At 45.9% G+C, this 57671-nt stretch carries 42 protein-coding genes (1 of these 42 running past the window's edge); 5 read left to right on the forward strand and 37 right to left on the reverse strand.

The genetic code is table 11. The features are described from left to right. Window positions 1-181 precede the first annotated feature (181 nt). On the reverse strand, window positions 182-1090 hold the full coding sequence (locus ACRRU2_RS09935) for an AraC family transcriptional regulator (protein WP_331699905.1): 909 nt from the start codon (window positions 1088-1090) through the stop codon (window positions 182-184). A 44-nt stretch (window positions 1091-1134) separates the two neighbouring features. Further along, window positions 1135-2121: an aldo/keto reductase gene (locus ACRRU2_RS09940; RefSeq protein WP_432501211.1), complete on the reverse strand. Its 987-nt coding sequence runs from the start codon at window positions 2119-2121 to the stop codon at window positions 1135-1137. 129 nt (window positions 2122-2250) lie between these two features. Between ACRRU2_RS09940 and ACRRU2_RS09945 the strand changes: the two genes are divergently transcribed. After that, entirely contained in the window at window positions 2251-3150 is a 900-nt protein-coding gene (locus ACRRU2_RS09945; protein WP_432501214.1) for a helix-turn-helix domain-containing protein, read from the forward strand. A 66-nt stretch (window positions 3151-3216) separates the two neighbouring features. On the opposite strand, the gene ACRRU2_RS09950 is transcribed toward ACRRU2_RS09945, so the two are convergent. From ACRRU2_RS09950 to ACRRU2_RS10045, 20 genes are all read right to left on the reverse strand, one after another. Beyond that, window positions 3217-4293, reverse strand: a complete 1077-nt coding sequence (locus ACRRU2_RS09950; protein ID WP_331699902.1) for a glycoside hydrolase family 88/105 protein — start codon at window positions 4291-4293, stop codon at window positions 3217-3219. A 28-nt stretch (window positions 4294-4321) separates the two neighbouring features. Then, window positions 4322-5119 carry a sugar phosphate isomerase/epimerase family protein gene (locus tag ACRRU2_RS09955; protein WP_432501217.1) on the reverse strand — a complete coding sequence of 266 codons (798 nt, stop codon included), beginning with the start codon at window positions 5117-5119 and terminating at the stop codon, window positions 4322-4324. Between the two features lie 31 nt (window positions 5120-5150). Beyond that, the gene (locus ACRRU2_RS09960) at window positions 5151-6338 is read right to left on the reverse strand and encodes a trans-sulfuration enzyme family protein (protein ID WP_432501219.1); all 1188 of its coding nucleotides are present in this window, start codon (window positions 6336-6338) and stop codon (window positions 5151-5153) included. A 23-nt stretch (window positions 6339-6361) separates the two neighbouring features. Next, the gene (locus ACRRU2_RS09965) at window positions 6362-8239 is read right to left on the reverse strand and encodes a heparinase II/III domain-containing protein (RefSeq protein ID WP_432501222.1); all 1878 of its coding nucleotides are present in this window, start codon (window positions 8237-8239) and stop codon (window positions 6362-6364) included. 13 nt (window positions 8240-8252) lie between these two features. Next, complete coding sequence (locus ACRRU2_RS09970; RefSeq protein WP_432501224.1) at window positions 8253-11111, reverse strand: family 78 glycoside hydrolase catalytic domain; 2859 nt, start codon at window positions 11109-11111, stop codon at window positions 8253-8255. A 56-nt stretch (window positions 11112-11167) separates the two neighbouring features. After that, entirely contained in the window at window positions 11168-12865 is a 1698-nt protein-coding gene (locus tag ACRRU2_RS09975) for a hypothetical protein (RefSeq protein WP_432501227.1), read from the reverse strand. A gap of 1 nt (window position 12866) precedes the next feature. Then, entirely contained in the window at window positions 12867-14273 is a 1407-nt protein-coding gene (pepV, locus tag ACRRU2_RS09980; RefSeq protein WP_432501229.1) for a dipeptidase PepV, read from the reverse strand. 149 nt (window positions 14274-14422) lie between these two features. Next, complete coding sequence (locus ACRRU2_RS09985) at window positions 14423-16069, reverse strand: extracellular solute-binding protein (protein WP_331699895.1); 1647 nt, start codon at window positions 16067-16069, stop codon at window positions 14423-14425. A gap of 24 nt (window positions 16070-16093) precedes the next feature. Continuing rightward, window positions 16094-17014 carry a carbohydrate ABC transporter permease gene (locus tag ACRRU2_RS09990; protein WP_331699894.1) on the reverse strand — a complete coding sequence of 307 codons (921 nt, stop codon included), beginning with the start codon at window positions 17012-17014 and terminating at the stop codon, window positions 16094-16096. Further along, window positions 17008-17979 carry an ABC transporter permease gene (locus ACRRU2_RS09995; protein WP_331699893.1) on the reverse strand — a complete coding sequence of 324 codons (972 nt, stop codon included), beginning with the start codon at window positions 17977-17979 and terminating at the stop codon, window positions 17008-17010. The genes ACRRU2_RS09990 and ACRRU2_RS09995 overlap by 7 nt, the downstream gene beginning before the upstream one ends. Before the next feature lie 153 nt (window positions 17980-18132). Further along, complete coding sequence (locus ACRRU2_RS10000) at window positions 18133-19671, reverse strand: response regulator (RefSeq protein WP_331700014.1); 1539 nt, start codon at window positions 19669-19671, stop codon at window positions 18133-18135. Then, entirely contained in the window at window positions 19652-21451 is a 1800-nt protein-coding gene (locus ACRRU2_RS10005; protein ID WP_331699892.1) for a sensor histidine kinase, read from the reverse strand. Before ACRRU2_RS10005 ends, ACRRU2_RS10000 begins: the two co-directional genes overlap by 20 nt. A 72-nt stretch (window positions 21452-21523) precedes the next feature. Then, a complete protein-coding gene (locus ACRRU2_RS10010; protein ID WP_331699891.1) occupies window positions 21524-22456 on the reverse strand; it encodes a Gfo/Idh/MocA family oxidoreductase in 933 nt (310 codons plus the stop codon). A 1-nt stretch (window position 22457) separates the two neighbouring features. Further along, window positions 22458-23591 (reverse strand): mandelate racemase/muconate lactonizing enzyme family protein, encoded by a 1134-nt coding sequence (locus ACRRU2_RS10015; RefSeq protein ID WP_331699890.1) that lies wholly within the window; start codon window positions 23589-23591, stop codon window positions 22458-22460. A gap of 2 nt (window positions 23592-23593) precedes the next feature. Next, complete coding sequence (locus ACRRU2_RS10020) at window positions 23594-24712, reverse strand: Gfo/Idh/MocA family protein (RefSeq protein WP_432501234.1); 1119 nt, start codon at window positions 24710-24712, stop codon at window positions 23594-23596. A 170-nt stretch (window positions 24713-24882) separates the two neighbouring features. Next, the gene (locus ACRRU2_RS10025) at window positions 24883-25650 is read right to left on the reverse strand and encodes an NlpC/P60 family protein (protein ID WP_432501396.1); all 768 of its coding nucleotides are present in this window, start codon (window positions 25648-25650) and stop codon (window positions 24883-24885) included. Window positions 25651-26119: 469 nt separating this feature from the next. Next, complete coding sequence (locus tag ACRRU2_RS10030; protein ID WP_432501237.1) at window positions 26120-27034, reverse strand: cation diffusion facilitator family transporter; 915 nt, start codon at window positions 27032-27034, stop codon at window positions 26120-26122. Between the two features lie 1241 nt (window positions 27035-28275). Continuing rightward, window positions 28276-29895, reverse strand: a complete 1620-nt coding sequence (locus ACRRU2_RS10035) for an ABC-F family ATP-binding cassette domain-containing protein (RefSeq protein ID WP_432501239.1) — start codon at window positions 29893-29895, stop codon at window positions 28276-28278. 158 nt (window positions 29896-30053) lie between these two features. Beyond that, window positions 30054-31118 (reverse strand): Gfo/Idh/MocA family protein, encoded by a 1065-nt coding sequence (locus ACRRU2_RS10040; RefSeq protein ID WP_432501241.1) that lies wholly within the window; start codon window positions 31116-31118, stop codon window positions 30054-30056. Between the two features lie 45 nt (window positions 31119-31163). Then, window positions 31164-32204 (reverse strand): MBL fold metallo-hydrolase, encoded by a 1041-nt coding sequence (locus tag ACRRU2_RS10045; protein ID WP_432501243.1) that lies wholly within the window; start codon window positions 32202-32204, stop codon window positions 31164-31166. Between the two features lie 334 nt (window positions 32205-32538). On the opposite strand from ACRRU2_RS10045, the gene ACRRU2_RS10050 reads away from it, so the two are divergent. Continuing rightward, complete coding sequence (locus tag ACRRU2_RS10050) at window positions 32539-33690, forward strand: conserved virulence factor C family protein (protein ID WP_432501398.1); 1152 nt, start codon at window positions 32539-32541, stop codon at window positions 33688-33690. A gap of 149 nt (window positions 33691-33839) precedes the next feature. Here the strand turns inward: ACRRU2_RS10050 and ACRRU2_RS10055 are convergent, their stop codons facing one another. From ACRRU2_RS10055 to mutY, 3 genes are all read right to left on the reverse strand, one after another. Continuing rightward, on the reverse strand, window positions 33840-35129 hold the full coding sequence (locus ACRRU2_RS10055; RefSeq protein WP_432501245.1) for a transglutaminase domain-containing protein: 1290 nt from the start codon (window positions 35127-35129) through the stop codon (window positions 33840-33842). Window positions 35130-35253: 124 nt separating this feature from the next. Beyond that, window positions 35254-35877 carry a bifunctional 4-hydroxy-2-oxoglutarate aldolase/2-dehydro-3-deoxy-phosphogluconate aldolase gene (locus ACRRU2_RS10060; RefSeq protein WP_432501401.1) on the reverse strand — a complete coding sequence of 208 codons (624 nt, stop codon included), beginning with the start codon at window positions 35875-35877 and terminating at the stop codon, window positions 35254-35256. 22 nt (window positions 35878-35899) lie between these two features. Next, on the reverse strand, window positions 35900-37093 hold the full coding sequence (gene mutY, locus ACRRU2_RS10065) for an A/G-specific adenine glycosylase (protein WP_432501247.1): 1194 nt from the start codon (window positions 37091-37093) through the stop codon (window positions 35900-35902). A 133-nt stretch (window positions 37094-37226) separates the two neighbouring features. Here mutY and ACRRU2_RS10070 point away from each other — a divergent pair, with 133 nt between their 5' ends. Further along, entirely contained in the window at window positions 37227-37577 is a 351-nt protein-coding gene (locus ACRRU2_RS10070; protein WP_432501250.1) for a c-type cytochrome, read from the forward strand. Window positions 37578-38119: 542 nt separating this feature from the next. On the opposite strand, the gene acpS is transcribed toward ACRRU2_RS10070, so the two are convergent. The 6 genes from acpS to ACRRU2_RS10100 all read right to left on the reverse strand — a co-directional run bounded on the left by acpS (window position 38120) and on the right by ACRRU2_RS10100 (window position 44123). Further along, window positions 38120-38512 (reverse strand): holo-ACP synthase, encoded by a 393-nt coding sequence (acpS, locus tag ACRRU2_RS10075; RefSeq protein ID WP_331699646.1) that lies wholly within the window; start codon window positions 38510-38512, stop codon window positions 38120-38122. An 18-nt stretch (window positions 38513-38530) separates the two neighbouring features. Next, window positions 38531-40024, reverse strand: coding sequence for a copper resistance D family protein (locus tag ACRRU2_RS10080; protein ID WP_432501253.1), 1494 nt, complete (start codon window positions 40022-40024; stop codon window positions 38531-38533). A 169-nt stretch (window positions 40025-40193) separates the two neighbouring features. After that, window positions 40194-41003: an ammonia-dependent NAD(+) synthetase gene (gene nadE, locus ACRRU2_RS10085; protein ID WP_432501255.1), complete on the reverse strand. Its 810-nt coding sequence runs from the start codon at window positions 41001-41003 to the stop codon at window positions 40194-40196. Between the two features lie 14 nt (window positions 41004-41017). Continuing rightward, on the reverse strand, window positions 41018-41449 hold the full coding sequence (locus tag ACRRU2_RS10090) for a BrxA/BrxB family bacilliredoxin (protein ID WP_331699649.1): 432 nt from the start codon (window positions 41447-41449) through the stop codon (window positions 41018-41020). 141 nt (window positions 41450-41590) lie between these two features. Then, window positions 41591-43267, reverse strand: a complete 1677-nt coding sequence (locus ACRRU2_RS10095; RefSeq protein WP_432501257.1) for a two-component system sensor histidine kinase NtrB — start codon at window positions 43265-43267, stop codon at window positions 41591-41593. A gap of 19 nt (window positions 43268-43286) precedes the next feature. Next, a complete protein-coding gene (locus ACRRU2_RS10100; RefSeq protein ID WP_432501259.1) occupies window positions 43287-44123 on the reverse strand; it encodes a lysophospholipase in 837 nt (278 codons plus the stop codon). 130 nt (window positions 44124-44253) lie between these two features. Between ACRRU2_RS10100 and ACRRU2_RS10105 the strand changes: the two genes are divergently transcribed. Beyond that, window positions 44254-45525, forward strand: coding sequence for an NAD(P)/FAD-dependent oxidoreductase (locus ACRRU2_RS10105; protein ID WP_432501262.1), 1272 nt, complete (start codon window positions 44254-44256; stop codon window positions 45523-45525). Window positions 45526-45783: 258 nt separating this feature from the next. Here the strand turns inward: ACRRU2_RS10105 and ACRRU2_RS10110 are convergent, their stop codons facing one another. From ACRRU2_RS10110 to xylA, 4 genes are all read right to left on the reverse strand, one after another. Then, complete coding sequence (locus tag ACRRU2_RS10110) at window positions 45784-45990, reverse strand: hypothetical protein (protein WP_432501264.1); 207 nt, start codon at window positions 45988-45990, stop codon at window positions 45784-45786. 850 nt (window positions 45991-46840) lie between these two features. Next, window positions 46841-47017 (reverse strand): hypothetical protein, encoded by a 177-nt coding sequence (locus ACRRU2_RS10115; protein ID WP_432501266.1) that lies wholly within the window; start codon window positions 47015-47017, stop codon window positions 46841-46843. A gap of 132 nt (window positions 47018-47149) precedes the next feature. Next, on the reverse strand, window positions 47150-48649 hold the full coding sequence (xylB, locus tag ACRRU2_RS10120; RefSeq protein ID WP_432501268.1) for a xylulokinase: 1500 nt from the start codon (window positions 48647-48649) through the stop codon (window positions 47150-47152). A 207-nt stretch (window positions 48650-48856) separates the two neighbouring features. Continuing rightward, window positions 48857-50170: a xylose isomerase gene (gene xylA, locus ACRRU2_RS10125; RefSeq protein WP_432501270.1), complete on the reverse strand. Its 1314-nt coding sequence runs from the start codon at window positions 50168-50170 to the stop codon at window positions 48857-48859. 125 nt (window positions 50171-50295) lie between these two features. Here xylA and ACRRU2_RS10130 point away from each other — a divergent pair, with 125 nt between their 5' ends. Then, the gene (locus ACRRU2_RS10130; protein WP_432501404.1) at window positions 50296-51486 is read left to right on the forward strand and encodes an ROK family protein; all 1191 of its coding nucleotides are present in this window, start codon (window positions 50296-50298) and stop codon (window positions 51484-51486) included. Between the two features lie 170 nt (window positions 51487-51656). Here the strand turns inward: ACRRU2_RS10130 and ACRRU2_RS10135 are convergent, their stop codons facing one another. Continuing rightward, window positions 51657-57314: an Athe_2463 domain-containing protein gene (locus tag ACRRU2_RS10135; RefSeq protein ID WP_432501272.1), complete on the reverse strand. Its 5658-nt coding sequence runs from the start codon at window positions 57312-57314 to the stop codon at window positions 51657-51659. A 13-nt stretch (window positions 57315-57327) separates the two neighbouring features. Next, window positions 57328-57671: the 3' portion of an S-layer homology domain-containing protein gene (locus ACRRU2_RS10140; protein WP_432501406.1), read on the reverse strand. 904 nt of this gene lie beyond the right edge of the window; the window shows 344 of its 1248 coding nt (coding positions 905-1248); its start codon lies off the right edge, out of view — the gene reads right to left on this strand; it ends in the stop codon at window positions 57328-57330.

A 57671-nucleotide genomic window follows, 5' to 3' on the forward strand; every position in this document is an offset into this window, starting at 1 on the left:
CTTGATCCATTGAGAGCAATGTGACCACAAAATTCAAAAATACAAGCAATGCAATAGAAATTGATTTTTGCCCAGACCAGTCCGCATAACCTTGCGGGCTTTTTTATAGTTTTGTACCGCGCGCAGCTCCAAGCACGCGGTGTATTGCTACATGACGGCGGTCGGTCGACCACAGCAAATGTCAGCCAGTCGCATTAATCAGCATAGCCTGCTCTCTCGAGGCGCTTTTATAATCCCCCGGCGTCATGCCCGTTGCTTCTTTGAAGGTGCGTATAAAGTGTGAAGAGTCATTGAAGCCTGTGCGCGCAGCAATTTGCGTAATTGTCACATTTTCTGCATGGAGCATTTGCTTAGCGCGAGCAATCCGCTCCAGCATTAAATATTGATATGGCGTATAGCCGGTAAACATTTTGAAAATTTTAAACATATAGGATTTGGAAATATGAAATTGCTCCGCCAGAGCAGACATATCAATCCGATCGCAGCAATGCTCTACGATATGCTCCATCATCCGCGTCGTAATTTCCCGCATTTCTGTCGATGCCCGCTCTACGCTTACAGATGACTCCTTCGTTCTGCCAAGCAGAAGAATTAGTTGCGTCAGCAAGGTTTTGACGAAAAGCTCATAGCCCTTCTTCTTTTCCTTTAGCTCGCGTTCAGCGGATTGAAGAATATCCTGGATTTTGAGCAAATCCCTGCTTTCTAATGTCATTTCCAAAGAAACGATATCGTCCTGTGGAAACCATGATTGTACAATAGCTACTATTTCCTGGTCAGATTCAAGCAGTGCACCGAAATAGTTTTCCTCCACAGACAAAATCGTTCTGCGGTATACTGACTCCTGATTAACCTGTACAGCGTGATAAACTAGCGGACGAATAATAAACACATTGCCCGGCTTTACTTTAAATTCCTGATTTCCAACCATCATCAACGCCTTGCTGGAAAATGAAAAATGAAATTCATAGCCGTTATGCGAATGCAAAGCGTGCATGTTCGGATCGTCGTTTTTGTTTTCGCAGTAAACTGGAAAATGGCCCAGAGATTCATTAAATGCGTGATCGACAAATTTCTCCATTGGCATTGCCATCGTTAACCGCCCTCTTCACTTTAGTAGGTTGTTGTTGTGCCGGATTACGAATGATAATTGCGCGGCCAATTAAAAGGCCTCAAAATGTCCAGCAGCCCTTGATCGAGCTTCTCGGAGTCCGACACGCGAATATTGGATTCCATCTCGCTAATCGTTTTCATGCCCGGAATAACACAGCTTACTGCTTCATGAGATAAGCAAAACTTCAAAGCATATTCATGAAGCTTGATTTCCTTTTCGCCTGTATAGGCCGAAATAGCCGCTTTCATTTTCTCTACAGCACGGTAGGTTTCCATGAACCGTTCACCGCGGAAGTAGAACTTGCGAACATCTTTCTCTCCGAACGTTTCGTACGTATTTTCATTCCAGTTGCCAATCAGCGAGCCTTCATCAAAAGGCACTCTCGCAAGCACGCCAACGCCATGCTTTTGACAAGCTTCAAACAACTCGCCGCCCGGGCGCTGCTCAAACAGATTATAAACAACCTGCTCGGAGGCAATCCAGCCCGTTTTCGCTATTTCAACGCCGTCCTCGGGGCGGTAATCTCTAACCGATACGCCGAATTCGCGGATTTTGCCTTCCTGCTGCAGCTCGCGGAGCGCTTCCAGCCAATCCGTATGCTCGATGCCTGTTGGAAACCAGCCGTGCAATTGGTATAAATCTATCGTCTCCGTGCCAAGCCTTTTCAAGCTTTTCTCGCAGTTCGTACGAATATGCTCGCGTGAATATCGGCCTGCCATCTCCGGATTCGCCTCTTCCGGGCGCGGCCATGCCATCGGCTGCACCTTTGTAGCAACATAAATAGGATCGCCCTTCCACAGTTTAAGCGCTTTGCCGATTACCTCTTCCGAGCGGCCCTTGCCATACATTTGTGCCGTATCTACCAGATTAATGCCTCTCTCAAACGCAGCAAGCAGGGTGCGGATAGAATCAGCATCCTCCACATGGCCGAACTCCCCTCCAAGCTGCCAGCCGCCGAAGCCGATTTCTGATACTTTCCAGCCTGTTTTGCCAAATACTTTGTATTTCATAGTCTTCATCCTTTGTTATTATTATATAGTTATATGCCAAATCATTACATCATTTCACTATGATCCTGTAAGCGTTTCAAGTATAATTATGCTGCAGAATGATCCATCAAGGCTAAAGGAGTGAAGGCTATGACTCTCATGGACAGTAAATCTTTTTTGGAAAGCGACAGCTTCCAGTTTCATATAGCCCCTTACCGGTTTAGCGAAGGTGAAATCGTAGAGCGGCATTCTCACGAATTTTTTGAGCTCGTCTACGTGGCTAAAGGTCAGGGCGAGCATTTTTATAAAGGAGAATATTATAAGATTTCTGAAGGTGATGTCTTTATGATCGAACCCGGCGAGGAGCATGCTTACCGCAGCGGCAGCAAGCAGCCCCCGCTCGTTTATAATGTTCTATTTCAACCAACTCTTCTAAGGCGCGAGCTGGAATCTCTTTCTGATGTAACCTCGTTCGTAGATTTCTTCTACGTAGAGCCGTTTTTGCGGTCAACTGTTCATTTTGAAGGACATTTGCGTCTGCAGCCTGTTGAACAGATGGAGATAGAATCGCTTCTCGACCGCATTATTCTTGATTTTAAGGAGAAAAAACTGGGCTACCGAATTTTAACGAAAACCCGTTTAATCGAACTGTTTATTTTTTTAAGCCGCTGTTATCATGACCGCAAGCATACCCCGCTTACGATGCTGTCAACAGACGAGAAGATTATGCAGCATATAAGCGAGTTTATCCGCAAGCACTACGCCCAGCCGCTTACCTTGGTGCAGGTAAGTGAAATGTGCCGGATGAGCACCGCCGGTTTCTCTAACAAATTTAAACAATATATTGGCAAAACCTTTATTGAATTCCGCAACGAAATTCGTATAAAAGCCGCTAAGCAAATGCTATCGCAAACGGATACAAAAATTGTAGAAATTGCTGCTGAAGCAGGCTTCGACGACCTTAGCTTTTTTAACAAGCTATTTAAAAATGCAGTCGGCCTTTCGCCAAGCCAGTACCGCAAAGCAGCTAGACCGGGCGAAACGCCGTAGCATCATTGGATCAACGGGTGAAAATGAGAGTGTCCGTTCATTGTCAGTGATGAGCCGGACTGCTGCTTACTTCACATGCTTCAAGCTTTCAGCAAGCATTAAGAGCGCCATAGACTGTCCATAGGGCATCGGGCAAAGCGGAATATTTTTATAGTAATCTACGCTTTCGCCCATGCGCGTGCCGTAGGAAACGTCCCGTACCGTTCCGTCCTCGCTGATGCGGGATAATACCGCCTGCAGTCCCTTCATGCCGGCCTCAAGGTATTTCTCATCCAAATAGCCCTTGCGCACCGCTTTTAAAATCCCATATGCAAATCCGCTCGTTGCCGACGTTTCAACATAGGAGGACGGATCATTCAAGACGGTATGCCACATGCCGTCCTCTGCTTGCAGTTTGGATAAGGCCAACACCTGGCGTTCCAGCGATGTAATCAGAAATTGCGCCACGCCGTCCGGCAGCGTAACCATATCCAAATAATCTACCAGACCTGCCGTATACCAGGCATTCCCCCTGCCCCACAGCGCTCTGGCAAAGTTATGATTGCCGTCGAATGTCCAGCCATGAAAAAACAAGCCGGTAGATGTATCAGTCAAATATTTGAGATGCACAAGAAACTGGCGGATGCTTTCCTGATAATAGTCATCGTTGTTCATCAGACCGCCCATTCTGCCTACAAACAGCACCGTCATATAAAGCGTATCATCCCACAGCTGGTTTTCATTCGGCCCGTCAATCGTCGCATGCGCCAATCCCATTTCCGGCGTTCGCGGAATTCCCGTCATCGCATAATGCACCCACTCCTTGCACAGCGCAAAGAAATCCTCGCGGCCTGTTTCCTCGTACAAGTAGCTAAGCGTCAGCATCGGGCACATCGTATTGATGTTCTTCTCAGGCAGCCCCTCTTCAATGCGCTGCTCGAACCACTGGATCAAATAGTTCAATATCTGTTTATTATTCGTTTCCTTATAGTACAAATAAAGCGAGAACAAGCCTACGCCCTGCGACCAGTCCCATTTGTCCATCGATATAATGCTGACAGGCGTATCTTCTTTAATCTCAGCTTTTATATGAATCATGCCGTCTATAATTTTGCCTATCAGACTATCAATTTTATCACGCTGCAAATCTGCGTGTATCGTCATTTCCACTCCCCCATTTCCAAATAAATGACTATAAATTCGATAATCGCTCTCTGTTATAATTAGCCATCCATAAACAAACGCTCCATAAATCAGCAATCGGCTGCTTTGTATACGGCAATGTATGCATATAACCGGGCGGTCCGAATTCCGGATCAATCGTTATTTCGCTTTCGCCCCGCGCAAGATGAATGCGATACAGCTCATCCCACCATTTGGCATGCTCCTCCAGCTCCAGCGCATATTCCGGCGCTCTCGGGTCAGGCACCTGCGGTCCGTGGCGAAAGCCGACTCTCGTATGCAAATGTATAGTGCGCTCCATCGCCAGCCGCACATTGTCCATCTGATCCTCAAGAAGCGATTCGGATACGACGACCCAATGGCTGAAATCTGCCGTCAGCCGCATATCCGGAAACTCCCGCAGCAGCTTGGCTGTGTTCCAGGCCGAGTATGTTGCGCGGCTGCGATGAGTTTCGTGAGCTACGACTATGCCGAGCTCCTGCTCCGTTTTCATGGCAAATTCAAAAAACTGCTTCTGCTCATCGAAACTCATCCAATCCTTGGCACTATGCGAATTCACCTTCTTCGGGTGAAATTCAAGAGCTCTCAGCAGCCTGTTGCGAAAGCTGGCTTTATGATCGCCATCCGTATAGATCATAGGAATGTATTCAAGCTTATACTGCTCAAGGAGACGACGAAACTCAGCGGTTTTCTCAGGCGGCGGCACAAGACACTCCACACCGTCATAGCCGGCCTCTGCAATACGCTCCAGCTGCTCCTCATACTCGCCAGTCATGCCCCAAAGCGCTTTAAACATTTTGATCTGCATGTTTTACGGTCACCGTCCTTGTTTGTGCCTTTTATACGCTTCTTGTCAAGCTGTGAAGACCGCGGTCCAAATCCTCCATAATCGACTGCACATTTTCAAGTCCTACGGATATGCGAACCAGTCCCGCCGGTATGCCTGTCAGTTCAGAAGCCTCGGGCGTAATGCCGGCTCCAGGGAAGTTCATCAAGCTTTCAAATCCGCCCCAGCTCGGACCTACCTCGAATATGTCCATCGCCTTCGGCATGCTAGTAATCGGCAAAACGGCACCTTTGGGTATAAAGCTCATCAGCCCGCAGTAGCCGGACATTTGCTTTTGGCCGAGCTCATACTGCGAATGCTCTTTCAAGCCCGGATAAAATACCTTCTCGACCAGCGGATGCTCTTGCAAAAACTTCGCTACCTCTAGCCCGCTTTGCTGATGCTTCTCCATTCGCAGCGGAAGCGTGCGCAGCCCTCTGGTCAGCAGCCAAGCTTGGTGCGGGTCCATCACAGCGCCATACATGCCGCGCTCATTGTGCATAATCGATTCGGCAATTTCCTTCGAGCTGATCAATACTCCGCCGATAATATCGCTATGTCCGCCCAAGTACTTGGAAGCGGAATGAACAACAACATCGATGCCGAAGAGAAGCGGATTTTGAAACAGCGGCGTAGCCCAGGTGTTATCTACAATAGTGGCGATGCCACGGCTTTTCGCCAGCTTGGCGATTTGCTCCAAATCCTGCATGGAAAACACGTTGGATACCGGGCTTTCCAAATAAATGATTTTCGTGTCCGGTCGGATCGCCTGCTCAAATTCCTCTACGTTTTCACCTGACAGGAAGGTGCTTTCCACACCAAACTTAGTCATATAAGTATCAATGAATTTACGAGCCGGCGTATAAGCGCTTTTGAGCGAAATAATATGGCAATCCTTCTCCATAAAATACATAAGCGCTGCCGTTATCGCACTCATGCCGGAGGAGAAAACAAGCGCCTGCTCTCCTTCCTCCAGCGCTGCAATTTTTTGCTCCGCTGTTTCTAATGTTGGATTTGATACCCTTGTATAGGTATATCCATGGCTTTTCGTTTTTCTCGTAAAAAGCGTGTTTTGAAAAATAGGCGGGACAATCGCTCCCAAATAGCGATCATAATCATCGCCCAAATGCGCGCAAATATTTTCCTTGCTCAGCTTTTGGCCGGCATAATTGCCGCCTCGCACATCCTCATTTCTGTTCATGCAAGCCTGCCTCCCTTCCGTTCTTATTGTTGCTGCCAGCCGCCCGTCACAAAAGTGAAGGCCGAACGGAATACCGTTCCTGCGCCTTTGCGCCGTACAAGCACGCCCGGTCTTATCTTCTCGGCAGTATATTCATAGCCTTTGAACAAATAGATTTCTGTGCCTGGCTCGCCTTCCATTGCAAGCACAACCGTTTTATCCTCCAGCTCGAAACGCACTTCCCACGCTGCACTCGTCTCATAGCACCGCAATTCCAGCAAATGCTGATAACCGTCTTCTGTGCCAAGCGGCGGACAAGGGACTGCGGTAAAATCTGTTTTCAGCTCTCCTTCGCAGTGAAAAACCCAATCCATCGTGCGAGCTTCTTTGCTTTCTACAGTGAAAGTATCCTTCAGCTGCAAACCGTTCAGCTCCAAGCTTCTTATAAAGTTAACGCCTGCATATACGCCGTCAGCGCGGAACCGCGCTTCATTGCTCGCCGCATCAAAAAACTCTACTGTGCCGCGCACCCGCTCCTCTTGATCGCGTCCGTCTATAACGACCGTATTATGGGCCACGCTTTTGCGCTGCCATTCGCGGAACAGCTGCGAGCCGTAGCCGGCGTTAGCAATGTCATACGATACGGGATCCTCGTCCACGCAAATCTCTATATTCATCGCGTCGGGATGAGAATGATTGCGCTGATGGAAGCCATATTTGACAAACAATTCAACCTGTTTGTTGCGCAGCATGCAAAATTCGATATGGTCATCGCAGCGCGGCGGCAGCATGCCCATCTCCAGCCTGCTATATTGATCCTTGCCGAACAATAAGCGCTGTACCCAGCCGTCAGGATGGGTATCGCACATGCCTCCAAAAGCAAAGGAAGGCACGTAATAGCCGTTATAACTGATCGACAGCGCATGCTCCAGACAGGAGTCATCATATAAAGCATTCATCCACTCATACTGACCTGCATATGCGCTAAAGGCTGCGAGCGGCCAGCTGTCATTCGGATTAGGGAAACGCCCGTTCCGGAAGGCGATCTCGACCGGGTATTGATACATGCGAAGCACGGTTTCAGAAATGGACGGAAGCTTAATGCCGTATTGCTCCGCGAATTGCAGCACATAAACGAACGGCTCAGCACAATAGAAATGATAATGGAACGATCCTTCCAGCCAGAAGCCTTCCCGTGTCACGCCTTTGGACAGCTGATTGATTAGCCCATAATCGCTCAGCACCGCTTTATCAACCCAGTCCTCTTCCTTGAAATACATGCCGATCATCGCAACCGCGCACATCATCCAGCATGGAATATTGTTAATGCTGCGGCTGTGGCTATATAAGAGCTCTGCCTCAGGAATAAACAGCTTTTCTTTATATTCCTGCAGCTCTTCTTCCGTCAGCTCTTCTCTTATGAGCTGCATGCCTTGAAGCAGCCAGATTATATTGACTGCATCGCATAAATCGGTTCCGGCTATTTTGCCGATAAAGCCTTTCGGCACGCGCACCTGCAGCGACTCATAATGGCTGCTATAAAATTGGAGCACCTTGCGTATCCAGTCCACATACGCATTATTTTTATTTAAGCTGTACAATACGCCTGCATAAAAGACCGTTTTGGCAACCTCATCCCGGTACAAATAGTTCCATGCTTCATCGTAATCCGTGCCTGCATTGTAGTGACCGCAGGAGACGCAATAATGAACGCAGGGCGCATCAGGCTCGAACGGGAGCTTATTATAACATTCACTGCAGAAGTAATAATGTCCCCAGCCTGCAATATTGTCAGCTGAATCCGCATACCGCTCCATCCAGCCGTGCGTATAATCGGCCAGCTGGCTATGGATATGCCGCGCCCAGTCATAACGGTCTATGTTATCTTGCACCTGCTTCCAATCGACAAACGGCTTAATCATGCTGCATCCTCCCCTATCCTTTGACACGTTTAATCTCAATTTGCCAGCCTGCCTTTTCAGCAGCCTGCTGGTGCACCTCAATCGCTTCCGGTACAGTCACGATCATTTGCCGCTTGCCGTCCTCCCTGCTCCAGGCTGCATCAATTCTGCCGAATGGCGTTGGGATTGAACCTTCCGCCCAGTCTATGGAGTCCAAGACAGGAAGCTCGAATTCAATTGAGGCAAAGCCGTCCGCCAGCCGCTTTACGCCAAGCAGATGCTTGCCCAGCACATAGCATGGCGCTGCAGACCAGGCATGGGCAAAGCTGCGCGTATTCGGATACGTTTCCCAAGCTGTCGTGGAGCCCTGGCGCACCATCGCCCCCCATACAAGCTTGATCCGTTCTATAATGCGATCCATTTTCCCCATTCGCTGCCAGACATCAAATAAATAAAAGGACATGAATGGTGAAATAACAGAAATCCAATGCTCTGGCGGATTAAGAAGCCGCTCCTCCAGCTTACTCTGCAGCTCCCCATCCAGCGCTTCAAACAAATACAGCAAGACATGCGTCTGATGGCTGTACGTTTTGGACATCTCTCCGTCGCGGTAACGTCCGTCTATAAAGGCCTGCTCTTTCTCGATCCACAAATGCTGCTTCAAGGCTGCACGCATTTTTGCAGCAATCGCCCGGTACTTGGCTGCGTCCTCCTGCTTGCCAAGACGCTCCGCCATATCAGCGCCCAGACTGCAGCAATAAGCAAGCGCTCCATGCTGCGCTGTTCCCACGCCAACATACGGAATATCCATATCCGCCCAATCCACCAAATTCCAAGAGCTTATATCAAACAAATCGTCCCTATTCAAAAATTTGCAATATTCATCAAGCGCCTTGGCATACTCTGGATAGATGCTTGCTTCAAATGAGCGGTCACCGCTGTATGCTGCATAATCTTTAATCGCAATCATCCAGCTGAAGGTCCACATTGGTATAACGGACTGCCAGTCCGTAGGCAAGCTGGAAAGCAGCAGCGGGCTTTTGTCTGACGAGCGCGGCACCATCTCCAGACAATGCCTTACAAGCTCGTAAGAACCGAATAAATAATAGTTGACTAGCGCGCTGACCCGGCAATCTCCTACCCAAAATACGCGCTCAAAGGTCGGACAATCTACAAATGTATCCTCTGTACAAACCTCTGATGTATGACGGCTAATTTCCCAAATATCGTTTAGAAGCGGGTCCGAACAGCGAAACTGCGCTTGATCCGCAGCAGGATAGCCGGACTGCTCCAAATATACGCGGTACAGCGACACAGGCGCTGTTTGCTGGCGGATGGCAAGCATCAAATAGCGAAAGCCCATTCTGGATACGCTGCGGAACGTTTGCCGCCCGCCGCGGGCTGTATAGCGAAAGGCGTTGTTAAGACCAGAAGTATAACGGATACTGCCGTTGACAATGGCTTCAAAGCCATACACATCGATCACGGTTCCTTCCGCCGCCTGAAGCTCGAGCGTTACTTCGCCGACATACAGCTTGCCGAAGTCAAGCACAAGCTCCTGATCTCCTCCCTGCCTCGAAAGCTCAATAACGGCAGGCTTCTCATGATCGTAGAGCAAGCGTTCATGCTCCTTGCGCACGGCATTGGAGACAAGCAACTCCTTGCGGTGCATTAAGGAATAAATCATTTCATTATAAATGACACAATCTGCTGGCATGGTGCGCAGCTCGTGCTTGTAAGCTTCGAGAGATGCAAGCGAGTCAGCTTTGCCTGCTTCTGCAAATGCCGGAAGCTCCCGGTCAAGACCGCTTCGCTTCTCAACACCGCCATACACCGGATTGTACCCGTCCGCTTTTGACGTTATTGTCTGAAAAGGCCCCCAAACGACAAATGGCGATTCTCCTTCGTTCAATTGCTCTTTAAAAGGATGAATAAAGCGGATCGGCTCCTTGAAATCCCACTCCAAATGACTGATTACATCGTTATATACACCGAAGGCTTCCGTCATGAACAAATGGCGGCCTTTCGTTAAACGAAGCTCATCACCGGTTTTATACCATTTATCATCTATTCGAAAACGGCCCTGCACACCATTCCATGGAGAATGCGCAAAGCTCAGCTTGCCCGCTGCATCGTGCTCGAGCTCCAGCACCGTACCAAAAAATCCGCTGAAAATTTTAACGTTGGCGTCGCGGCTGCCCGGGAAAAACATTTCTCGCATATTAAGCGATACAACCATTTGCAGCGGTTTAACCTCGGAAACGGATACAAGCTGTCTTGGAAAAACCCGATTGCAGGCAAACGGTTCAATATCACGCGGATAGAGCGTTCCCCATGCTCCTTCACCAACCTGGCAAATTTCATGCGCCTGCGGCCAATTGCTGTCATCAAATGTTTCAGCGGTCCAGCTGTCATCCCAGCTTCTGGCATCATATACTTCAAGCCACCCGATATTTACATTCCGCTTCACTGTATTTCGCTTATATCCCTCATGTACATGCGCCTTCCAGCTGCTGTCTGAGCCTCGGCTTTCCGTTATGCCGTTTGAATATTTCAGATCAAGCTGCAACGCCATTCCTGCTCTATTTTCAACATACTGATAGTTGGAATGCCCGTAATGCCATACTTGCACCGCTATCGTATTGCTTCCTTCCCGCAGTAAATGCGCAGCGGAGCAGCTTTCATAGTACCAATGCTCCGAGGTGGAACGAATCGGACCGCTGCCTGCTCTTTTCCCATTCACATACAGCCAAAAGCAGCTATCGGCGCTAATATGAATAACAGCATCCTCCAGCTCATCCTTGCTAATCTCAAACGTTTTGCGGAAGCAGGCTTGCTTGTTCAACGGCTGTTTTTCGCTATCGATCCAAATCCATCTTGCTTTCCACTCCATCTCCTTGCGCCCCCTTTGTCCGCTCCCATTCCGTATTCCATTCAGCGAACCGCCTTTCAGGACCGGTCAAAGCACCGAATCGATATCGTATCCGAAAGCGGCGTCTTGCCGTTTATAACTAGCCGATTAAGCTCATGATTTATCCGGTCATTACGCGGCACAACCTCCAGATGGCGATGCGTGCCAGGACCGATTGTCATGCAGCTGCCTTCCTGCTCGATGCAGGCTGTTCCTTGGGTCAGCCAGCTGACCAGCGGATTTCCGGACGGTTTTATCCCTTCGCCCGCGAACTGGCTTTCCGGCATGAACTGAAAAATATGCTGCACCAAAATATTAGGCACAGATTGCGATATTATCGTTAAATCAGCCCCATCCTCAAGCAGCTTGACCTCAAGCGCGATATCCAGCTGGGATTGATGCGTCTTGCCGCGCTCATGGTTGGGCATATTTACATAGCTTCCTTTAAGCCCTTCTGTTTTGGCAGGCGGCAGCGGCTCAAAGTAACAGCCCTCAAGGCTAATTTCCAAACGGTACGTATGTTGATCCAGCTGTTTCATAGAAGGAAACGCTGCCGAGCCGATGCCGAACCAGCCTAGTCCAAGCCTGTATCCAACCATTCGAGTGCTTTTGTATTGCACATACAAAATATCCTGCTGTCCGGACATAAGCGTAATGCTCAAGTCTCCCCGTCTATGGCGCACAAGCGGCGCTCCATGCGGATGCTGCACCAGCTTGCCCAAATAAGGAATATGGGCGGGAACCAGTGTTTCATTCCCTTCACCAAGAAAAACGGTGTATGCTTTCGGCATCTCAGCATCGCGTATGTCTGGCAATGCCATGCGCTCCGGCTTCAGCATCCAGTACATGAGCGCGTGAGCGCCTGCCGTTGCTGTCTGCTCCGCATAACGGGCAAGCGCAACAAGCTCCTCGCTTTGCTCCTTGCTTGCCATCAAGTGCAGCGCCGTATAGTACCAATCATTCATCTTCGCTTGCTGGCCTAGATCTTGACGGCCCGAATATTCCGTTGCGATCGTATCATCCGGATGAAACATATGACGCATCATGAGCAAGTTGCTGCGTACAGCATCCCAAGCTGGCTGATGCTCAAAAATCTCTGCTGCATCGATAAGATGAATGGCCAGCGCCGAGTTGTACATCGCATTGCTGCGCTCCGTCCATTCCCCGTAAGGCGTAATATCAAGCTCCTCCGAAAAGAACTGGAACGCTCTTTCCTTCAGCGCCTCATCCGGAGACAGCTCATATAAATTAGCGAGCGCTCCGCACATGACCCAGCGATGATTCGGCGTATGTATGCCGCCTGTAAGCAGACACTGCTTCGCGCGCTGCAAAAACAGCTCGAGCAGTTCCATCGCCTCTGCCAGCTGCTTTATGCCGCTTTCCTTCATAACCGTATAAGCCAGTGTAGTGCCGTGCACCTGAAAAGCCGTATCCGGGGGTGAATCGATATTGCAATTAGCCAGCGAAATACATCCGCTTGCCAGCTGTTCCGCCAGCAGGCAATGACAAGCCGTCTTCACCCAATCAAGCATTTGATCATCCTTGTAATAACGGGAGGCAGAACAACAGTACAAAGCCGTTGTCAGATTAAGCAGCCCTTTGCTGACAAGCGCTTGCCGCTCCAATTCATCCTGTGCCCGGTTTATTTTTTCAAGGTGATTGTCCCACTGCTGTTCCAGCAATCGGGCCAATCGCAGCAGCTCATTGTGACTGCCTGCATTCAACTGCTTATCCATCTCATTCATCTCCCTTTTTTTGCAATTCGTATAACGCCTGCGTACAGATTTGGGCATGCAGCATTAAATCCGAAATCGAGATGCATTCATCCGGCTGATGCGCGCCAGGTCCATGATTGCGTCCCGGAAAGCCTGCGCCAAATGCAACTCCCCTGTTTTGCAGCTTCCGGGCATAGGTGCCGCCTCCGATCGAAAGCAGCTTGACCGGCTCCTTCATGACAAGCTCATAGGCGCGGCCAAGCTTCTTAATGAGCGGTTGATCCTCTGAAATGTAAAGCGGCTCCATATGCTGTTCTGTCCAAAACTCAATCCCGATTTTTGCAAAGCGCGCTTCCAGCTGCTTCAAAAGCTGCTCCCCATTTTTTGTTACAGGATATCTTATATTCAAAACTGCTGATGCCTGCTCGCGATCTGCTCGGATCGCAGCCAAATTCACAGTCAATTTGCCGTGTTTAGGGTCCTCGCAAGCGATGCCGAGCGATTGTCCGAACGCTTCAGAGCCGATGCTTTTATGCAAATCATAAAGCAGTTTATGTTGTTGCGGGTGAAGCAAACCGGCTTTATTCAGCAGCTGCAGTGTTAATACAATCGCATTTATGCCGGATGGCGGATAGGAGCCATGCCCTGACTTACCCCTTATCTTTAGCTTCAGGCAACCGTCGCGCCAATCAAGCTCAGCCCTGTCTAAAGCTTTAGCATGCTCTTCCAGTATGGTGATCGCTTCTGCTGAAAGCAGCCCCACATCCAGTATCGTTTCGCAATAATCCGGCACCATATTCGGCGCTTCCCCTCCTGATATTGAAAGGATAGGAGTGCGGCAAGCAGCATCTCTTTTTTCATAGAGCGTATTAACTAAAAATCCTTTCTCGGCATGGATAATCGGATAGGAGGCATCCGGTGTAAAACCGTATAACGGAAGCGGATGCTTTGAGAAATAATAGTCCATATCGGTCATGCCGCTTTCTTCGTCGGTGCCAAAAATAATCCTTATCGTTCGCTCCGGTCTGCCGATGGCATCTCTTAATGCGGCAAGCGCATAAACAGCAGCTACAGCCGGCCCTTTATTATCAGAAGCCCCTCTTCCGATCAGCAAATCACCGCGGATTTCGGCTATAAACGGATTACTGCTCCAGCCGTCTCCCTCCGGAACGGTATCAAGATGAACAAGAACAGCGGCGATTTCTTCCCCGCCGCTCCACTCGATATGTCCTGCGTAGCCATCCGCGTTGCATATGTTAAATCCTAGCGCTTCGCCCAACTGCAGCATGTAATCAAGCGCTCTGGCAACACCAGGCCCATACGGCATGCCAGGCTGCGCCGGCTCCTTCACGCTGCGGATACGGATAAGCGCGCTTAACTCGCGAATAATGTCTGTCTCGTATTTTAAAACTGCCTGACCTACTCTCATGCCTGATCACCAGCTTATTAGGAATGATTGAAATTCAAGGAGAAAAGAAAGAGATGAATTAAACACCGGCCGCTTTGTGAAATCCTTAAGCCTTCTTGTGTTCATTCATCTCTTCTGTTTTCAACTAATCACTATACCGATAATGGCTATTAATTGATTTTGCCGATTTCCTTCAAGCCTGCTGTAACCTCTTCATCGTACTTTGATCCGCCAAGTTTTTCCCATTTTTGCATTAGAGTATCATATGCGGCATCAAAATCTGCGGCAATAATAACTTTCGACAGCTCCTCATACAGCATACCTTCCAGCGCGCTCATATTTTTTTCTGTCCAAGGGCGTTCATTTGTTAGTGTAGGCTGGAATACACCGTATTTTGTCATAATTTCGCGGTATTGAATGACCCCTTCAACAAATTGCTCGCCTTTATCTTTATACTGGATTCTCGCCAAATCTGTTGGATACCATGGAAGACCCAGGCTCATAATAGCCAAGTCCGGAGCATACCAGCTGATTTCATTCTTTTTCTTTTCTGGATCAAGCAGAATCCGAATGCCGTCCTCCACTTTATAATGCTCATTCTCAAAGCCGTCGTTCAATGTCACAATAACATCAGGATCAGACATCCAGTTCAAATATTTGACGACAGCTTCTGTCTTATCGATGCTTGTTTTCGGCACCATAATGAACATACCGAATGGCGAGCCTGCATTAATAATTTGTTCTCCATTAGGAGCCTTAAGCGGCTCGAGTGTGATCCAGTTTACGTCTGCAATACCGCCTTTAACCATTTCCTCATTAAAGGCATAGGCTTGCTTGTTGGCATCCATAAAGCCCACATAGCCTGCCATTACATTTTCTGTATGCTTTTGAGAGTTAACGTCCGTAATAAATTCCTTAGGAATAAGTCCTTCTTTGTACAGCTTGTTCATAAATCTAAAATGCTCGCGTCCTTCAGGCAAAACAACTCCTGATTTAAACTCGCCGTCTACTATTTTTCCTGTTGCAAAGTATATTTGGCTCGCAGGACCATCATTGCCCATTCCCGCCCCAAATGTTGTACCATACATAAATGCAGTGGATGCTTGACCGATAGCCGGCATAGAGTAAGGAATCACTTTATCCTTGCCGACTCCGCCCGGATCCTTTTCCTTAAATGCCTTCAACACTTCGTAAAGCTCATCAAGCGTAGTAGGAATCTCCATCTGCAGCTTATCAAGCCAGTCTTTGCGAATACTCATAGTCGGTCCGTTAACACTTGGCTTTCTAGCCATAACTGCATAACGCACGCCATCGTATGTGCCTACAGCTTCCATAGCCTCTTTATTGTTGACCATAATATCTTGACCGTATTTGGAAATAGCATCGTCAAGCGGAGCAAGGCCGCCTTGTGAAGCATATTTCAAAAATGTGTTGATGTCATACGACAACACTACATCCGGCGCTGTGCCAGAAGCCATCCATGCGCTAAGCTTTGCGGATTCCTCCGACCGCGGAAGCGGAACATATTCTACTTTTACACCCAGCGGCGCCATTTGCTCATTTACCCAGCGCGACATAACCGTATCGGTAATTTTTTGTCCCTCAGGAGCATTACCCCGCTCCCAGATCGCCACTTTAATCGTCTCTATCTTTTGCGGCTCATTCTCTTCTTTTCCTTGCCCCTCGTTATTTTGTTCCTTTTGGCCATTATTGCTGCTTGCAGGAGTTTTAGGCGTACTGCTGCCTGAGCATCCAGCTGCAACAAAAACTAGTAATGCCGCGATTATTAATGCTAAAACAAGCTGCTGCTTTTTCATTGACCTTCCTCCTTATCATTTTTTCTATCCCTTAACAGAGCCGATCATAACACCCTTTACGAAATACTTTTGCAGCCAAGGGTATACCAACAAAATCGGCACTGTGGAATAAACAATTGTCGCTGCTTTTAAAGATTCCTGAATCAAATCAAGACCAAATTCATTATTGAGCGTCTCAAGCGATGTATCCATTTGCGATAGCAGCAATATGTTGCGCAGTTTTACCTGCAGTGGATACAAGTCCGGATTATCGATATACAGCACGGCTGAAAAGTAACTGTTCCAATGGGCTACCGCATAGAACAAGCCAACCGTTGCCAGAGTAGCTTTTGAGAGCGGGAGCACAAATTTCAAAATATACATCATGTTGCTGCAGCCGTCCACCGTAGCAGATTCGCGAATCTCCTCCGGCAAGCCGCGGAAAAAGGACATCATAATAAATACGTAGAAGGCGCTGATCAAGCCGGGAACAATGAGTGCTGCCAAATTGTTAAGCAGCCCCAGCTCCTTTACGAGCAGGAAGGATGGAATCATCCCCCCGGAAAAAAGCATCGTAATCAAAATAAAATTAATGACTGGAACTCTGCCTTTCAAATCTCTGCGTGACAGCGGGTATGCCGTAATAACCGTAAACAGCAGATTTGCTGCCGTGCCGACTACAGACAAGAAGATTGTAATTAATAGAGCCCGAAAAATAACCGAATCCATTATAACGGCTTTTATGCCGTCCAGCTGGAAATCAACCGGCCAAATATATACCTGTCCTGTCTTGATCGCATACTCGCCGCTGAAAGCGGTTGCGAACTGATTTAAAAATGGAAAGACGCAAGTAAAAGTCAAAAGCGCAACTATTCCGTAATTGAATATGTTGAACACAACATCTCCAGGGCGATACACCTTTCTTGTTCTCACTTTTACCTTCGCTGCTTTGCTCTTGTCTACCACAAGCCTTCCCTCCCCATCTTGCGCACTGTATAGTTGGCCCCAAGAATCAACACCAGGTTAATTAAGGATTGGACAGTGTCTACAGCTGTCGTTACGCTGAAATTGCCCTGCTGAATACCGTAGCTGTAAATAAAGGTGGAAATAACTTGCGCAACATCCTGAACAGCAGCATTTTGCATGGCAAAAATATGCTCGAAACCAACTGTCGTCAAATTACCGATATTAATGATTAGCAAAATAAGTATGGTCGGCATAATGCCCGGAATCGTAATATGAAGCACTTTTTTAAAGCGTCCGGCTCCGTCTATTTCAGCAGATTCATACAGCGCCGGATCTATGGCTGTCATCGCAGCCAGATACAGAATCGTCCCCCAGCCGGCGCTTGCCCAAATACCGGAGCCAACATAAGCAATGACCCACCATACGCTGTCGATCATGAAGTAAATTTCCTCCATGCCGAGCCTACGCATCAATTCATTGACAATGCCGTACGTCGGAGAAAGCACATTGTAGACGATTCCCCCTAGAATAATCCAGGACATGAAATGCGGGATATACAGCAAAGATTGTGAAACTCTTTTAAACCATTTCTTACGAATTTCATTTAACATAAGGGCAAGAATGATCGGTGCCGGAAAGCCGAAAATGAGAGCCCAAACATTTAGCATAATCGTATTCCGGATCATCGGCCAGAAGTTGACCAGATCAACCATTTCTCTAAAATACTTAAAGCCGGCCCATTCACTTTCCCATAACCCTTTGAACATGTTGTAATCTTTGAACGCTATAATGTATCCCGCCATCGGAATATATCGAAATATAGCAAAAAAGATAATTCCTGGAAGAAGAAGCAAGTACAAATCATAGTTTTTATACCATTCTCGCTTCACTGCTCTCCAGCGGCTTTTCTTCGGCGGAGTGACAGCACCTTTTATCGCAGCTTCTGATATGGTTTCTGATTTCATTCCGTCCAGCTCCCCCCCTGACAAATTAAGATCGAATGCGATATCTCTATTTAATCAGGTAATGAAAGCGCATACTATTGTGTATTTTTAACATTATATTAGTTTTTCGCGCATGTTTCGTTTTTGTGACGGAACGATCAGAAAACTGCTCTTTTAAAGTTTGTTTTTATATTCTTGCGGTGAAATATGCTCATACTTTTTGAAAACCTGATAGAAGTAAATATAATTTTTAAAACCAGTTAATTCACTTATTTCTTGAATTCTTTTGGAGGAGTCGCGCATTAAACGCTTGGCAGCCTTAATTCTTGTCCGCGTAACGATGTCGACAAAGCTGGCGCCTGTTTCCTTGCGCAATAGCCGGCTCAAATGGCCGGTGCTAATGTGAAATTGTGAGGCAACGCTGGCAAGCCCGATATCTTTTGGATAATTTTCATCGATAAAACGGAGCACACTCTTAACGAGCGAGCTGTAGCTGGAAGGCTCTGCTTCGCTCAGCTTTCGGCATTCCTCCAAAAGCATCTGCAAAAAGCATTCCGCCCCCGACAAATCACTAATCTGGCTAACCTCAATGAGAAGCTCATCCAAATTTTTGCCTACAATGAGCTCTTGATTTGATTTTCGATAATAGAACTTGGCGATCGTCATGCACAGCTCTGATACGAGCGCTCTGGCTACTGACACATTGCCCGATGCATAAACGGAAATAGCGGACAAATAGGGATTAATCCGCTCCTGCACAGCCGCAATATCATCAGCTGCCAAATCAGATTGAAACTGCTCCAGCTCATGCAAAACAGACAGCTTAACCTGATCAGATGCTCTGTAAGCCTCCAAATTAAAAAAGTACATGCTAAGCTTGTGAGCAATGTCCAAATAATGCGGGCGCAGCTGCTCCAAGCGGCGGATCGGAAAGCTCGCTTCGTAGCGGTATTTCCTTTTTCCCTGCTCGCTTAGCGCTTCTTCAAGCGCATTCGTCCGGCTGCGAAGTGTCCTCTCTATTACCGCTTCAGGAACTTCCGGCGAAAAAATATAAACGAATAAATGGCTTCCATCTAACAATAAGCGATATATTTCTGCCTTGCCTGGCAAAAGCTGCTCTGCCATCAGCATGTCAAGGGAAGCTGCCGCATATCCTTCCGGCTGCTCAGTATATGTCTCCTCCCGCAGCAAAACAAGCGCAAAGCGGTGCCCTGCCAGCCGTCCGCTTTGCAGCAATCCGCGAGCTTCCGAGGCTTGCAGCTGGCCGCTTACAAGATCGGATAAAAATTGACGCAAAGCAGAGGAATACAGCTCCCTGTTTACCTGCAGCGTCTCTCTTTCCTTTCTCAAGCCGGCAGCTGCCTTCATCACCGCCGAGCATATTTCATCATTGTTAATCGGCTTCAAAATATATTCAAACACGCCAAGACGAACGCATTCCTTCGCATAGGCGAAGTCCTGATAGCCTGTAATAACGATGACCTTGCAGCTGTCAAGCGTCTCAGCTGCATATGCTGCAAGCTGCAAGCCGTCCATATCAGGCATTCGAATATCGGTAATGATAATATCCGGCCCTATTTCATCTATAATCTTCTTTCCTTCAAGCCCGTCGCCGGCGCTTGCAACCAGCTCGCAATTCATCGCCTGCCAATCTATCGTCTCCGTTATAGCTCTCCTGATTAATGGTTTATCTTCAACTACTGCGACCTTCATTGCCAACTTTAATCCCCTCCTCTGTCTTTACTGGCTGTCTGATCATAATGGATGTGCCTTGATTGACTATACTTTGAATCGTAATGCCATACGCTTCACCGAACAGCAGCTGCACTCTTCTATGAATACTTCGCAGGCCTACTCTTGTCCGCTCCGGATTAGGAACAACGGTTTCATCGGGCTCAGAGCTAAGAAGCTCGTCAATGACCTCCTGTGACATGCCGACGCCATTATCTTCTACGATCATTACGAGAATGTCGCTTTCGATATAACAACGGATTAGAATCGTACCGATTCCAGATTTCATCTCGATGCCATGCATAATGGCATTTTCTACAATAGGCTGCAGTATAAACTTCGGAACGATGCAATCCAGCGACTCCGCTTCAATCTCATAATCAACCTGCAAACGGGATTCGTAGGTGATGCCTTGCAGGGTCAAATAATCTCTAATAAAATCGATCTCATCAGCGAGCGGAATAAAATCCTGCTTGCGGCTAATACTCTCGCGAATTAACCGTCCGAGCAAATAAATCATTTGGCCGATTTCATGCTGCTGATTGATTTTGGCCGCACTATGAATGGTCTCCAGCGTGTTGTAAAGAAAATGCGGATTCATTTGCGCCTGAAGCGCTTTATATTCGGATTCCAGCTGCTTGTATACCGCTCTTTCCTTTTGCAGCTTCTCTTGGCTGGCTGTATGGATAAGCTCTTTAATTGTAGCCGCCATCTGATTAAACTTTTCAGCTATAATTCCGATCTCATCCCTGGCCTCAGTCTGTATGACCGTATCGAGCGCTCCGACCGACAGTGCCTTCATGCTGTTAACCAAAACATGCAGCTGCTTCGTTATCGATTTAGTCAAAAACGCAATATTAATAAATGCTGCCGCAAAAGCCGCCACAAAAATTAAAATAGCCCAGAAGCGAAGCGGCTTCATATACGATGTAAATTGCTCCAGGCTGACAATATTCAGTAGCTTCCAAGTTTCGTCTGTTGTTGTATGCTCAATAAAAATGTATTTATTTTTATGGTGATAGAAGGTATTGTCCTCCCTGGCCGAAGCTGCCTCAAACAACTCTTGCGAGAAGCTGCTGTTATAAATAATGAGCTCGTCGTCCCGGTTGGCAAACATAATCTCTCCCATTCCCTCGCTGCTTGGGTAGATGGATTTGAAATAGCTGCTCTCTACGCCGATTACTAAAGAGCCGCAATAAACAGAGCTGTTCAAATCATACATCGCCCTTTTCAAAAAAATTAATTTAGAGTCGCCTCCTTCCCATACCGGCTTGCCGCGCTTGTAATCCAGCGCCTCCATCTCTTTAAAGGTAAGTGTTTGTCCTGCAAGCACCGGTTGAACGGGATAGCCTGTGCGCAGCTGTGAATACATTTTTCCATCCGGTTCATAGACAGCTGCATACGGAATAATATCATTCGCGTACACCATTTTATATATAAACTGTTTGATAGATTGCGCTTTCAAAACATCATCCGTTTGGTCCGCCTTTTTATCTGTAATCACTTTGCAAAAAGCTGCATTTTTATATTCAACAAAGGACAACTCTTCAAGCTCTTGCATTTTTTGCTCGAAGTTTTGTGCGATCTGATCCAGCAAAAGCGTTGAATGCTGCTCTGATATTTTTTGAATGGAATTAATAGAAACATAATAATTAAGAATGCTATTTACTAGCAAAAAAAGGAATATTAAACCAACAAAGGATACTAGAAACTTGGTCCTCAGCCTCAAATCCTTGAAATGAAATCTGATTTTCCGTTTCATAGTATCCCTCGCCTTTACTAAAGTTGATTCTATAGTATACACTTTTCTTTATTATTTTTACATCTGGTAAAACTATAATTTTACGAGTTGATTATACTCCCTGCTTTTATTGCAAGCTTCTATGAAGCGTATAATAGCCAATGTCTCTTCTGGAGCAACAGCAGGCTTGCCGGTTCGGAACATATCGATTATGTTTTCAAGCATAGTAACCGCCATAGGCTTTTTGCTGGCTGCGGAATTTATGTGAATGCTTCTATTTGCATAGTGCAATGTGGCTCCATACTGATAGTTGCCTGTACGGCTGCCGCGTATTGTGCCGATCCTCCCGTCCTCCCAAAGCGCGGTTGCATGCTCGAATTGCTCATTGAACGTCACTTGCACCTGCTTGCATGCTGTGCCCATCGTACGGAATAGCATTTCAACGCCATGTATACCATACCAAAACCAGCCCGGATTCGTCGCTTCAAGCCCCATGGGGGTGTAGCAATCCATACCCGTCACCAGAGGATCAGCAGCAATTGCTTCCTCCAGTTGATCGAGATAACGCAATACGGAGCAGCTCATTACGGGGATGCCGTACTCGGCGGCAAGCGTATAGATCGATTGTGCCTCCTTCAAGCTGCATGTGAACGGCTTGTCTATAAAGACGGGCTTCTTATATTTGACTATCGCTTCAAATTGGCTTTTATGCACTCGGCCGTCAACACTCGTTATGAAAAGGGCGTCAGCAGCTTCGGCAACTTCCTCTGCTGTTTTCATAATCGCAACGTTGTATTGCTCTGCCAATTGCTTCGTGAAGCCGTCAACTCTGCTGTAGCTCGCCTCCAAATCAGGCGAACCTCCTGGAAAACCGGCAATCACTTTCGCACCTGGAACAGGATAGGCATACTGCTCATCATTAAGTATTTCTGCAAATTTAATAACATGCGAAGTATCCAGCCCGATCATGCCCAGCTTCAATACCGGCTTGCTATTGCCGGAATCTTTCCCCGCGTCTAAAGTCATGTTACTTCCCCCGTTCCCGAGCGGCCAAATGACGCACTTTTTGTTCATCTACTGCAATTCCCAGCCCAGCTCCTGCTGGAAAAGCAATTTTACCGCCCTTCACCTCAAAAGGCTGCTCCAAAATATCATCCTCCAAAAACTGCGGCCCGTTCCAAGCGCATGGCTTTGTAATGCCGAATGCGCATGCCAGCTGTAAATTAGCCGCTAATCCGACTCCTGTCTCTGTCAATCCGCTGCATATGATCATTAATGGTGTATACTGGGCCATTTCCATACAAATTCGAGACATAAACAAACCGCTGTTGCGGCTTGGCTTAGACACGTAAGCCGTAATTAGATCATGGCGTATCCACTCCATCAAATCTCTTGGTGTTGCAATAGGCTCATCTACGCCTAATGGAATATGAATACGCTGCTTAATTGCTGCCAAATCCTTCAGCTGGTTGGAAGCAAGCGGCTGCTCCAAAAAATCGAGGCCGCTTCTCTCCAGCTCAGGCAATATGCGCATAATATCATGGAGAGCATATCCGCCGTTAGCATCTCCCCATAGGTAGCCGTCAGGCACTTTCTCCTTCACATAATTACACTGCATAATATCAAACGACGGATTTACACCCAGCTTTAAATTAAAGTTTTCATAGCCATTATCCAAGCCTTCCGCAACCGAGCTTTTCAAAGCGTCCAAATCTGCTGCGCTTGCTGTCCAGCTTAGAACAGCTTCCTGCGCAGGTTCATAGCCCCAAAGCTTGGCGACAGATACTCCCCTTGCCTTTCCGACAAGGTCATGGACAGCTATATCTATCGCACTTTTTGCAATTGGATGCGCGGCAGAAAATGCTGGCGCGATAACAGCATTCATCGCATGGTGCAAGCCGGCAAAGTCATCTGCAGTTCTTCCGATAATGGCGGGAATAAGGTACTTCTCCAGCGTGCTGACTACTGTCTCCATCGTTTCAGATGACCAGAGCCGGCTTGGCGAGCCTTCCCCCCAGCCAACGTTGCCCGCTTCATCCGTCAGCTTTACTAATACGACCGTTCTGCCGCTCGCTGCTCCGCCTATAACTCCGCGCGAGGTTTTGAAAATACCCTTCATTGGAATCTGAAAAGGGAATACCTCTGCTTTTATAATTTTCATGCTTATCCCCCCCGTACAGATTTTTTAACATTCGCTAAAATGCCTTCTGCAGTATACCAAGGATCATCCGGCGTGATCGGAAAACGGACGCGCTCGCCAAGTGTAGCCGATTTATAAATCCCTGTAATTGCCTCGATCGTTTTCCGGCCTTCTGCGCCGCTTACTAACGGCTCTTTATTTTGCAAAATCGCTTGAAACAAATCATAATATGAATCTGCGTGGTTGGGCTTTGGCAAATCCAGCTCTGGAACAACCGCAGCAGCCAGCGCCTCCATTTTTGCCACCTCATCCGCATCTAATGCTGCGCCGCCCTGCTCCGATTGCTTGACCGCATGGACCGAATAGGGATAACTCACATAATGATTATTCGATGAGAAGCTCATCGTATGCCCTTCCTTAACCGTATTTAATGAGCAGCTGGCCTGTGCCACTGCGCCATTCTCAAAGCGGAACATGGCCATGGACAAATCTTCTACCTCTATATCGTGATTAAGCGTTTCCATTTCTGCTTGAACACTCGCTAGCGGCGTATCCATCAGCCACAGGAACAAATCCAAAGTATGAATCGAATGATTCATCGTGACGCCGCCGCACTCGCTTTTAAAATTGCCGCGCCAAGGCACCTCGTAATATTTGCTGCCGCGCCAGTAATTACCGCTCATTTGCGCATATACAATCGGTCCCATAAGATCGGAAGATAAAATACGCTTAATCTTTTGTATGTCATGAATAAAGCGCAATTGGAATACGGTAGCTAACTTGCAATTATTTGCTTTGGCGGCTGCAATCATTTCATCGCAATCCTGAAGCGACGGCGCCAGCGGCTTCTCACATAGTACGTGCTTGCCATGCTCAAACGCTGCGATAGCTGGTTCTTTATGAAAAAATGGAGGCGTGCAAAGCGAAATGACTTGAATGTCATCCCGTTTAACCATTTCGCGGTAATCGGTATATACAGCTGTTCCTTCGCCTGCAAGCGCTGCACATTCCTCTGCCTTTTCTAGAGACAGATCGGATACTGCTTTTATTTCACACATTTCACTCAGTAACAAGCATGATTGAATATGCCGTTTAGCGATGATTCCGCAGCCTACAATCCCAATTCCAATTTTTTTATTCAATGTCTATTCATCTCCTATAAGCAGTCTTATTCATCCAGCTCAAGCTTCCATTTCATCATACAATAAAAAACCTGCCTCATAGCTAAGGCAGGTTCAACAGGAGATTATTATACAATTGAAAATATCATATTCATAGTGTCCGTTTCTTCTAGGACATCTAGCTTCTCAAACTATAGTGCGCTGCCGCCATACAAGAAGCGGTATTCCCAATGCGTGCCGCTGATTTTACTTGTGCGTACACCGCCGCTTTCTTTGGAGTAGGTATGAAGAATTTCGTTATTGCCGAGGTAAATACCTACATGAGTAATTCTTTGCGATGATTTGTTAATACCGCTGTATGAGGAAGATTTGCTACCTTTGTAAGACATAAAGAACATCAGGTCTCCACGCTTAAGGCTGCTAATGCTCGTTTTTGCATTGCCTTTATCCTTCACGTATTGTCCTTGCTTGCGTGAATCGCCCGGCAGTTTTACGCCAACAGCGTCAAGGAATGCTCGTTGTACAAAGGCCGAGCAATCAAACGTTTTGGTTGAATTACGATTTGAGCCAAACTCATAAGGAGTTCCCCAATATTTCATACCCGCAGAAATTACCTTTTCTACTGAAGCATTGCTTGTTTGTGAGCCTTGGTCGGAACCGGTAGAGCCAGATCCGCTATTGCTGGAGCCTGATGAGCCAGACCCAGATCCTGCTTGTCCTGTCAAACTTAAATATTTGGAGTTCGTGGACACATAGCCTGTTTTACCGTTTTTGTCTGTAACCTTGTACCAGCTGCTGTTCAGCTTACTTATAATCGTTACGCTTTCGCCTTTTTTAAGCATGCGTATAATTTTTCCGGACGTAGAAGCTGAGGTGCGGAAATTAACACCATATTTAACTGTAGCCGTTTGTACTGCCTGTACACTCGAAGCTGCATAAGCAGATGGAGCTGTCGGCATGGCAAACGAGCCCAAAACTAAACTTGTAGAAAGAACGGCAGTAGCTAATAACTTTACCTTCGTAGATCGTTGCAATGAATACGCCTCCTCTTGATGAATGTTGCAGCCGGTCATCGGCGACAAATTCATTGTAAGTTTAGACGTATTGGACAGGCATCGACCTATCCTCCTAAATCAAATTACCGCTTTTGGGAGTTAGGTATTACATTATTTTGCTAAGAAAAAATTAATAAAAAGGCATCTCTTCCAATGAGATGCCTTTACTGGTATATGAGCCCAGCCTGTTACAGCTGGCTTATTTTCTTATATAGGAGGCGGCCCTGCGCTACTCATTTTTCTCATACTGCATAGGACAAAAGACTCAATTTTGTTATTGTATAAAAATGGGTTGGCTGTATTTACCAGCATAAACCCTGTACTTTTCTACCATTTTATTCATGAGATTATGCTGTTTTCTACTTCTCGAAGACTATGACTTCCCTTCCTCCAATGGCTCAACATGCACATGAACGCTCATAATATTATGCTTGCGTCTCATTCTGCGCTCAATTTCATCGCATATACGGTGGCTTTCCTTCAAGCTCAAATCCGAATCAACCAGTACAATTACATCAAGCAGCACCTTGCTGCCATGAATTCGCGCTTTAATATCTTTAATTTTTTTAACGCCTTCTGTTTTGGCAATAGTAACACTTAGCGAGCTGAGCTCCTCCTTATTAAAGCCGTCCGTGAGTGCGTGTGTACAGCTATAAAAGATGTCCCATGCTGTCTTGCAAATAATAATTCCAACCGCTAGTGCTGCAACAGGGTCCAGCCAAGGCAAGCCGAACTGTGCACCTATAATACCAATGGCAGAGCCTACGCTTACTAAAGCATCCGATAAATTGTCTTTAGCCGCTGCATGCAGCGCTTGACTGCCGATTTTTTTGGCTAGCCTGCTGTTATAAATATAAACCAATCCCATACATAACGCCGAAAATCCAGCTACAACGGCAGCTAGTAAATTCGGCGTTCGCTCGACCGTATCAAATAATGACTTAACTGCGGAAATAAGTACTTGTATGCCGACAGAAGCCATAATAAATGAAGCGATAAGTGCTGCAATAGTTTCTGCTCGGAAATGACCGTATGGATGATCTTGATCGGGCGGCTTTTGCGATATGCGCAAGCCAATTAGAACTGCTACAGATGCTACGATATCCGTCAAATTGTTATAGCCGTCCGCCACAAGCGCGCTGGATACAAACCAATAGCCTGCAATTAGCTTTATCGCCGTCAGCCCCAAATACGAGCCAATGCTAACCCAGGCACCCTTCTCTGCTTCTTTAATTTCACTATACTGATTCAGTGTCTTGGCCCTCCTGTTACTTAATAACGGTATCATAACCGAACAACCCCGTGTGGGTCTAGAGAAACAGTGTTGACCTTATTCCGACTTTTATGCGCTTGTGCAACACAGTTGGGTTCGCTCAAGGATGAAAAAACTTATAACTCAACTTCCGCGAGCAAAAATCGGCATAAATGCATGATGCAACTGGCTAACGGTTGCCATAGAGGCTATTTCGATTATTTTAGCTCATTTGAGAATGTAATGGTTGCCACGAGCGCTATTGTACCTTATATCGAGCAAAATCAGTGCTTTTTTGGAAATTAAGCGCAATAGCAACCATTAGAAAATTTAAACCATTATTTTTACACGAATAGCGTTTGTGGCAACCCTTAGAAGTTCATCATTGCTCAAGCTTCTTATTGGTAATTTAACCTACTTTGTGCCGGTTATTCACTGCTGCATGCTCTAGCCTCGCTTGTGACTTTTGGGGATTCGTTTGGGCACCTTTTGTACGAAAAACCGTGCACAACGACTCACTTCCAACGTTTCCGGTCTCCTTTTATAAGAAAAAACCGTACACATTTCAGGCTATTGAAAAAATGTTCAACATTTGATAAGCAGAAAAGGGTAACGGAGAGCTAGATTGGGACTGGAGAAGCGATAGCGTCCGCCTTTGTAGGCCAATTTTAACCATTACAGGTTTTATAGGTGCAAAAAAATTGGCGTACAACAGCGGTCGTAAGCCCAAACTTGATCGCAGTGCCACCTCTTCTATTGCTTGTTTCATCATTCACAATGCATTGACAATCTCGCAAGCTTCGTTAGATCACAATGAACTGGACGCGGTCACACGTTCCGTTATTTACCTAAAAAGCGCCATTTTCTTCATTTCGCGGTCACACATTCCGCTATACGGCTCCAAATGAGGCACTTTCTGCGATTTATGGATCAATAACGGATCGTCTGTCACTTTGCCACCTCAAAACTACGATTTTAGGCGTAATAATGGAACCTCTGACCATCTAGCGAAGTTGTCGATTCATTCCACAAAACAAAGTCTGCTATTGCAAAATACTTATTGAGGTTTTTCAACAGCCTGACATTTGCACAATTTCAACTATGCTTTATTGCCAAAACAAAAACCAAACAAGGATAAACGGCTCCGCCGTCCTTCGCTTGAACGAAGGAGGGGCGTTTACCGATGAAGTATAGGAACAGGTATAAGGTGAAAACTTATACTTTCCTACTAATTCAAAAAAGCCGGAGAAAATCCCTCCGGCTTCGGTATGCTCACACTACTCAGCGTACATTTTTTCGCGCAATGCTTTAATTTCATCACTTTCAAGATACTCATCGTAGGTTGTCATACGATCGATAATACCGTTCGGTGTAATTTCAATAATGCGGTTGGCAACGGTTTGTACGAACTGATGGTCATGTGAAGTGAACAGAACTGTGCAGTCTGTATCGATCAAACCGTTATTCAGCGCTGTGATGGACTCCAAATCAAGGTGGTTCGTCGGCTCATCCATAATAAACACGTTAGCGCCTTCCAGCATCATCTTCGACAGCATGCAGCGAACCTTTTCTCCTCCGGAAAGAACGCTGGCTTTTTTCATCGCGTCATCGCCAGAGAACAGCATTCTGCCCAAAAATCCGCGCAGGAACGTCTCGTCCGGGTCTTTGGAGTATTGGCGAAGCCATTCGACCAGATTTAGATCAACGCCCTCAAAATATGCCGAGTTATCCTTAGGGAAATAAGCGCGTGTTGTCGTAATTCCCCACGAATATGTGCCTGAATCTGGTTCAAGCTCGCCTGCAAGCGTCTGGAATAAAGCTGTTTTCGGCAAGCCATTAGGACCTACAAAAGCAACCTTATCGCCTTTGTTAATAGCAATTGTCATATTATCGATTACTTTTGTTCCATCCACTGAAATCGTAAGGCCTTCAGTAAGCAGCAACTGCTTGCCAGCCTCCCGCTCGCCTTTAAACAAAATAAATGGATATTTGCGATTAGATGGACGAATATCATCCAGTGTAATCTTATCAAGCAATTTTTTACGGGAAGTAGCCTGCTTCGACTTGGATTTATTAGCGCTAAAGCGCTGAATAAACGCCTGAAGCTCTTTAATTTTATCTTCCTTCTTCTTATTCTCGCTGCGCATAAGAGAAAGAGCCAGCTGGCTGGATTCGTACCAGAAATCATAGTTGCCGACATACATTTGAATTTTGCCAAAATCAATATCCGCAATATGCGTACAAACTGTATTCAAAAAGTGACGATCATGGCTGACTACAATAACTGTGCCTTCATAATCTGCCAAGAAATCCTCGAGCCAGCGAATCGATTCAATATCCAAGTGGTTGGTAGGCTCATCGAGCAGCAAAATATGCGGAGAGCCAAACAAAGCCTGCGCCAGCAATACTCGAACCTTCTCATTGCCGCTCAGCTCGCTCATCTTCTTATCATGAAGCTCAGGCATAATGCCTAGGCCATTAAGCATTTCAGCCGCCTCTGACTCAGCTTCCCAGCCATTCATATCGGCGAATTCGGCTTCCAGCTCACCAGCACGCATGCCGTCTTCATCAGTAAAGTCTGCTTTTGCATACAAAGCATCCTTTTCCTTCATAACCTCATACAGCTTTTTATGACCCATAATAACGGTCTCAAGCACAACATACTCGTCGAACTCGTAATGGTTCTGCTTCAGTACAGCGAATCTCTCGCCTGGCGTAATATGCACTTCGCCTTGTGTCGGCTCGATTTCGCCGGAAAGAATTTTTAGAAATGTAGATTTACCTGCGCCGTTAGCGCCGATTAGGCCATAGCAGTTGCCTGGCGTAAATTTAATATTAACATCCTCGAATAACGCTTTTTTGCCAAAGCGCAATGTAATACCCGAAGTACTAATCATTGATTTAATCCCGTCCTTCACTCTTTGTGCTTATCACAGACCATTATAGCATATAATGAAGCAATAATTCATAGAAAAACCCACAGGTGCCGCGAAGCAGCATTTTCCCTTGTGGGCTGATCAGTTATATTTAACGAATTTGGCTAGTATAACTTGCATTACCAAGCAAGCTTAATTGCATCGCCGGTACGCGATGATTCGTAGATCGCATCCAAAATACGATTGTTTGTATAACCGCTTAAGCCGGATGTAATCGGCTCTTTCCCTTCCCGGATACAAGCAACGAAATGGCGGGCCATCAAATAGCGCTCATCATCGCCTTCCAGCGGTTCAATTTCCTTCGTAATGACCTCATCTCCCTCGTAGGTTTCAAAGGTTGCCTGTTTGCCTACGATGGAAATGCCTCCTTTGGTGCCCATTAAATATATAAACGGCGCTTCTGGCAATCCTGCTGCGTGTGCTGCCCAGCTAACCTCTAGCGATAAAGTTGCTCCATTATCCATTTTGATCAAGGCTGAAGCCAAATCCTCGACATCATAAAAACCGTTCCAATCCGGCGTGCCCCAGCTTCCAATTCCGCGGCGCTGCGGTCCAAATTCGGAGTAAGTAGAGCCATAAACAGAAATTGGCTTTGGACTTCCCATTAAGTATTGCGACAAATCGAGCATATGAACGCCGATATCGATAAGCGGTCCGCCGCCCGATTGCTCCATTCTAGTAAACCATGAGCCCCAGCCCGGAATCCCCTTTTTGCGCAGCCACCCTGCTTTGGCGTTATAAATATGTCCGAGGTCGCCGTTATCGATCATTGCTTTGACAGCGCGGCTAAGCGGAGTCCAGCGCATTTGATGCGACATCATTAATATTTTGCCAGATGCCTTGGCAGCTTCATCAATAAGTCGCGCTTCTTCAGCGTTAATAGCCATCGGCTTCTCCAGCAGCAAATGCTTGCCTTGCTGCAAGGCTGCAATAGCGAGCTCGGCATGAAATTTATTCGGCACACCGATTATAACCGCATCGATTTGATCATCCTCAAGCAGCGCTTGCGGTGATTCATGCACCTTCTTAATGCCATGCTCCTGTGCGCGCTGCTGCGCAAGCGGCAAATAAACATCGGTAACAGCGGCAACCTCTGCCCCTTCAGTATGGCTGAAAACCTCCATATGAACATTGCCGATTGCTCCTGCACCAATCATTCCAATACGAATCTTCTCTAGACCCATGAGATACCTCCGATTATGATGACCAAAATAGATACAATTCCCGCTTTATTTGCCCGCTACCCGCCAAGTCTCACCGTGCGGAAGCACGATGATCTTCTGCTCATCCATACGCAGCCTGCGGCGTTCAGCCTCCAAACGATCAAGCGCCTCGCGCGGCGTGTCATCCGCAAGCTTGAACGAGCCATAGTGCATCGGAACAAACAGCTTTGCCCCAGTATCCAAAAAAGCTTGAAGCGCTTCCTCTGGCGTAACATGCTGCGGCCCCATAAACCACTCTGGCTCATAGGCGCCTATCGGCATTAAAGCAATATCTATTATATACCGTTCTCCAATTTCCTTAAACCCGGCAAAATATCCGCTGTCTCCCGCAAAATAAACAGTAGGCGCCTCGTTTACAATTGGTCTTGCCGCTTTGCTGTGTTTGGCTACAGCAGATACATAGGCCAAGGCGTCTTCCGTGCTTTCTTCACTTTTGCCGCCAGCTTGACTTAAAGCACTTTCCAACGGCTTCATAATCCAGCCGCCCCAGTGTGAAGAGTTCGTATCCCATGGATTGCGTCTCGTCCAATGCTGGGAAGGTACGAATATAAATTCAACCCCTCCAACAACTATCGAATCCCACCAATTCAGCTCCTGCACCTGATCAAAGCCCTTCAGCTTCAGCTTGGAGCTCAAGCCTGCTGGAACAAGAATTTGCTTGCCTCGAAGCTTGCGAAGCGAAGTAATGTTCAAATGATCATAATGGGAGTGGGAGATTAGCACCACATCAATCGGAGGAACATCCTCGATTGGAATGCCTGGCGGCGACAAGCGCTTCTGCATCGCCATCTGCCCTGCCCAGACCGGATCGGTAATAATATTAAGTCCGCACAGCTGAATGAAAAAGGTGGAATGCCCTACCCATGTAACCGAAGGCATTTTACCGTTATTTTTTAAGTATGAAAGATCAGGTTGCACGTTGGGAACTACATACGAATAGTCCTTATGCTTAAGCTTGCGCGCTCGCTCCTGGCGCCAGCGTTTGAACTGCTTGAAGGAATTTTGCTGTTTAACAGGATCCATATTGCAGTATTTTCGAATTCTCATTTACTCACCTCTTAGCCAACAGATCGAATTATTAATAAGATACCAAGCGCTAGTATTAAAAAGCAAATAGTAACATCCTTATAATTGGTATTTTTGTGGCAATGAATTGCCTTTCCTCATTTTACGCTTTTAAGATTAGAGAAATATTAAAACATACAGTAAATAAATACTTTCTAATTATTTAAATGCTAACTGTTAATATTAGTTACGAAAGCTTGATTGGCCCCATAAGTATTTCTCTAGACATATGTATGCGGCGGCGAGCATCACAGACAATAAAATGGTATAGTAACTATATACCTTAAAGCGATAATTTCAAAACAAGGAGGCCATGATGAAGCTAATATCGATCGAACCAACACCTAGCCCCAATTCTATGAAGCTTAATGTTAGCGAGCTGCTCCCGCGCGGACAGCGACTGGATTATAAAGCATCAGACAGTGAGCAAGCACCTGAATTATACCGCAAGCTGCTAGCCATTCCCGGCGTGCGCGGCGTATTCCGCACAGCTGATTTCATAGCGCTTGACCGCAGGCCTGGCGCAGACTGGTCCGTTATTCTTGGAGAGGCCAGCCAGCTATTTGACAATAACGGCGCGGGGCAAGATGACGGCCCTGCTGCCGCCGCTGGAGTGACCAGCTATGGCGAAGCCCAGGTGCTTGTCCAAATGTACCGCGGCATTCCTATGCAAATCCGCGTAAGATTCGGCGATAACGAGACAAGAGCCGCCATGCCGGAACGGTTCGTAGAAGCTGTTACGCGCGCAGCGGGCTCCACTATGATTCGAGAGCGCAAGCTTGAGGAATTTGGTGTTCGTTATGGCGAGCCCGAGGAAATCGCGGCAGAAATTATTAAGGAGCTTGAAGCTTCATACACGCCTGAGCGTCTGAAAACTTTAATTGAAGCTTCGCTTGCCCTTGGTTCAGCAGAGGCGCCGCCTGAAACACAAACGATCAGGCCGCAGCCGCTGCAGCTTGCAGAGGTCGAAGAGAAATTCCAGTCGGATGACTGGCAGGAGCGCTATGCGGCGCTTGACCGTTATGTCAGCTCAGAGGAAGGCCTGCCGCTGCTTGCAAAAGCGGTTAAAGACGAAAACACTTCGATTCGAAGACTAGCCGTCATATATTTGGGAGACTTGCAATCCAAAGATGCATTGCCTTATTTGTATACCGCATTGAAGGACAACTCCGCTTCGGTGCGTCGTACAGCTGGCGATACCCTGTCCGATCTTGGATTTACGGAGGCTATCGCCCCTATGATCGAGGCGCTGCAGGATAAAAATAAGCTTGTGCGCTGGCGGGCAGCCCGCTTCCTCTATGAAGCGGGTGATGAAACTGCACTTGAGGCTTTGAGGGAAGCTGCCAAGGATGCTGAATTCGAAATACAGCTGCAAGCGCGCATGGCGCTTGAGCGTATTGAACGCGGTGAGGAAGCAGCGGGCTCGATTTGGCAGCAAATGACTGCGGCCCGCAAGCAGCAAGGTTAAATTTTGTGCCTGCCACATCCAATAGAATGATGTATTTTGGCAGGACTTTCCTTATTTTAGGCTGATTAACTTTTTTAATCATCTACTTTTTCTTAAAAAAGCCGAGCGGACTAGTGCAGTCCCTCGGCATTTCGACTTTATGCTTACTGTCAGTAATCTAACTGAACCGTCACGAGCTGCGAGCTTCCGTCCTTCATCTCGCTAAATGTAGCTTTATAGCTGATCGTCCGATTCAAAGCCTCCATAGATTTTTTCAATGCATCCTTAATGCCGGTAGAGGCATCATAACGGAAGGTTACCTCCTTGGCATTTGCCTTTATCGTCCGGTGAAATAATTGCGACATTTCGTCGACCGTGCTGACTGTATGCTCATCATCATACCAGTGCAGGCCAATCTGCTCTCTAATCGCAGTAAATTTGGCGATTTCAGCCGCTGCTTTGCCCTGGTCACCATCCTTAGGCTGCTTGCTTGCAATAAGCAAATTTAATTGCTCGCTGTAATTTGTGTCAGCTGAAGGATAAGTTTTGGTCCAAGTATGATCCTTCCTAAGCTGCTTATCCGTAACTAAATAATAATCATAGGTGCCGCCTTCAATATTCGTCGGATCATCCCAAGTAACGTCCAGATGGTACCAATTGCCGTCGAGCTTCACCAAATTCCAGGAATGCAGGCCGGTATCCACCTCGCCCTCGGTAATCATATTTTCTATGCCTGCCTCACTAAGCAGCCTGTACGTTATTAATGAGTAACCTTGGCATACGGTCGTTCCTCTTGTCAGCGCATCATATGCCGTATAATAAGTCAATGATTCGTCGTATTCGACATTATCAACAATCCAGTCATGGATGGCAAGCACCTTCTCATGATCATTCATGCCCTTGTGAATTATCTTTGCCAATATATCCTTGGCGCTGCGATTTACCAGCTCCGTCTGCTCAAATGATTCGCGATAAGCAGCATCGATATTAATTGTATTTTTATCGCCCCAGCTTTTCGTATTAATACGGTAGGAGGACAAAATATAAGCCGTATAGTCATCTGCAGCTAGTGCAGTATCTACGAGGTTCTGCAAATTGTTGGACAGCTTGCTGGAATTACCATAATAAGTAATCGTAAATTGTTCTTCTCTATTTAAAAATGCTTTTCTGATCTTCTTTTCCAGCTCAGCATATTCCTCATCTACTGCGGGATTATTCTTTTCAAGCTTTTCATCCATGCTTTCGAGCACATATTGATCATCCTGCTTGCCTGACTGCTCCGCAGATGCCGTCTCACTGCTGTCGTCATGCCCTTTGCCGTCGGTTTGCGAATCTGATTGTAAAATAGCTGCTTCGTTCACATCAGCTGGATCTGAAGCTTTCTTCACAAGCGTATTTACATAGTACACGCCAAATATAATCAAGCCTATCCATAACAGCCGCATAAACTTGCCCTTCATCGTCGCTGCCCCCTTTCGCCTGTCTAATAACAGCATATGCTCGAGCAGTGCTTGTCACACCTGTTCATTCTGCATTCAAACAAAATATGATAGGATGGCCATCTCAACGGATTGCAGCTTTAAGCTACAGCTTACTTACAGCCTGTTTAAATTGCTTTGCTTTTTCGATAATAAGCTCATACTTGCCTTCTCTAACCCATTCCATATTGACTAGCTTGCTGCCCATCCCTACAGCCACCGCGCCGGCACTGAAATATTCGGCAATATTGTGCAAATCAACGCCGCCAGTAGCAATAATCGGGATATGGTCAAGCGGCGCTTTAATTTCCTTCATATAACCTAAGCCCAAAGATGCCATCGGGAACAGCTTGACTGCATCTGCTCCAGCCTCGTAAGCTTTCACAATTTCAGTAGGCGTCATGGCGCCTGGCCATACAGACAAGCCGTGCTGCCTGCCGTAATCAATAACAGCTTCATCTACATTAGGCGAAATCAAAAATTGAGCGCCAGCGGCCACGGCTTCCTTCGCGCGTTTCAAATTCGTTACTGTGCCGGCACCAATATGAGCTTGCTTTCCGAATTTATTTTGCCAGCGCTCAATCATTTGAGCAGCTCCGTCTGTGTTCATCGTAATTTCCATAAAAGAAATGCCGCCAGCTATAAGCGCCTGTGCCGTTTGATCCGCATGCTCGTTATTGATTCCGCGAAGTATGGCAATAATTTTATGTTTCATTAATTGATTCAGCATCTCATTCAAATGAATAACCTCCCTATGAGCCCCAATATTGCTTTAATATTTTAATAAACAAATTTGGAAATGGCAGCTGCTCCATATCTTCCTTGCTGATCCAGCGATACGCTTCTTTGCTCTGCTGCGCCGAAGCTCCGGAGTGAGCTTCATAATTAGCAGCTGCTTCTGCAGCCGATGCCGCTTCCTCAGCGCCTCCGCCTAAAACGCCCAAATCGGCAACATATATTCTCATTCTCCAATGAATATGGCTGAATATATGATCCCCATCCATCAGCCATTGCAGCGGACGAATAAAAAGTCCTGTTTCCTCTTCGATTAAGTCGCCGAGCATTTGGGCCAGTTCAGGCTGTTCTTTATCGGCCTTTTCCGCAAACCATTTCTTGCTTTCATTAGCCAAAAGCAAATGCGGAAGCTCCCACATCTGTGCAAGCAGCCCTTCGGCCGGACGCTGGCGAACAAGGATCTTGCCCTGATGCACTCCGCTGCCTTCCACAATAACAGCACCTCTATATTCATCCCGCGGCGGCTTTGCTTTTGTTTTGATCGGCAGCACTTGCTCCATTCCTTCCAAGCGTGCCGAGCAATGCTCCATAACCGGGCAAATCAAGCAAGCTGGAGATTTCGGCGTGCAAATCAAGGCGCCAAGCTCCATCAGCGCCTGGTTGAAATCTCCCGCTTCTCCTTCTGGAATAAGGGAGACCGCCAGCTTCTCGATCGATACTCTCGTTGCCGGCTTGGCAATATCGTCCTGCAGCAAAAAATACCTGGACAGCACACGCATGACATTGCCATCCACAGCAGGCTCTGGGCGATTGAAGGCGATGCTCATAATCGCTCCGGTCGTATACGGGCCAACTCCTTTAAGGCTTGCAACCGATGCCGTATCATCGGGTATTATTCCTTCGAAGCTTTCCATTACCATCCTGGCACCTGCTTGCAGGTTACGTGCGCGTGAATAATAGCCCAGACCTTCCCAGCATTTCAGCACTTCTTCCTCCGGCGCCTCCGCCAAAGCTTTTACACTAGGAAACTTGTCCATAAATCGCTTGTAATAAGGAATGACGGTATCAACTCTCGTTTGCTGAAGCATAATTTCCGATACCCAAATCCGATACGGATCTTTATTTTCTCGCCATGGCAAATCACGCTTTTGCACCTTGTACCATGCCAGTAATTCTGTTCCATATATGCGTTTTCTATCTAATTCGTTCATCCCAACCACCTATTCGCTTGCTTGCTGTAAGTTTGTTTCATCATATGATACACTACTAATAGCTACACTCTATTATACGAGCTAACATTATACAATACTATGCATTATTACATAAGTGCTAGGAGGACAGACCATGTCTACAAAAATTTCTACGGGAGTCAAGTTAAGCGCAGCAGCGATTTTACTCGTTTCCCTTGCAGCCTGCGGCGGCGGCGGCGGTAAAAAAATTACCGGCAGAGAGCTGCTGGATGCTCCTATGGAAGTATCCACTGTTTACAAAGTGAGCTGCGTAAGCTGTCATGGAACGGATCTGCAAGGCAGAATCGGCCCCAACACAAATTTGCAAAAGATTGGCGAACGACTTTCCAAAGAGGAAATCGCCAAGCAAATAGAAAATGGCAGCGAGGGTATGCAGCCCTTCAAGGATACATTGACCGCAGAAGAAATTGACGGCTTAGCTACTTGGCTTGCAGGCAAAAAATAATAAGTATAACGGCTTCTCCGTCCTTTGGACAGGCGCGTTTCCCGGTGAATTATAGGAATAATAATAAGGCGAAAACTTGCACTCGTTTCTAGATTTTGGAGAAATTACTGCTTCGTATAGCAAAACGCCCCTATAAACAACTGCCATAATTGCCTAATGGTTGCCAGAGAGGCTATTTCGATTATTTTAGCTCATTTGAGAATGTAATGGTTGTCACGAGCGCTATTGTCCCCTTTCTCGAGCAAAATCAGTGCTTTTTGGGAAATTAAGCGCAACGGCAACCGTTAGAAAATTCAAACCGTCATTTTTGCACGAATAGCGTTTGTGGCAACCTTTAGAAGTTCATCATTGCTCAGTATACTCTGCGACGAAGTAAGTCAGCTCGACTTCAGTAATGGACCGCCGGTTTCACCAGTTGCTTCAAGGCTTACCTGCCACATTAAAGCCCCGAAAGTTGAGTTGAAAATTTTTATGAATTTAAAAAAGGTATCCCTTTGGCTTAACGCCAAGCGGATACCTTTTTTTTGTTTGCTAACTGAATATTAGAGACGCTCTGCTACTGCAAAGGCTGATGCCAGATGATGCTCATGCGTGATCGTAACGTGAAGCTTCACTTGATTGGCATCCAGACCGAGTCTTTCCCAGGCCCTTTCAGTCAGCGAGCACTGCGGCTTGCCAAGAGCATCCTTGGAAAGCCCAATATCCGTAAAGCTGAGCACTGCTCCTAGTCCAGTTCCGAATGCCTTTGCCACCGCTTCCTTGGCAGCAAATCTGCCCGCTGCAAATTGATATAATCTTGCACCGGTGTACTGCTCTGCCAGCGCCCTTTCGCACTCAGTCAAAATCCGCTCTATAAAACGCTTGCCCGCTTTTCCTTCAAGCACTGCTGCCACGCGGTCCACTTGTACGATATCATGCCCAATGCCAATGATCATTAAAAAACCGCCTTACCGTTATTTTTGCGCAGGACCGCCGATCACTTTCTCATAATGAAATTCATTGCCGGCTGAATCGGTAATGTCAACGACCGCCTTGTTTGGCAAGAGCAGATCAGCGAAAGCACCTTTTGCACTGTAATTATATTTGGCGAAGCCTGGGAACTCAAACTTATTGCCCGTCTCTTCCTCTATCGCTAATGGAACTGTTATCGGCTCTTCATCAGCTTTAGCAGGATCTAGCGATTGAATCGATACGGTTGCGCTGACAGGTGCTCCTATCCCTTCAGGCAGCCAAACCATCAATCTTACAAGCTGCTCATCAGACTCATAGCCGTTGGATACCCGCAGCGTCATATGCGCCTCCTCGCCCATCTCATGCCAATGAACCGGTTCAGAAGAGTTGAAAACATCAGCGTTGGGCGGAGAAGTCGAGGACAGCCAGCCCGCAGCAATAATCAGACAAATCGCCACTGCAATTTCCGCACGCACACCCGCCAGCAGCCGCTGTACGCTAGCTCCGCTGCTTTTGTTTGCCTCGCTTGCAGCATACAAGCTGGAAAGGCCGGAAGAATTCTGGCTTGGTGACACGGCAGCTTCGATAGCCGGCATAAACCATAATCTGTGCAGCGCGCCCAAAACAATAATGAGCAGCAAAAGAAATGTTTTTACGAGAATTAGAAATCCATATTGGCTGGCAAACAGCTGCTTGTAGGAAGTAATTTGCGCAAAGGTTAGCCATAGCGCACTAAAAATAATAATGACGATGCTAGGCAGCGCCCACTTGGCAAATCTGCCCGCTACCTCATTAATACGATGAATGGACGATGGACGGCTGGCCAGAGAAAATAAACCAACCAGTCCTCCCAGCCAAATTGCAGCCGCAGCAATATGTATCGCATGAGCTGTTATTAAGCCGAATGCTCCTGTCTCCGCCGCATTCGCATGGCCTGTCAGCGGGAAGGTTACCATTAAACCGGCTGCTGCTAAGTATTGCAGCGGTCTGGCCCAAGCCTGCTCCTTTTTCGGCGCAAAAGCAAGCAGCAAAATCAATAGCGCACCCGCAGGGCGAAGCATAGCAATTTTACCTATTGAGGTCGCGGTTGCAATCGTTGTAATCGGAATGCCGCCAAGCTGGTCGGAGAGCATGGACAAACGAGCTATGCCGCTAACTGCCCAGATAAGCGCTGCTATAATCATTGTAATTCTTTCAGCTTTTTGACTAAAGCCATACGGGGCCTGCTCATCGCTTTTCCACATAAAATAACGGAAAAACAATATGCCCACAATAGCGACAGCAGCAATAATTTCGGCTATGCGCATTGCAACCATCAAATTTTGTCCGCCAACATGTTCATGATCGCCTGATGAATGATCATGCTCAGCCGCAATATATGAAAGCGTCCCCTCATCATATGGATATGCAGCGGCTTCAGTTATGGACGGAGCCGACGGAATCCACATCACGATTAGAAGCATCGTTAAAAAACCAAGTATTGCAAATTTCTTCATTATGGATAGCCCCCGAATTTCTAATTTAAGGTATAACCATTATTGTATCAGAATTATGATCTATTCGCATGACCACTAAGAGCCAGCATCTGTGAAGGATATGTGAAAAAAGCTGCCCCAAGACCAGCTTGGATGCAGCTTTAATAGGTTTATGATGATGCGTGTGGTCTTAAACGCCTGGTATTGGCGATCGCTTGTGCTCAGTGCGCAAATATTGCTGCTCAAGCTTTTGCTTTGCGGCAGGATCAATATCTTTGCCTTCCAAGTAATCATTAATATCAGAATACGTAATGCCCAGCTCATTCTCGTCAGTTTGGCCTTCCCATAAGCCGGCAGTCGGCACTTTATCAAGAACGCTTTGCGGTACGCCGATATGGGCGCCGAGCTGATACACCTGGCGTTTATTCAAGGATTGCAGCGGCTCGATATCAACTGCGCCATCGCCCCACTTCGTATAAAAGCCGGTAATCGCCTCAGAAGCATGATCCGTGCCAACTACTAACAAATTGAGCTCCTGGGCTATGGCATATTGTACGACCATGCGTGTTCTTGCCATCACATTGCCTTTCGTTGCGCGGCTCAAATGTCTGGACATCTTGATCGACTTGAAGCTGTGCTCAACCTCCAGCGCAATTTCGTCGACAGCCTCTTCAATATTTGTTTCTGTCTTGTAAGCAAGCTGAAACGCTTCTGCCACCTCATAGCTATGATCAATATCCGTTTGCTGGCCATAAGGCTGAAATACGGCAAGCGTCATATAAGAACGGCCGGTTTCCGCAGACAATTCATCCGTGGCCCGCTTGCATAATCCAGCTGCCACAGCACTGTCGAGTCCGCCGCTGATGGCAATTAAAAAGCCGGTCGAACCAGATTTTTGCACATATTGCTTGAGATAATCTACTCTGATGCTTACTTGCTCTTCAACATCTATGGAAGGCTTTACGCCAAATCGTTCAATAATTTGCTGCTGCAAGCTCATAATGTATTAGCCCCTTAACAATATTTATCAAATGCCTCCGTCAAATCAGCAGCGATTTCTGCTGCAGAACGGTTTTCAATAGAATGGCGCTCTATAAAGTGAACAAGCTCGCCATCCTTCAAAAGCGCTATAGAAGGCGATGAAGGCGGGTATGGCGCAAAATATTCACGAGCTTTGGCAGTAGCTTCTTTATCTTGGCCTGCAAACACTGTATACAGATGATCTGGCGTCACGGAATGCTCCAAAGCTTGTGCAACGCCCGGACGGCACTGGCCAGCTGCGCAGCCGCAAACAGAGTTGATTACGATTAGCGCAGTGCCTTCAGCACCAGGTACATGCTCTTCTACTTCCTCTGGCGTACGAAGTTCTTTAATTCCTATTCTTGTTAGCTCATCACGCATTGGCTGAACCATATCTAACATATATCTCTCGAATGACATCGACATATTCAAACACTCCTAATTACATTATTTTAGCTACTATTATACCTTTAGGGCACATATGTGTAAACGGGTGTGAGAACCTGTACAAAGCTAATTTGTAGTTTTTACCCATTGTTGTATTATATGCTGGCTGCCTTTAGGTAATTAATGACTCGTTGCGCTCATCTCGACAGGTATTTGAAATTTTACAATAAATGACGTGCCTACGCCCTCAGTTGACTTCACATCAATCCAGCCATTATGCTTCTCAACTATACTAAGGCAAAGCGGAAGTCCAAGTCCTGTCCCCTTTGATCTTGTCGTAAAAAATGGTTCAAATAAGTGCTTAAGCGCTTCCTCAGAAATGCCGGCGCCTTCGTCGGTTATTTTCAAATACACATATTCATGCTCGCTGTAAGTGAAAATGCAGAGCGTGCCATTGTCTTCCATCGCTTCCATTCCATTGCGTACGAGATTAAGCAGCAGCTGCTTTATTTCTCTATCGTTCAGCAATAGGTGAGGCAGCGGATCCTGAAGCTTTACAAGCAAAGTCTGCCCGCGCAAATTCGCATCGGCCTTCAACAGCGGCAATAGCTCCGAAATAATATGATTGAGCGAAGTCAGCTCTTTTTGAACTTCACGATTTTGAGCTAAAGATAAAAAGTCGCTTATTATTAAATTAGCGCGATCAAGCTCTTCCATTACAATCCGATAATACTCATGCTGACCAGCAGGACTGCGCTCCCGCATAAGCTGAATGAAGCCTCTTATAACCGCAAGCGGATTTCTAATTTCATGCGTAATGCTGGCAGCCATTTGCCCGACTATGCTGAGCCGCTCCATACGTCCGACTTCATCGCGCAGCTGAGCCAGCTCGGTAATATTTTGAATAATGAGCGCAGCACCGGAAATTTCACTGTTATGTATATCGTACAAACTTACGGTCGTGCATAAATAAAAATCCTGGTCCAGCCGAACCTGCGCGAGAGAAGCGGTTTTCCCGGCTAAAGCGTCCTGCAGCAGCTTTACACCGAATTGACTGTCAACTTGATTGAAAAAATGCTCATAGCTGCTGCCCAATAATTTATCAGAGCTTTCATGACTTGATTTATGATTCAGTATAGCAATAATATAACTGTTGATCTGAGTAATATTCCCACTGTTGTCTATAATAATAACACCCAAAGAGGAGCGGTCAATAAATTGCTGGAGCTTTTCAACCTCGATAAAGTAATTCGTATACAACTGCTTATAATTATCATAGACCACTTTCTTTCTAATGATCGCTTCAAATCTGAAAAATACATACCACGCTGCAATAAAAAACATGGCAATAAACATAACGATCTGCAAGACTCTGGACCAAGTCCATACAAAATTATTTCGGTCTAATAAACTGAACAAAAGAATGCTCGTAATCGTCATCATTATCACTGCGATTGACAGCATTTTTTTAATTTTTATATTTCCTGAAATCTGCTGCAGCGCAGTAAGTAAAAATCTTATAAGCAGACTGGCAACTCCGATATAAAATAGCAGTCCAATATAATGCTCTATATTATCGTATGAACCGATATAAGTTGCCGCATATATAATTGACAGACTGAGTAAAACTGGGATTCCCCCGTATATCGCACCCGTCATAAAAGGAATCATCTGATAATTCAACTGCAAACCATAAAAGTCAATTGCTGTTAGCTTACATAAAACAATAGACGCTCCGCACACAACTACTATATACAATTGATGATTTTTCCATCGATGATCAATATCATGCCATAGCTGATAAGCGAATACCGGTAATAAGCAAATAAAAAACTGTAACAGCAACTCCTTCAACACCGAAGCCGAGCCTCCTTAACTACAGCTGTCTATTCATCCATAATATTATTTGCTCTATAGTTTTCTGCCCTTCTATGTCATGGTGCAGCTCGTGATATCCTCCTTCTAAGGTAATAAAATGACAGCGCTCTCCCAGCTGTCCGGCAAGCTTATTGCTTGCAGCATAGGACGTAATGCGGTCCGCATTACCGTGCATAAGAAGGAAAGGGACGTTTAATTGGCTTGCATGCTGGAGTGCCCACTGCCCGCCTTCTTCGATCTCAATAAATGCTTTTAAAGTAATTTTGGTATGGCTTAACGGATCGCCAACCATCGTTATTGCGTTTTGATTGCCGGGCCTGTACAAATCTTCTGCCTTTAATCCGGTAGACTGGTGCATTTCAGGCAATAGCTTCACCAGCTTTTTTCCAAGCCAAATCTTAAAGCCAGGCGGCTTGAAGGCGAGCTCAAGCCATGGGCTTGTCGCTATAAGCCCTTTGATAGGGGGCTGCAGCCTTAGCGCGCAATTCAATGCTATATTGCCGCCCATGCTATGGCCATACAGAAAAATAGGCACACCGGGAAATTTACTGCCTGCTTCCTCAATGATGCTCGCTGTATCAGTGAGTGCCGCCTCTAGTGAGAGGAAATGCCCGCGCTTGCCCTCAGAACGACCGTGACCATAATGATCAAACGCTATGACCGAAAAACCATTCCCTGTCATTTCCTTTGCTACATTAAGGTACCGTGAGCTATGCTCCCCGCTTCCATGCGCCAAACAAACAATTGCTTTAATCGGCTTTGCCTCGGGCATCCATTGCTGTACATAAAGCTCATAGCCATGCCGGCTGCTCTTGCGCCATTCCTCGTGAAGCATATTATCCACCTTCCCTTCATAGCTTTGTGCTTCATATTATATTCGATTATACTGTATGATGAATCTGTATATCGAGAGTATATCATGTTTTGTTTACAATATTTACGAAATATCGAGTGGAGCGTATAAAATGTCATATCATGTAATTGTTGTAGGTGCAGGATCAGCAGGCTTGATGGCAAGTATTGCAGCCAGTTCACGCGGCGCACGCGTGCTTTTAATTGATAAAGGAGACAAGCTGGGCAGAAAGCTGGGCATTTCAGGCGGAGGTCGCTGCAACGTAACCAATGCCAAGGAAATTGACGAGCTGATTAAAAATATTCCAGGCAATGGCCGCTATTTGCATAGCGCATTAGCTCAATTCAGCAATCAAGACATTATTCATTTCTTTGAAGCATTGGGGATTCGACTGAAGGAAGAGGATAACGGCAGAATGTTTCCCGTTTCTGATAAAGCCAAGACAGTCGTGGACGCGCTTGTCGGTAAAGTCCGTGCTCAAGGCGTCACCATTATGACCAACAGCCCCGTAGAGAAAGTTATTTATCACAATGGCAGCGCTGCCGGAGTTAAGCTGAAAAATGGACAAACCTTCAAAAGCAAGGCAGTAATTATCGCTGTCGGAGGCAAATCAGTGCCCGCAACTGGCTCGACTGGAGACGGCTATGCCTGGGCGGAGGAAGCAGGACATACTATAACGGAGCTTTTTCCGACAGAAGTGCCGCTTGTATCGCATCAAAAATTTATACAAAGCAAAGAGCTGCAAGGGCTGTCGCTTAGAGATGTAGCCTTATCTATATGGAATGAAAAGGGCAAAAAGCTGATTACCCATAAAGGCGATATGATTTTTACGCATTTCGGCTTATCTGGACCGATCGCGCTGCGCTGCAGCCAGTTTGTTGTTAAGCAGCTGAAAAAAACAGGGGATACCAGTGTACTTAGCACAATCGATTTATTTCCTGGCATGACGGTCCAGCAAGTATGTGATCATACGTATCAGCTAACTGCGGCTGATTCCAAAAAAACGGTCAAAAATGTATTGAAGAGCTTTATTTCGGAGCGCTTGCTTCCCTTATTGTTCGAGCAAGCTGGCTTGAACCCTGACATTACTCATGATCATATCCCGAAGCAAGCCTGGCAGCGATTTGCTGAGCTTGCGAAAGCTTTCCCTGTGCTTATCCATGGTACGCTGTCCATTGAAGAAGCTTTCGTTACAGGCGGCGGAGTCAATCTGAAAGAAATCGATCCGAAAACGATGGCGTCCAAGCTAATGGGGGGCTTATACTTTTGCGGCGAGGTTATGGATATACATGGCTATACAGGAGGTTATAATATTACGGCAGCCTTCACAACCGGACATTGTGCGGGAACGAATGCGGCTTATGAGGCTTTGGGCGAGTTGTAAAATGTGCTTTAAAGCGATTGGGGAGTGGCGTTCAGTGTTGAAATGAGGCTGCTTGCTGCTCAATTGATTATCTAACGAAGATTAGATGCGCTATTTCTTCAAAAACAGCACTTTAAAAATCGTAACGAATCGTGAGTTTCCTATCTGTGAACAAACGACTGTTTGAGACGACTTAAGCCCCCGATAAGATCGTATATCTTCGTTAGATTTTTAAAAATGGCATTTTAGGTTAAATAACGCATTCTCTGAGAGTGTCGATTAATTGTGGATAAAGCAACAAGCAAACGAAAGGGATGTTACTACGATCAAGTTTGGGATTCCGACCGCTGTTGTAGTCCAATTTTTTTGATGAAATAACCCCTGTAAACGATAAAATTGGCCTACAAAGGCGGACGCTGCCGCTTCTCCATTCCCAATCTTGCTCTTCGTTCCCCTTTCTTTTTGCTTGCCAATCGTTGCCCACAATTAATCGACACCCTCCTGAGAAGCGCACTGCAAGTCCACAAGGCACTTCTGAGCTCTAACGAAGCTAAGAAGCGCTATTCCCCCAAAACTGCCTCTTTTGAATTTGTAACGAATCTACATTGCACTATCTGTGAACAAACCGCACTTGGAGGCCCTTTTCCCCAAAATAAGGTTGCTCAGCTTCGTTAGATTTCGAAACTAGCAAATTTAGGCCAAATAGCGCAGTGAGGATTCGTTAGAAGGCCGTGTCTCTCTTGTGATCGTGCAACTCGACGCTCGCCCGCCCACTAAAGGGATTTCCTGTACTTAGATCTGCTGATTTTATTTTTTTTTCTGATCTAAATGGATTTTATGTAGTTAGAATGAGCAGAATTAGCCAAAACCAAGGAAACGCTCGAAACTAAGTACATGTATTCCCTTTAGACCAGCATATTTACCTAAAAAAGCTCAAACTAGATGCACAAAATCCACTTAGACACACAAATATTACTTATTCGCACAACTGCCACTTAACTGTATAGCTCCACGTAGACGCACGCAAGCCAAAAGCAAAAAGCCGCTAGAAATAAAAGCTTGCCTTGCTGCAATGGTTGTCAATTTCAAACTCACGCTAAGGTGGTTAGTTGCGCCAAAGCCTGGGTTTCTTCAGCATCTGAACACGGCCTGAAGTTGGGAAGCGAGGTTTTCCCCAATGTAGTTCACTCCGCTTAAAAGTCTCTCAAATACCTCTACATCCACTCAGAACTACTCTAATTCTGCCTTAACTAAAGGAAGATCTTCCTTTTCTCCACAATTAATCGACCCCCTCTCTTGATTCGTTAGAAACTTCTTCTTAGCTAATAAGTTAATTCTATGGATGTTTCCTGTTAGCAAATTTAATTTTTTGTATGAATTTGTAAATAATGCCCCATAATACTGGAAAGAAAATAATTCCAACTAGCAAAAAGCCGCTGACGTATGCAATTGCTAAAAATATTATGCCTATAGCAGATGTGCCTATGGCAATTTTCGTATTATATTTTTGCATAATCCAAACCTCCACATTTACATTTCAACCCAATTATAGCACACAAAGAAAAACGGCTCCGCCTGTCGTTGGAAAGCTAATAAAAACTGCCCCCGAAAGCGGTCATTGCCGCATTTCAGGAGCAGTTAGCAATTAGTTATTTCTAAAAGCTGAAAGAGCCTCGTTCATGCCTCGCGTTTGCACATAAACCTGCTGATATACTTTAAACAAGTCTTCGTACGCGGCTGCAGCCTCCGGCTGTGGCGGATACGAATCAGCATGTTTTACGAACTTTTCTGCACATGCCTCTAGCGATTCGAACCAGCCGCAGCCGTATGCAGCCAGCATGGCTGCCCCTAGACCAGGGCCCTGTTCATTTTCGAGAGAAACAACTGTCGCATTGAAAATATCCGCCTGCATTTGCAGCCAAGCCGGATTTTGCGCTCCTCCGCCGATCGATACGATTTTATCGACAGTTTTTCCTGCACTCCGGAACATTGCAACCGATTCATTGAGTGAGAACGTAATGCCTTCCATAACAGCACGCGCAAAATCAATTCGCTTATGCGAGCCATCCATGCCAATAAAGCTGGCACGAATATGAGGATCTGCATGCGGAGTGCGCTCGCCTACTAAATACGGTGTAAAAATCAGACCGCGGGAGCCAGGCGGCACATCGGCAATGCCATCCAGCAGCTGATCGAAGGATTCATTCGGCGCGAACGTATTTTTAAACCAGCTCAGGCTGTAGCCTGCTGCAAGCGTAACGCCCATCGCATAATAGGAATCTTCCTTGCCGTGATTAAAAAAGTGGACCTTGCCTTGGAAATCCTTCGTCTTATCGTCCTCATATGACAAAATAACGCCAGATGTCCCGATACTGCTAAGCGTTAATCCCTCAGATAAAATGCCTGCCCCAATCGCACCGCAAGCATTATCAGCCCCGCCTGCAAAAACCTTCACGGCTTCAGTCAAGCCAGAGCGCTTTGCTGCTTCTGCCGTCATGCAGCCAACCATGGCATGAGATTCAACAAGCGGAGGACAGAAGCTGGCCGGAAGACCGAACGCATCCAGCACATCGCTGCTCCACTTCTTGTTCGCTACATCGAGCAGCAATGTTCCTGCCGCATCAGAGTAATCCATATGGAGCTGCCCGGTTAAGCGATATCGCACATAGTCTTTGGGCAGCACAAACAATGCCGCCTTAGCGAAAACTTCCGGCTCATGCTCGCGCACCCAAATCATTTTTGGCAGCGTAAAGCCTTCAAGAGCGGGATTGCGCGTAATCGAAAGCAGCTTATCGCCAAGCGTTCTTTCAATTTCCCGGCATTGTGCCGTTGTGCGCGTATCATTCCACAATATTGCATTGCGCACGGGTGTGCCCGCATTATCAAGTAATACGAGACCATGCATTTGACCAGAGAAGCTGATGCCTTCAATCTGCTCAGGGGCAGTACCGGAGCTGCCAAGCAATTCATGAATGGCAGCCAATGTCCCTTCTACCCAATCATCCGGCCGCTGTTCACTCCACCCAGAATGTTCATGATATAGCGGATAGCTGCGCGAAGCTTCTGCCGCTACTGTTCCGTTACGATCTACTAAAAGTACTTTAACTGCACTTGTGCCCAAATCAATACCTATTACATAGCTCATTTGTTCAGAGCCTCCCGTTGTCATGGTAGACATCAAGAAAGAACGACATCGTCGTTCTTTCCTGGCGTACATTTTTTAAAATATAAGAAAATATAAGTTTTTGTAACCTTATATCTGTTCTTATATTTCATCGGTAAACGCGCATGTCCAAGGACAGCGGAGCCGTTTATCCTTATGCAATTGTTAAGCATAGTATATTACAGGAGATTAAACGCTGAAAATAACTTCGCTAAGCACTAGGCGTAGACGCTCTTGACGGCCTGATTTGTTTACGATCGGGTTGTTTTGCAGCGCGTATTGCTCTAGAGATGCCAGTGTAGCTTTACCTGCAACGATGTCTGCGCCAATTCCCGATTTAAAGCTGCTGTAACGCTCTTCAACTACATTATCAAGAATTTTTTCTTCTATTAATTTAGCTGCTGCTTTTAGTCCCCATGCAAAGCTGTCCATTCCTGCAATATGAGCAAGGAACAAGTCCTCTGCTTCAAAGGAAGGACGGCGTACCTTAGCGTCAAAGTTAACGCCGCCGCGGCCAAGTCCGCCAGCTTTAAGCACTTCGAACATAGTAAGTGTAGTAGAGTAAAGATCAGTCGGGAATTCATCCGTATCCCAACCAAGCAGCAAATCGCCTTGGTTTGCATCAAGCGAGCCAAGCATGCCGTTGATCGCTGCTGTACGAATTTCATGCTCAAATGTATGACCCGCAAGCGTCGCATGGTTTGCTTCGAGATTCAGCTTGAAATGATCCTGCAAATCATATTTTCTAAGGAATGCAATTGTAGTAGCCGCATCGAAATCATATTGATGCTTAGTTGGCTCCTTCGGCTTAGGCTCAATCAAAAATTGTGCGTCAAAACCGATTTCTTTCGCATAATCAAGAGCCATACGGTATAGACGGGCCAGGTTGTCCAGCTCGAAGCCCATATCTGTGTTAAGCAATGTTTCGTAGCCTTCGCGGCCGCCCCAGAATACATAGTTTTCTGCTCCAAGCTCTTTACCAACCTCAAGACCTTTTTTAAGCTGAGCAGCTGCATAAGCATAAACATCTGCATTGCAGGTTGTGCCGGCGCCATGCACATAGCGCGGATTTGTAAACATATTTACTGTATTCCATAGCAATTTTTTGCCGGATTGCTTCTGATGCTCTTTCAGCATCGCTACAATAACGTCAAGATTTTGATTGGTTTCTTGAAGCGTAGCGCCTTCTGGAGCGATATCTACATCGTGAAATGCATAAAACGGAATATTTAATTTATCCATAAATTCAAAGTTTGCTTCAACGCGTGCCTTGGAGCGATCAAGTCCGTCTAATTTATCCCATTCGCGGAACATAGTAGCGGAACCAAATGGATCTGTGCCGTTTGCATTAAAAGTATGCCAATAAGCTACTGCAAAACGCAAATGCTCCTCCATCGTTTTGCCAAGGATCACTTGATTAGGATCATAATGTTTAAATGCTAGCGGATTGTCCGAGCCTTTGCCTTCAAACTGGATTTTATTAATATTTTTGAAATAGCTCATTGTGAACAAAATCCTCCTTTGATGTTCTCATCATTTTTATTGCTTGAATCAAGAATAACATAAGCCAACTTAGTTTGTCTATCCAACAAACTAAGTTTTATGATATAATTATTTTGGCAGTTAAAATGGAAACAGACGGAGGCTCATCCCTTTTGAAATCAAAATCAACCGGAGACCAGGCACTCATTAAAAAAATAAATACATCGATCGTATTGGAATCCGTCCTGACGCATGCTCCATTATCCAGAGCGCAAATCTCTACCTTAACAGGACTGAATAAAGCTACGGTATCTAATCTCGTTCAAGATTTAATTGATAATCATCTTGTGCTGGAGGTCGGGATTGGCGAGTCCAGCGGCGGCCGCAAACCGGTCATTCTCCACTTCAACAAAAATGCAGGCTATGCAATCGGCATAGACTTAGGAGTCAACTATATTCATGGCATCCTGACGGATCTGGAGGGCAATGTGCTGATCGATCGCCAGCAGAAGCTGAAGCTGCGTGATCGCGACCACATTTTTCATGAGCTGTCTGCCTTTATAGAAGGCTTGATCAAACAGGTGCCAGAATCCCCTTACGGGCTGATCGGCATTGGAGTCGGTGTTCCCGGCATAGTTGACGACAATGGCATTATACTGCTGGCGCCAAATTTAAAATGGCATCAAATTGAGCTGCGCAAAAAGCTCGAAGAGCGATTTGCATTGCCGGTTACGATCGATAACGAGGCCAACGCCGGTGCACTCGGCGAACTAAAATATGGCGCCGGACGAGATATAGCTAATCAGGTATACGTCAGTGTCGGCATCGGTATCGGAACCGGACTAATACTCAATAAGGAATTGTATACAGGCGCTTCCGGTTTTTCAGGCGAGCTTGGACATATGTCGATTGAGTATAACGGCAAGCTGTGCAGCTGCGGCAACCAAGGCTGTTGGGAGCTTTATGCCTCTGAGCAGGCATTGCTGGAACAAGCAGCGCCTCTGGGATACGAAAGTCTTGAGGATTTACTGGCAGCAACAGAAAATAATGACGAGCAAGTCATCTCATTAATCAAAGATGCTGGCGCTTATTTAGGGGCTGGTATTGCCAACATCGTCAATATTTTCAACCCTGATCTCGTCATTATCGGCAATCGCATGGTGCGTGCCCAAAAATGGCTGCAGGAAGCTGTTGAAGAGTCCGTCGCAAAGCGCGCTCTCCCTTTGCATCGCGAAAAGCTGAAGGTACAATTCGCTGAGCTGCAGGAGCAATCGGCTGTTCGCGGCGCTGCTTATGCTGCAATTAACAATTTTTTTATTAAAATAAAGAGCGAATAGCAAATAGCTCCGTACCTGTTATAGGACGGAGCTGTTTGTTTTTTGAAAATATAGGAAGGTTTAAGTTTTCACCTTATACCTATTCCTATATTTCATCGGTAAACGCGCCTCCTTCGTTAAAGCGAAGGACGGCGGAGCCGTTTATCCTTGACTGCACATTTGCGCTGCAGCTATTGCACGCGATGAACACCGGTTACTGCTGTAACATCGCCTTTAATTATGACTTGTACATCATCGGTTTTTACCGTCCCGTTGTTATACCATACAGTGAATCTAAAGGTTGCTTCTCCTTCAGGCAGCTTTTGAAACGAGCTGTCCCATAATTCGCCCTGCCACTTGTATGAGCTGCCAGCTTCATTTTCCATAACTGCTTTAAAGTCAAGAAAGGAAACCTCTACCTTTTCCGCGTTTGTTGCAGTCGTCGTGTGTGTAGTTTCCGCCTTTAACACAAACTGCTCCCCTGCCCAAAACATATTATAGCTGCGCGGAATATCAGCTTGCCCGCTCTGCTTGCGGTTATATGCTTGTCTATGCTCATTCCAAAGATCCGTATGATGCACCGAACCAGTAATATGAAGCGGCAGAACAGTAATCGCTTTGCTAATGGAAACGGTTGGCGCTTTTCCATCACTTACTTTCAGTACCATCGTCCAGTCGCCAGGATCAAGCATACGGACTGCCGGAGCTGTCGACTCGTAAGGAGCATTAAAAATATAGCTATAATTTGTTTTTACTCCTTTTGGACTTGTAAGCTCATATTGAATCGTTAATCTATCTTTATCCAGATCATCCACTATCGATTTGAACTGTACAAAATCTCCTTCATATACAGGCTGCGGCTCCCATATAAAATCAGCAGTCGGCGGCCGATTATTAATGACCTGTACGGTTTGGCTCATAACCTCTACATTGCCATTTGGTGTCGTTGAACGCCATTCTATCGTATAATTGCCGTTTGGCATCGCCCCTATTTTATGAGTGTACGACCATTTTTTTGCCCCATATCCAGTTGAACTTATAGTTTTCGAGGCCATATTTATGACCCGTTGATACGAGGTTCCTTTAAATAAGGTAACGGTAGTTGCGTTAGCTCGGAAGGCGGCATCAGGATATTTTGTTGTGTGAGCGATAAAATCATAGGAATCATTAACAACAAGAACCGTTGCTTTATTGGCATTTTCACCTTGGGCAAATATTTCACCTTTTAAATGGATTGGCGTAACCACTTTAACCGTATAGGTTTGTGAAGAATTAGAACCCGCAACGGAACCATTTCCTCTTACAGTAAACGTATAATTTCCATCCGGGGTTGTGTTAGGTATCGTCAATACTTCGTCCTGCCACCAAATATCATTACCGTTTTTCCTGCCTGTATAGTACGGCACCGTCTTATTGATATAGCTCCCCATTGAGAGCTGCAAAGATATAGAATAGGGATACCTTGTCCAAAGCTCATAGGCAGTCAACTGCTCGCTGGCAGGCACACTATTTAATGAAAAGCCGCTATACACAGTCTTCAGATTGCTTTTCATCTGAACAGGAACAGCATCCGGCAGCACGTAGGTTCGCTGAATCGGGTCAGACCATTCACCCTCAATATCCTGCGCTTTGTAATCCAATACGTAAGTTCCTGGCGGCAGCATATCTGGAATTTTTGTAAACACTTCACCTGTCCTTTGGTTTTGAAAGCGCAGCGTGCGATCCTGAATGCCTCGGTCAGTTGCTGCTCTCGTAACATTATGATCCAAATCATAGCTCATATCTATCCACGTTGTACGGTACATATTGGCATTAGGCACATAGTCGAAATCCAGCGTTACGTCGGCGATTGGGCGGCGGTGGACAAGCACTTCAACAGCTGCTTCGTTAGATTCGTAGGCATACTGTGCAAAATTCAGATCATTAGAAGGCTTGTCCTTTATTTTGCGATAAAAGATGTACTTGCCTGGTTTATGAAACGTTACTTCGGATTGATAGGGATGCCAATTGTTATTGTTTTTTATCGATAGAAGCGATTGGCCGGAAAAACTCTCAAGACCAAGTGAATGATCATAATAATCTGGATCATGAGTTATTTGCAGCAAATCAAACTCAACAGGCAGTTCATCATCCTCATAATCAAATGAAGCGCTCATAGTACGGATGGGTTCGCCTGCTAACTTCAGCACTTTTGGAATAGCTGGATTATTTTCCGCAATTTGATCAATGACTGCTTGCATAACGGATTCTATTTGTCCTTCATTTTTCACATAGCCGTCATGATTAATTTGCTGTTGAACCGCATCTTTGCCAACTATAATCAGCTTGGCATCATGCTTATTCAATACATGCTGCAGATCAGGAAGCTCCGAAATCGTTTGCTCCGTAATATACACTACGTATTTATTTTTGACCGCCTTCATAAAGCCTGCATCGTATGGCTGCCGAATATTTTTATAAATCGTGCCTTTATAGTAGCCAATGTAATCATCATATTCGACCCATTTTTCTTGATAAACCATTCTGGTCCAGTAAACCGTACCTGAATAGGTAGCCGTCCAAGTACGCGTGCAGGAATAACCGCTCGGCCCCGGCGATCCACAGCTGCGGCTTCCTGGCGACTCTCCCGTTCGGCTCAACGTACCGGAAAATTTGCCATCACTGTAAGACTGGGTCTGAGGACAAACACTTGTACTCGATTGTGATGTTTCTTTACCGTCTTTATCGTAATTAGTCGTCACCGTATTAGAACAAGAACCGTTGGCAGTTTTACTGTCTGTTACTGGAACTTCCTTGCCTTCGTCTACCCGTCTTTTAGGATTGCTCACACTTGATAGAGATAAAGTGCCGCTATACCCGTCTGATGATGTGTATCCCGTTGTCGAGGAAGGATAAGATGTGCCTGTATACCTCGTAGTGCTGGCATCTTGGCTATATGTGTAAGTTTTCATATCCCATATGCCAATATTGGCCATCATATTAGAACGTGTGAAATCATTCGTTAGTGTCACCCGATTGCCTTTCACGTAATCCGTCGAAACCTGCTTCAAGCCTTTATCCAGCATCAGAAAAACGTCCAGCTCAGCTAATTCAACAGGCGTATCCAAATATAAGTGACTATAAGGAGCGTAATTATCTACCGAAAAATAACCTTCGTAGCGATGTGTTTTATCATCAGCAGTCGTAATGAACTCCATTAATCGTTCTTCATTCGTACCTTCTCTCGCTTCGACTACTATTTTATATTGGCCTAGCTGGTCCAGCACAGGCAGTTCAGTTACATCATCTTCCGTTTCGTAGACGATTTGATCGAAATTCCCGTCATTTTGCGGATCATAATAAACCTGAAGCTTTTTGTAAGCGATGAAGTCGCCATCTGTACTTTGCACATCATAAAATAGCGGCAAGCTGTCCAGCCTGCTAATTTGCTCGCTATATGTGTGAGCAATGATCGCTGGTCTGTGGTCCGGTAAAATTTCAAAGTCAACAACATAGGGATCAGAGTAACGAGTTATTGTTTTTCCGTTTCCATAAGGAATGACACGTTTGGCGGCCAGACTTATTTGATATTGACCAGGCTCCTTATACATAAACAACTTTTCAGACAAATTAGATTCGCAGTACCCAACTCTGCATACTAAAGCAGAATCATTTGTTTTTACAAAGCTAAATGAAGTGATTTCAAGCGGCGCATTCGCTTCTGTCCAAGCTGAGTTGCTTTCCGCTGAACGGTCAAACGCACGCATCGTCCGATTTTGTTTAAACAGCCCTTCCAGCTGCAGATACACTTTTGGCTTCGTTTCATGTACGACAACATGACGGGTAAAATGCGATTCCGCCCCATCAGGCGTAGTTAAAAGCACAGTCACCTTGCGTATCCCCTGCTTGTCCTCTCCAAAAATATAATCACCCCTGAAAAATTGATCGGCATTGATTTCCTTTTCGTCAACGAGGACTCGTTTGGAAAACTGGCTATAATCGGGGGGCGTTTCACAAACTTTATGAGGTACGTATTCCGGTGCATTTTCGGTGACTGGAAATGGAACGACATCGTACCAATCAAATGGCCAATCTACATTTGGAGTGACATACTGCGGCGGAGAGGGGAGTGTTTCGCACAAATTGGTGCTTCCATTTTGAACGATATTTATATAGCGGGTAGCAGTTGAGGAATTGTTTGTTGTCGCATCTTTATCGACTATCGTTTGCTTAATCATAAACCGCTGGCCAGTATTCGACGTGACGGTTTCATTTGGGAACTTCGAAATAATAAAATCATATAAGAACTTGCTTACAGCTGCTTGATCCAAATAACCGAGATCCGGTTTCTTCACTTCTGGTATAGCTGGATCGAACTTTTTCGTTGCCTTTGTGCCGTCTGCAATATTAGTAATCTCAAATTCGTAATAATCTGCATCCTTGCCATACGAGTAATCGACATAGCCCAGCTTCTCTTTAGTCAGTTCGGATCTTCGGTCTATCACGATTTCAGGAATGACAGCAAAATCACTAAGCATTGACGTTTTCACCGTTGTCGTTTGAAAATCTACTTTCAATTGGCATGGAGCTTTTGTCATAGACGGATCAATCGGCATATGATTTGCATAGTAGATTACTGCTTCACCAGTCGTAGTGTATACCCATGCTTTTCCATCTGATTTATCCAGCTTTTCCGTATCGATTTTTAATTTATAGATCGTACTTGCTGTATTGTCTTTGCGCACGACTCCATCTGTCTTTTTATTAGATAAGCGTGTCAGCACATTATTAGTGTCCCGTTCTTTTAAGTCCAATCGCCAATAGTCAATATCTTTACGCGTATAAAATGCCGACTCCATATCACGCTTGCCGAAATGTTCTTCGTCCTGCAGCGTTCCTGTTAACTTTACATCCACTTCAATGAATCGTTCTTTGCCAAGCGGAATAGGCTTGCTGCTGACTGGCGTTACCTCACAGACGGCTTTATTTTGACTTTTCTCATGAGGCGTTTGCTGCAGCAGCGGGAACGATTGATAAAAAAGAGTTTTTTTAACCGGATGCCAGTGGTACATCATGCCAATGCCTGGTTCCCATACGGTAGGTTCTTGGGCGATGTTCATGAAGTTTCTGACGTCTGTGTACTTATCTTCTTTAGGTAGAACTCGATCTCGATCAGCATAAGAAATTGTTGGTGCATCTCTAAATTTGAAACCTATTGAGCGGTCGATATTTGTTTTAAGAAGATCAAAAGATTTAGTATCTGGGTACTCCCCTCTGTATACTGCGCCTGCAGAGCCCGGCTTATATTTATAATTAGAGGGAAGATCTTTCCAAGGTTCGAATACCCATCTTTTATCTACTGGTTGCGTAGTTACATCGCCACTATCTCGAATAAAATAATCATTCGGATACAAAGAACCGGATTCGTCATAGCCTAAAAAACGCCATTCTCCGAACACCATTCGTCCATAATCTTTATGATAAATATAGAAATGCCCTTCATTTTCATTTACATTCGCTTGTGCATCCTGCATTCCTTTTTTAAAGCTTTGAGCTGTTGTAACTTCGTCTGGTGATCCATATACAATAAGACCTTTTGGCGGCGCCGTTTTATAAGGATTATTATTTAAGATCCAGGTTTGATAATAAAACTTGGAATTGAACTTAAAACCATTTTCACTACATGGCTTAACATGTGACGGTATCTCACCATCGACAGCTGGATTATAGCCGCATTTATTAGGAAAAGTATTAATAGTTTTTGGGACCGGTACTGTCTGCGATGCGTCTGCAAAATAACTAGGCCAGAATGTTAATAACATCGCTACAAGCGAGAATGCAGTTATTATCTGCTTCGATCTTTTACTCAAGCTACTCACTCCTTTAGTAATACATTTCGAGTACAATATCTGAACCACTGTTATACATAGAGAAATCTTTCATATTAAATGTAAAGTACATTTGTTTGGATAGATTTTTTTCATACGTTTGCATTATCTTTTTCAGTTCTGCCCCTTTATCATTTCCTGCAAACAATTCTAAAACCGAATCAAAGTAAGCTTTACTGTTCGGCATTTCTTTCGATTTAGGATAAAGAACAAATACTATTTGTGAAGAACCTCCACTGACACCTGTGACCATTTCTACATGAGGTCGTAAAGGAAATTGTCCAGTACGAGTGTAATAATCATAGCTTTCTGCATCATCATTATTTTTGAAAACCATCA

This window comes from Paenibacillus sp. GXUN7292 (genome assembly GCF_050864975.1).
Lineage (GTDB): Bacteria > Bacillota > Bacilli > Paenibacillales > Paenibacillaceae > Pristimantibacillus.

Coding starts and splice junctions, on each gene's coding strand:
- ACRRU2_RS09935 (WP_331699905.1), bottom strand. CDS start 1,090: ATGGCAATGCCAATGGAGAAATTTGTCGATCACGCATTTAATGAATCT.
- ACRRU2_RS09940 (WP_432501211.1), bottom strand. CDS start 2,121: ATGAAATACAAAGTATTTGGCAAAACAGGCTGGAAAGTATCAGAAATC.
- ACRRU2_RS09945 (WP_432501214.1), top strand. CDS start 2,251: ATGACTCTCATGGACAGTAAATCTTTTTTGGAAAGCGACAGCTTCCAG.
- ACRRU2_RS09950 (WP_331699902.1), bottom strand. CDS start 4,293: ATGACGATACACGCAGATTTGCAGCGTGATAAAATTGATAGTCTGATA.
- ACRRU2_RS09955 (WP_432501217.1), bottom strand. CDS start 5,119: ATGCAGATCAAAATGTTTAAAGCGCTTTGGGGCATGACTGGCGAGTAT.
- ACRRU2_RS09960 (WP_432501219.1), bottom strand. CDS start 6,338: ATGAACAGAAATGAGGATGTGCGAGGCGGCAATTATGCCGGCCAAAAG.
- ACRRU2_RS09965 (WP_432501222.1), bottom strand. CDS start 8,239: ATGATTAAGCCGTTTGTCGATTGGAAGCAGGTGCAAGATAACATAGAC.
- ACRRU2_RS09970 (WP_432501224.1), bottom strand. CDS start 11,111: ATGGAGTGGAAAGCAAGATGGATTTGGATCGATAGCGAAAAACAGCCG.
- ACRRU2_RS09975 (WP_432501227.1), bottom strand. CDS start 12,865: ATGGATAAGCAGTTGAATGCAGGCAGTCACAATGAGCTGCTGCGATTG.
- pepV (WP_432501229.1), bottom strand. CDS start 14,273: ATGAGAGTAGGTCAGGCAGTTTTAAAATACGAGACAGACATTATTCGC.
- ACRRU2_RS09985 (WP_331699895.1), bottom strand. CDS start 16,069: ATGAAAAAGCAGCAGCTTGTTTTAGCATTAATAATCGCGGCATTACTA.
- ACRRU2_RS09995 (WP_331699893.1), bottom strand. CDS start 17,979: ATGAAATCAGAAACCATATCAGAAGCTGCGATAAAAGGTGCTGTCACT.
- ACRRU2_RS10000 (WP_331700014.1), bottom strand. CDS start 19,671: ATGAAGGTCGCAGTAGTTGAAGATAAACCATTAATCAGGAGAGCTATA.
- ACRRU2_RS10005 (WP_331699892.1), bottom strand. CDS start 21,451: ATGAAACGGAAAATCAGATTTCATTTCAAGGATTTGAGGCTGAGGACC.
- ACRRU2_RS10010 (WP_331699891.1), bottom strand. CDS start 22,456: ATGACTTTAGACGCGGGGAAAGATTCCGGCAATAGCAAGCCGGTATTG.
- ACRRU2_RS10015 (WP_331699890.1), bottom strand. CDS start 23,591: ATGAAAATTATAAAAGCAGAGGTATTCCCTTTTCAGATTCCAATGAAG.
- ACRRU2_RS10025 (WP_432501396.1), bottom strand. CDS start 25,650: ATGCCGACAGCTCCATCTGCTTATGCAGCTTCGAGTGTACAGGCAGTA.
- ACRRU2_RS10030 (WP_432501237.1), bottom strand. CDS start 27,034: ATGATACCGTTATTAAGTAACAGGAGGGCCAAGACACTGAATCAGTAT.
- ACRRU2_RS10035 (WP_432501239.1), bottom strand. CDS start 29,895: ATGATTAGTACTTCGGGTATTACATTGCGCTTTGGCAAAAAAGCGTTA.
- ACRRU2_RS10040 (WP_432501241.1), bottom strand. CDS start 31,118: ATGGGTCTAGAGAAGATTCGTATTGGAATGATTGGTGCAGGAGCAATC.
- ACRRU2_RS10045 (WP_432501243.1), bottom strand. CDS start 32,204: ATGAGAATTCGAAAATACTGCAATATGGATCCTGTTAAACAGCAAAAT.
- ACRRU2_RS10050 (WP_432501398.1), top strand. CDS start 32,539: ATGAAGCTAATATCGATCGAACCAACACCTAGCCCCAATTCTATGAAG.
- ACRRU2_RS10055 (WP_432501245.1), bottom strand. CDS start 35,129: ATGAAGGGCAAGTTTATGCGGCTGTTATGGATAGGCTTGATTATATTT.
- ACRRU2_RS10060 (WP_432501401.1), bottom strand. CDS start 35,877: ATGCTGAATCAATTAATGAAACATAAAATTATTGCCATACTTCGCGGA.
- mutY (WP_432501247.1), bottom strand. CDS start 37,093: ATGAACGAATTAGATAGAAAACGCATATATGGAACAGAATTACTGGCA.
- ACRRU2_RS10070 (WP_432501250.1), top strand. CDS start 37,227: ATGTCTACAAAAATTTCTACGGGAGTCAAGTTAAGCGCAGCAGCGATT.
- acpS (WP_331699646.1), bottom strand. CDS start 38,512: ATGATCATTGGCATTGGGCATGATATCGTACAAGTGGACCGCGTGGCA.
- ACRRU2_RS10080 (WP_432501253.1), bottom strand. CDS start 40,024: ATGAAGAAATTTGCAATACTTGGTTTTTTAACGATGCTTCTAATCGTG.
- nadE (WP_432501255.1), bottom strand. CDS start 41,003: ATGAGCTTGCAGCAGCAAATTATTGAACGATTTGGCGTAAAGCCTTCC.
- ACRRU2_RS10090 (WP_331699649.1), bottom strand. CDS start 41,449: ATGTCGATGTCATTCGAGAGATATATGTTAGATATGGTTCAGCCAATG.
- ACRRU2_RS10100 (WP_432501259.1), bottom strand. CDS start 44,123: ATGCTTCACGAGGAATGGCGCAAGAGCAGCCGGCATGGCTATGAGCTT.
- ACRRU2_RS10105 (WP_432501262.1), top strand. CDS start 44,254: ATGTCATATCATGTAATTGTTGTAGGTGCAGGATCAGCAGGCTTGATG.
- ACRRU2_RS10115 (WP_432501266.1), bottom strand. CDS start 47,017: ATGCAAAAATATAATACGAAAATTGCCATAGGCACATCTGCTATAGGC.
- xylB (WP_432501268.1), bottom strand. CDS start 48,649: ATGAGCTATGTAATAGGTATTGATTTGGGCACAAGTGCAGTTAAAGTA.
- xylA (WP_432501270.1), bottom strand. CDS start 50,170: ATGAGCTATTTCAAAAATATTAATAAAATCCAGTTTGAAGGCAAAGGC.
- ACRRU2_RS10130 (WP_432501404.1), top strand. CDS start 50,296: ATGGAAACAGACGGAGGCTCATCCCTTTTGAAATCAAAATCAACCGGA.